We start from the raw sequence: 56716 nt of genomic DNA, 5'->3' as shown, positions 1-56716 counted from the left end.
CACATGAACATCGGCCTGTCGGAGGTCCCGGCCATCCCCGCCCGGGACGCCGTCCTGCACGTGATGCAGTTGCGGGCCCGATGTGTCCTTTCCCCCGGCCGCCTCAGCCCGGACGGAGCAGACACCATGCCATTCATCCTCGGCACGGCGCATATCCGTGCCCTGACCACCGCCATCTGCGACCGCGACCTGGCAGGCGGCGTCGAGCCCGACGAGGTCGGCCAGATCCTCATCGACGCCAACTACAACGCCGTCAACCTGAATGCCGGCACCGATGAGGATCCCCCGCCCTACTTCCACCACCGCTTGGCCACAGATCACTGGGCGCTGCTGAAGGCCGCGGACTGCTACCGGTTCCAGATCCAGGGCCTCGGCAGCGAGACTGGCGTGGCTGCCTACGGCGCCGTCGGCAGACTGCGCGCCGAGCTGATTGAGGCGCTGGGTGTGGACGACGACTACCGGATGCGGTTCGAGTGGGACGCCGCCGACGGCTGGCCCCTACTGCACGCCGTCCCCGCCGCCGTCAGCCGTGCCGAAGCCCTCATCGAGCACTACCAGGACCTCAACGACATCGAGGAGCTGTCTCCACCAGACTGGGGCCAACACATCGCCGATATGTTCGCCGACCTGCTGCGCTACGCCCACGACACAGACCTGGACCCCTTCGGGCTACTGGACACCGGGCTCAACCACTTCCACGCCGAAACCCGCCAGCCCGAGCTGAAGCCCAAGCCGAAGACGGCCGAGGCGCCGGTACAGCGGCTGCTGGTCGCAACCGCCCAGACCCAGGGCCGAGACACCTACGACTTCTGCCGCACCCTACCCGGGGAGATCGTGTATCCCGGACCCTGCCTGCACCCACAGCCGTTCGGCGCCTGCGGCTGCACCTACTCACTGGTGGGAGTGAACTCCCGGGAGCGCACCACCACCTTCGCAGTGGCCGACGTGCCGATCAGCCGCGAGGAGCTGCACCGGGCCTTGGCCAAGGCCGAGAACAGCGCGCCCGACGGCGCCGATGCCGACGGGGTCGCCCAGCTGGCCGAGGAGATGCTGGCCCTGGCCGCCCGCTTCCCGCTCGGGGCCGTGCTGGGCCGCACCCACCGCCGCTACCGCCGCCGACCTCTCGCTTCCACCCCGCCGACTGCGCCACCGCAGACTCCGGCGCCTGAGGACGACGAGCCGAAACTGTGGACCGTACAGATCAGCCGACGCCGCAACTACCAGTACACCGTCGAGGCCACCGACGAGGACGACGCGATGGACGCGGCGTGGGACGCCTTCGATGAGGACCGCAACATCGTCGACCACGACTCCGACGTCCACGTGAGCCTGGCCGCGTAGCCCCGCCCCACCCCCGGCCGCCCGCATATCGCACGGGCGGCTTTTTCATGCCCCCAACCGTTCCGGGAGTCATCTGTGAGTACCCGCTCCGTCGTCGCGTTCGACGACGGCGAGTCCATCACCGGCATCTACGTGCATTCCGACGGCTACCCCGAGGGGCGGCTGCCGGTGCTGCGCGACATCTACACCAACACCTTCTTCCGCGACCTGGACCAGCTGCGCACCACACTGCTCAAGCACCGCGCCGGCTGGTCCCTGCTTTCCACGGACACCGCATTCACCGCCGACTGGGCGACGCGCCTCAGCCACGGCCTGGACGTCCCCGGCGTGGGGGTCGCCTATGCCGAAGAAGACTTCGACATGACCGGCTCCGGGTCCGAAGTGTTCGCAGAGGAATACGCCTACGTCTTCGACCTGGCCGACCAGTCGCTGAAGGTGTTCAAAGGCGACCGGGAGACCGAGCACCTACCCGAGGCCGAGTGGGCACCGATCGGACCCGAACCGCAGGCGCGGCTACTGACCATCGTCGCGGCCGAGCTGCCCGGCACGGTGTGCCTGAGCGGCCGGATGCCCGTCTACACCGAGCACCACATCCGAGCCCTGATGCGGCGGCTCGGCCTGGAGCCCGGTGCGCAGCTGCGCACCGACGACGGCGGATACCTGGCCGACCTCTTCCACGCCGCCGTCGAAACCGACCTGCTGCCCGGTGCCGTCTACTTCGTCACCGACGGCCCCGCCCAGGACAGCGAAGGCGGCTGGATCAACCTGCCGGTCGACATCCCCGGCGTGGACGTTCAGACGACGGCCATCCTGGCCGGCGACTTCACCGGCAACCACTACAACCAGCACAAGCAGCCCGACACCGCCGCCGCGGTACGGGAGGTGCTGGAATGCATGGCCTCCCGAATCACTACCGCCATGGCGAACCTGAACACCTGGCGCGCGCCGGAGCCGGTGTACGTGCTGAACATCCGGCGCCCAGACGATCCGTCGGAGTCCGTCCATCACGGACCCGAGCCGCGTACGTACACCCTGGATCTGGGCGCCGCCTTCGACGGCAAGGCTTCGGATGCGACGACCGCGCTGGAGTGGACCGCCCGCCGAGTGGTGGATCTGCACACGTGGCCGGCGTCGTTGCGCTGGCGGGCGCTGGACGAGATCGAGTACGCAGTGGGTGCCTTCCCCGCCGCGATGGCTCTGGCTAGCACGCTTTTTCCGGAGCAGGTGGACCCGGCGCAGGTGGAGTACGCCCGGTTCACTCTGGCCTGGCTGGAGGTCAACAGCGGGGCAGGGCTGGACTCCTGGATCATCGAATCCTTCGCCTCTGAGCCTTCCGCGGAGCCAAGCTATGGACAGGCGTGTCTTGCCGCTGCCACCTCTCAGGGGCTTGACCCGATCACGGCCGCGCTGTCCGCAGCCGGCATCGAGCATGAGGTGGCGCAGACCGGCGGGTTCTGCATGGTCGTCTCCGTGAACGGTCCGCGCAAGCACTGGTTCGGCATCACCGCCTCGGAGAAGCCCGGCTCCGCTGGGCACTGGCTACTTGTGCGCTACAGCAGCGCCGGATACGACGAGGGGCACGTACTGGGCTGGGCCGTGCCCACCGACGCCGTGATCGACCTGCTGACCCGGCACCAGCGAGCGACCCGCACCGCCCCCGTACAGTCCACGAACCCGGGCATGCGCACTGCACCGGCGAGGGCCGTGGCCGCCGTGTCAGACGCGGTGAACGCAGCCGTGGACCAGCTCACGGAGGAACTGCCGCGCGTATTCGCCGACCACCGCAACGACCTCGGCGACTGGTGTCCATGGTCTCTCGTGGGAGTCACCGACACCTACGACGACGATCTGTGCCCGGCGGGCTGCCGCAGCAGCTGGATCGATGATGATCCTGAGTCGGCGTGAGCCTGTCAGCTCACCTCCGACGCCGCACCGGCGCCCGCTTCCGCCGGCGCATGCGCGTCGCGCTGCCGGTCCGGCCGTACCCGAAACCGACTTTCGACCCCGGCTCGCACCGTCTAGACGGAACCGGGACACGTTGAAAGGAACGCCCCCATCACGCACTCCAGGCACCACGACGCCCCGGATTCCTGGGTGGCCTGACAATGTCCGATGTGCCGCGCATGGTGCGCATCCTGGCCACGATCGGCGACAACCACGACCCACGCGATAGGGACCACCTGTTGAGCCCGGAGCAGCAGGACCTGCTGCACCGAGTCTGCCGTGCCCGGTCCGCTATGGACGCGCACGACCGCACCGCAGGCGTCGCCCCCGAGCTGCCCGCCCTGTCCGACGGCGCCCTGGAACACCTACTGGCATCGGCCGGGCTCGACCCGGTGGGCCGGATCACCGCTGGTCCCAAGCACATCGACCTAATCGTGGAGGTCGCAGTCGAGGACGGGCTGCTGCCTGCCGGATCCGACTGGTCCGGCCTGGACTCGCGGTCGGCCAGCGTGTTCCTGACCGCCGACGGCCGTGAAGTCGCCGTAGACATCAGTGAACTGATTCCTGGCCAGGGCCGAGAGACCAGCACGGTAGCGGCGGCACGGCATGTACTCACTGTGCTGCGCCGAGCGCTCGTAGGACTGAACCCACACGTCGTGCCGGACCCACGATGAGAAAGCGAGCCGATGCCCATCCTGGAATTGTGCGCCGGCTACGGCGGCCTGGCCCTCGCTGTGGAAGCGCTCACCGGCGACGTGACCACGGTGGTCGCGGAAGTGCATCCGGCCGCCTGCAAGATCATGGCCGAGCGGTTCCCCGACGCCCCGAATCTGGGCGACGCCCGAAAGATCGAGTGGGAGGCGCTGCGCGGCGAGGTGGACATCATCAGCTGCGGGTTCCCCTGCCAGGACATCTCCGATGCCGGAACAAGGAAGGGCATCACCGGTGAAAGATCAGGACTCTGGTTCACCATCGCCCAGGCTGTACGGATCATTCGACCCCGATACGTGTACCTGGAGAACGTCAGCGCAATCCGAAATCGGGGACAAGGCGCGGTGCTCACATCGCTTCACCAAGACGGGTATGACACGAAATGGACAACTCTTCGAGCTTCAGATATCGGTGCCGCCCATCAACGTGAGCGGTGGTTCGCCATCGCCACTCCTTCCCACGCCTAGAGCAGCCGACGGCAAGCGCGGACCCACCTTCAACTCCCCCAGCCACGCCGGCGGGGAGGACTTGGTGACGGTGGTGGTCCGGCTGTACCGGGAAACCAGCGAGATGCTCCCGGAGCCGGAGGCGCTGTTCAAGACGCCCACGGCGAACCTGGGGAGCAACGGCGCCGCCCAGCACCCGGACAAACGCAAAGCAGGCGGACACGGCCCGACCCTGGCTGACGAGGTGTGCTTCCTGCTGCACGTCCAGCCCGAGGACCAGGCACCCGCCGGACCACACTCGCCGCCCCAGTGGTGGGGCAAGTTCGCCGCGGCGGTCCGCCGGTGGGAAGTGCTGACCCGTAAAGCTGCTCCGGTGCCGGTGATGCGCGGCCCGCGCGGCGGGATCAAGCTGTCCCCGCGGTTCTGCGAATGGCTGATGGGCCTGCCCGAAGGCTGGGTCACCGAAGTCCCCGACGTGCCGGTGAACGAACAGCTCTCCCGTATCGGCAACGGCGTCGTCCCGGCACAGGCATACGCGGCGTTCAAGCTCCTGCTTCAAAGCGACGAGCAGTGGAACCGCAATTGCCGCCTCAGCACCCATCACCCCGACCGCGCCGACGATGCTCTGCCAGCCGCGGCCTGAACCGGCAACGATCCGCCAAGGAGCGCCCCTTGCCGACCATGAGCGATGAGTTCGACGGCTTCGACACCACCGAGCACCAGGCGGCCCAGTCCGGCTGCCACCACTTCGTGCACTGCGCCGTGGACGCCAACACCCGCCGTGCCATCAGCGCGGACCTGAACAACGCCCGTGCGACCACACCCGGGCTGGTCCCGGTCTACCTGGCGGCGCTGACCGGGCCCTGCACCCTGCCACCCACGACCAACGACACCGCACCGAACCCGGAGGACACCATCACCACCGAGCCCACCGACCGCGACGGCCTGCCGGACGACCCGAACATGCTGCTGGACATCATCACCCACGCCGGCACCCTCGGCGCCGAAGACGACCAGACCGCGGACGTGCGCGCCTTCCACAACCTCGACAACCGCTTCGACGCCTACGCCCCGGGTCACCGGCTGCACGAGGTGTTCACCGACACCGTGGCCGACGTGGACCCGTACGACATCTGCGACGACGTGTGGACGCTGCTGAACATCGGCGAGGACCCGACGTTCGGCCCGCCGGATCCGCGGGCCGTGGACTACCGGCGCCGCGGCCACCGCTCACTGTCGATCGGCGACGTCGTCGCCGTCGGCGTCGGCGTCGGCGTCGGCGTCGGCGAGCAGTTCTTCGCCGTCGCAGACGGTGGATTCACCCGGATCACCGAACGTCCAACGATCCTTTCCGGGAATGAGGCGTCGGACTTGGACTTCGAGCGGCGCACCGCCGACGGCGTGTACGTCATCGTCAGCACCCAGGCCGACACCTGGACCGATGAGCGATGGACACTGAAGGTGCCGCGCAAGATGTGGGACCGCGGAGACGAGGACGCGCTGTGGGAATGGGTCGAGGAGCACTTCGACCGGCACAGCGAGTTCCTGGACGAGGAGCACGGCGACGAGTCCAACCGCGAGTTCCGCCGCGAATCGGGCCTGACGGAGACCGAGCCCCCCACTGTCAAGACGGAGCCGACACCCCGCCAGCGTGCCAAACGTGATGCCGGACTGTGCGAGGCGATCTGGTCGGCGGTTCACAGCCTCGGCGAGCACCTGGACACCGAGGACTGGCAGCGCCTGGAGAAGGCGATCCGGCACTCGCTCGTGCCCGAGACCCTGGCGCAGGTGGTCACCTCCGCACTCACCATCTCCCCCCACGAAGAGGACCCGGCGCCGACAGAGGGAACCAGCAACAACGACACGCCGGCACCCACCGGTCCTGCGGCAGGGCAGCCCGTTCGAGCGAGCGAAACCTCCATCACGCACCTCACCACCGCCCAGCACCGGGTGATCCGTGACGTCCTGGTCCCGGGGCATCCCCAGACGGTCGTGCTGCACACCAGCACCGCCCGGTTTCTGATGCCCCCGGCCGAGGCGGTGGATCTGGTACGAGCCGAACTCGCCAAGCTGTCCGGCCGCGGCCACCCGCGCCAGTCGATGGCTGGCGTTCTGCGCAAAGCGCAGGCAGAACTGGCGGCAGCGCAAGAACGCGGCGCCGCCTGACCCCTGTCGAAGACAGGAGCCCCGACGTGCCGTACACCATGACCCGCTCCAGCGACGGGCAGATGCACATCAGCACCGTCACCGATGTCCAGGCGCTGAGGATCCTTCGGCGCGCGCTGCGTCTGCACGCCGACGTCGCCGCCGACAAGCACCACACCGTCACCATCACCCGAACCCGCCTGATCCTCGACGGCGAAGACACCGCCGAGCGGCGAACCGTACTCACTCTGCGGCCCGAACCTCGGGCGCCCAGGCTGACCCGCACCCAGTACGAGGACCTGGCCCGGATCCGCCAGGCCGGCACCGCCGCGCGTCTGCGACCAGACGGACGGATCGGCGGCATGTTCTGCCAGGTACCGTCAGCCGCAGCCCGCCGCCTGCTTGACCGCGGCCTGGCCGTTACCGCAGACGGTGACCGCGTCAGCATCGGGATAGCCGGGCTGCTGGCCGCAGCCGCCCACGAGCACCCGGTGCGCACCACTACGCCGCGCGGCTGGCACGACCCGGAGAACGGCCGACTGCCCACCACCCGGCAGCACCGGCGCCATCCCTACCAAGTGCCGGACTTCTCCTCCACAGCGGTGTGCTCGTGCGGATTCCGCGCGGCGGCCGACCGGCGACCCTTCGCCTCCACCTTCGCCCGCCAACACCTCGAACAGGTTCTGCGCGACGCGCTCCTAACCGCCTGACCACAAAGGAGATGCACATGGACCCCCGTGCCGTCGCCGCCTACGGCTACGACTTCGCCGCCGGCCCCAAACTCACCGCCCAGCCCGACGACCCGACCCCGCCGTGGCAGAGGTCCCACGAGGTCTTCTACATCGCCGCCGAGCGGCGTCTACTGGAACTGATCGGGGGCATCGACGGGCCCGACGACCCGCAGCTGGACCCCATGGCCGACCCGGCCGACGCAGTGGCTGAGCATCTTGGGGTGAAGGTGGTGGACCTGGGCTATGACCACCCCATGGAGGGCTTCCTGCTGGCCGCGACCAGCGCCGAGACCAACTGGGACAAGACCAAGGACATCGACCTGACGATCCCGGACGGCGCCGAGCAGAACCTGAACCGCGCGGCACGGCTGCTCGGACTCGACACCGGCGACCAGCAGCCCCGTTGGATGCTGGCCGCATACCAGAGCTGATCCACACCCCACGCCGAGTGCAGGGCCGTCCGGATCCGGGCGGCCCTTTCGCTTGCCCATCAAATCAATGCCAAAACATATATCTGATAGTGCGGGGGTCGGCTGTGCTGTACCTGTCCACGCCCTCCAGCCCGACCGTGCGCGCAGCCATGTCGGCCGGGCTGATCGGCTGCATGACCACCCCGAACCAGGGCAACCGGATTCCGGCCGGAACCGTCTGGGCTGCTGACAACGGCAAGTTCGGCAAGAACTACGTCGGAGACCAGGCGTGGCTGTCCTGGCTGTGCCGGATGGTGAAGCGCTACGGCTCCGAGAAGTGTTTGTTCGCCGTAGCTCCAGACGTGCCGTTCGACGCCGCGGCGACGCTGGAATGCTCCCGGCCATGGCTGGCGATGATCCGCGCCCTGGATCTGCCGGCCGCGTTCTGCGCCCAGGACGGCGCCGAGACCGACGGCATGGCGCCGTGGGACGAGTTCGACGTGCTATTCATCGCCGGCTCCGACAAGTTCAAGCTCGGTGAACACGCCAAAGCCCTGGCTACTGAGGCGATCGCGCGGGGCAAGACTGTGCACGTTGGCCGGGTCAACTCCCACAAGCGGCTGCTGATCGCCGACGCGCTCGGCGCAGCATCCTGCGACGGCACGTTCCTGCGCTACGGCCCGAACAAGAACCTGCCGAAGGTGCTGGATTGGCTCGGCCAAGACCAGGCCGCCGCTGCTGTTCGAGCAGGCCCCGACCTGTCCGGCAGGGAACGGCACTGGCACCCCAAGCCGTCCTCCTGGATCAGCGCCGACGGCCGGATCCACGCCCCCGAGGGCTACCGCACCCACGTGGTCCACGGAGCGCACTGTGATGAGCGGGACTGCGAGGCCTGCATCCACGACTGCCACTGCGCACGCTGCAACCCCTGGTGCTACTGCGACCGACCGCCGAACCCGATGCTTCCCGGAGGCGAGATGCGTTTCTCCGACGACGGCCGCCTCACTGCGGAAGGGCTTGTTGCCCTGGCCGATGAGCTGGCCGAGGCCCTGGGCCCTCCGTGGGTCCACGACCGCACGAACCAGATGTACTACCGCACCGAGTTGGCCAGCCCCGAAGACGACTGGCGGATCAGCATCGAAGTCGCCCCCGGCCGACACAAGGCCACCGCCACCGGCCTGACACCGACCCTGGATGGCCGATGGTGGAAAGACAGCGAGCAGGCGACGATCGGGTTCACCGCAAGCCGGGACCCGGAGGCGATCGTGGCCGACATGCGGCGCCGCCTGTTCCCCGCCTACGCCCGCGCACTGGACATCGAGCGCGCCAGCATCGCCGCCGAACTGATCCGCCGCAACTACTTCGCCAAGCAGGCCGGGCACCTTCAGACCCGTCTGCCCGCCGATGCCCGCCCCGATCTAAGTGTGCGGGACCACCGATTCGACGCGCACTGGAAGGGCCGAGGTGGGTCCTACAACCGCGTCGACCTCGACCACCTCGGCAACACCGTCCGCCTGGATCTGCGCGAGGTGCCGGTGTCGATCGCCTGCGCCGTCATCGACCTGCTCGGCGGACGCACACCGCCCCAGCCGATGGCACACAACCGGAGCAGTGCACCACGCCGGCACGCCCGACGCCGCGCAGCCTCCCGACACCGACGGCCCAAGGCGAGGCGGCCGTGACCGGCCTGGGCACAATGCCAGTCGCCGCAGCCATCGCCTACGAGCTCGACGGGTGGGAGGCACTGCCCTGCCGCTACGGCAACACCGAATGGGCCGAACTCCACGGCCCGGCCGGCGACGTCATCCAGCTGCGCATCGCCACGAACTGGATCGAGGCGCGGGGCATCCACGATCAGAACCTGGGCCGTACCGGTCACTGGGACGTCACCGGGTATCGGAGGCCCGAGATCGGGTTCAGCACGACCAAGACCCCGGCCCGGATGGCAGGAGAGATCCGGCGCCGGCTGCTGCCGATCGTCGCCGAGAACAACCGGCTCCTGGACGCGAAGGCAGCGTTGATTGCCGAAGGCCGCGCCGCCGACGACGCCCTGTTCGCGGCTGCCGAGAAGTTGTTCCCCCGGCTGCACTGGCGCGACAACGGCGACCGACGCCGCGACGAGGCAGTCGCATGGGGACACGGCGACGCCATCACCTTGGAGTTCCGCCTGGACCTGTGGCCCCACAACACCCACTGCACCCTGGCCTTCAGCAGCCTGTCCCGCGCCGAAGTCCTCGCGCTGATCCGGGCCGCCGCCGCACTCCGCAGCCCGCACACTGCGCGGCCGACTGGACGTCGGCGTACGGCACACCGCCACGCGAACCGGCAACGCCGCACCCGGAATCGAGCAAGGAACAGCCGATGAGCCGACCCCACCCTGAGACGGTAGTGGCCTCGCTGCCGCTGGAACTCGGCGGAGACCTGCGGATCCTGTCCGAGAACGTCGACCTGATCCGCGGCACCGTCCGCTGGCAGGTGCGCGGCCCGCACATCACCGGCGTGGTGTGGCTGACCCGCGAAGACTCCTGGAACGTGGCCGACGACCCCGACGACCCGGGCAGCTTCCGCTGCCGGATGTATTCCGGGGACTCCACCGGCGCCCGTGACCGCCACAAGGATGTGATCCGCACCGACCCGCTGTCCTGCTACGGCGTCCCGGCCAGCTGCTACCGGCTCGGCGAACGCATGGCGCACCTGAGCGAGTTGGCCGCCGACGTAATCCCGGACCGGGACGACTACGCCGGCGTCACCGCCTCGGCCCGCCGCGTCGTCGATGTCCGTCACGCCCTGGCCCGGTACGCCCTGCGTGCGCCGTGGCTAGGTGATCTGCTGTGGACCTGGCGGCTCCAGAGCGCCGTGAAGATCTCTGCCCGCGCCAGCGCCGACCGGGCCCGGCAACTCGACACCATCCGTGCTGCCTGCGCCGCTATCGGTCGTGCTGAAGCTGTGCTGGATTCCGTGGCCGTTGAATTCGCCGAGGCCGCCGAGCGCGGCACTGCCCCGCTGGCCCGCGAAGGCTTCGACCTGCTCAGCCCGGTCAAGGCCGCAGCCGAACAGCCAGCGACCGCCACCTCGGCCTGACCCGCAGCACCAGCACCCACCCGCATCGGAGAACCTGCTTGAAATACGAGATCACCATCGAGGACCTGGTACCACGCCGCCGAGAACTCACCGTCGAGATCCCCGAGGACATGGGCGACACCGACGACCTGAGCGAGTACCTGGACCGGCACCCCGAGCTGTGGCAGGACACCCACCTGCCGCCCGACCACCAGACCCTCGCCGGCGTCACACCCGCCGCCATCCTGGAGCCGCTACCCGACGACCAGGTCATCGCTGTGGAGTGGGTGATCCCCATCGTGGAGCAGCATCGTGCCCTGGCCACCATCGGGGAGGTGCGGCAGGTACTGGAAGCCGCCAGCGACCACGCACCCGTCCCGCTGCACAACTTGGTCGAGCTGCTGCGCACCGTCCACAGCGACGTCTACGGCGACAAGCTGGACTCCTGGCTGGCCAGCCTGCGCGGCCCCGGCCGCGGCCACACGATGTCGGCCACGGCCGAGGACCCCTATATCACCGCCGTCGATCCGGCCACCGATAACGAGCGCGACGAACACCGCGCCACCGTCCCGGCCACACCCGGACGCCAAGACAGCACGGCGAAGTACTCCTTCACCGAGGCCTCCCACGGCTACGGAAGCGTGGAACTGGCCGACCTCGCCGAGGCCGGCGCCTGGCAGCCCGGCACGCAAGTGACCGCCGCGGTGTTGGAGGAGTACTTCGGCTCCACCGGCAAGGGCCGCGGCCTGATCACAGACACTACGCACGACTACAGCCGAATCACCTACACCGGCACGAACGATCGGAGCCACCGATGACCCCGATCGACATCCCCGCCATCGCAGCCCGCCTGGCCACCAAGCACACACCGACCCCGGCCGGAGCAACTATCCGCACCGGCGGGCCCACACTGGCCCAGCAGATCGAGCGCCTCATCGACGACGCCGCCCTGGCCGGGGCATTCACCGACCTGGCCGACCGGACGAGCATCGAGGTCACCGAACTCACCGGCGCAGACCGCACCGTGTGGATCTGCTTCGAGTTCGACCACGACCGGCACCTGCTGCGGGCCGGTCCCGTCCCGGTCGGTGAACTCGCCGCCGACGGCTTGAGCCCCGCCGAGGACATCACCATGCTGCTCGGCCGGGTCCGGCGCCTGATGAGCACAGCCGTGCTCCTGAACAGCTCGACGGCGCGCTCCGGATTGTTGTCCGCACGGGCGCGCACATCGCGGTCTGGGCCCCAACGGCTGTCGATCCTCGGGCACGCACTCGACGAGGAGGTCCTGGAGGCGGTCCGCAACACCTGCCTGGACAGCTACGACAATCCCACCGGCGACAGCATGCGTCTCGGCGCGGCGCTGGCCGCGGTGCGCGACAACCCGCTGTCCAAAGCCCAAGCCTATGGCAGCGACCCGATCCCTGACCGGATCGAGGCCCTGATGCAGCAGGCCGAGGAAGCCGAAATGGACATCGCAGCCCAGCACCTGCCGGTCAGCCTGGACATGTCGGTGTACACGGCCGGCGACCTAGTCTGCGCGCTCATCGACGCCATCGCCAACCCGATGGCGGACCCGTCGGCCGACGTCGAAGGCCCGGTGATGGTGGCATGCCGCAAGCGCCGCGAGGCCTGCGCCGAACTCATCGCCTCCTCCAGCCACGCCCAGCATTTCGTCTTCGAACGGGCCAACGAGATGGCACACACCGACGTCGTCCTAACCACCGAGACCGCGCTGCTGCTGTCGAGCCTCGCCGAAGGCGCCGAGCGCCGCTCAGAGCCGTTTGCGGCACGCTCCGCCGACACCGAGGCCGCGCGCCACGAGCACAAGGCTGAACGCACGGTGGCAAACGCGTGGTTTGCCGCAACCGAGGCGCTTAGCTACACCGAGCCCGTCGGAAGCCGTGGAAAGGTCATCGCCGATTGGGAACGCGGCACTGGCGGGATCTTCGCTGGCGCCCGGGATCAAGAACCGTAGCGAGACGTGGGGCAAGAAGACAGGTACATCGTCATGGCACCATGGATCCGGAACCGATCGGCAGAACCCGACGGTCAGGACCAGGGAGGCCGCGGGTGGAGGATGGCAACAACACCATCGTGTTTGTAAGCGCGTCCGATCTAGCCGCGCTGACCAACCGGACCCCGCAGCGCATTTCCAGACTCGTCGCTGACCGGGAAAACGGCTTTCCGAACCCGGTGCTGCCCGCAACATCGGTATCGATCAACGGCAACCCTGCATGGAGCCTGGACACAGTTGTCCCCGCACTGACGAGGGCCGGGTACACCCTCTCCGCACCACTGATTGCAGACCTGAGGGAGAAGCGTTCAGCGCCAGCGTCCACGGTCCCAGTCGGAATCAACGAGGCCGCAGAAGCCTTGGGCATCTCCGCTGACACGATGCGCAAGCGAAGCAAGCGTGGCTCCGCGGCACCCATCCTTTTCCGGTTCGGACGCGAGAAGGTCTGGGACTTGGACACGCTGGTCGCAACCACTCTCGCGCATGGAATGACCGTCAACGACGATGCGGTAAGCAAGTGGCGCGAGAGGAACGGCGGCGCGACGAAGCTCGCGCGACGCGAAGTCGTCCACGTCCTAGTCGTCAGATCGACGGTGCCAACAGCACTCGATGATGCAGTTGCTGCACAAAAGATCGCCGGCCAAGTCCGCGCCGTTCTTGCCCTCGGCGAACCGCTAGATGAGGACGGGGTCCGCGTGCTGGGAGTAGAGGTCCAACCCTCGTCGTAGGCCAAGACCTCCGAGCGTCTTCTTCCTCGCCCTCGGTCGACACCCGTATTACTTGGGAGCTCCACCGGTGGGTTCTCACCGCTCCCACGCTGTAGGCCCAAGCCTCGTTCTGGCCACCAGCAAGAGCCGGTGGAGGCGCACAAAACAGCAGCACCCCATCAGCGTGTGCAGGCTGCCCACCGGTACGCAGGGTCAACCAATCCTCCGAGTATTGAGGAGGTCAATGTCATCCACCGGTAGCGGTTCTGAGCCCACCGCCCACACTTCCTGGATCAGGCGGATCAACTGGAACAACTTCTGGATCTACAGCGGGTTGGTCCTCGGCGCGCTCGCCTCGGTATCGGCGAACATCGCCTACACCTACATCCCGCCACCGGCGCAGCCTGCATGGTGGCCGCGGTCACGGGTGTGGGACCCAGCGGCCTATCTTCCCCCACCGGGGGACGTAGCTGTGGCCGTGTTCTGCCCCGTCGCTATCTTCATCCTGACCGAGGTGATCACCCGCCCGCGCTGGCGGGACGGGAAGCTGTCGTTCGGCATCCGCGTCGCGTCGACAGCTCTGGTCGGACTGCCCGTCGCAGTAGCGTCCTACCTGCACTTGTGTTCCCTATTGGAGTACTACAGCTCCATTCCGTTCATCGCCTACTCGCTGCCGCTGACCGTGGACGGGCTGATGCTGGCCTGTACCGCGGCGCTCCAGCTGACCGGGCCGGAGCCCCAGCAGTCGCAGACCGACGTGGACACCGCGTCGGGCCTGCCGCCTGACGTCGAAGCCATGATGCCCCGCCCTCGCCAGCCGGTCGACGACGCCGTATTGGTGGCCCCCGGCTCCCCGCCGGGTCTTCGCGGTCCGCTACAAGCACGGACGCCGGTATCAGCCCCCACGGCTACCGACGCCGACGAGTACGCACCGGTGGACTATGCCGTGGTCAGCGGTGGTGACACGGCAGGTCTATCTACGCAGCCCTTCATCTCGACGGCGCCACCGATGGACGCCGAAGTGGACGCCAGCTCACGAACAGACCGCCCCGATGGGTTCTTGTCCAATCGCCGCGTTCTGGCAGCCCCGCCGGTCAGCCTTGTCGGCCCACCGACGGGTACAGTTCTACTTCCGCTTCAGGTGCTGCTGCCACCGCGCTCGACGGCAATGCCGGGGATCGCACCGCCGGGGGGCATAGAGCCTCCCGGGAGGCTCGGGTCGTCGGACCTCACCGATGCCCAGATCATCGCGGTGGCAATGGCGGACAAGCCGGTGGGGACGATCTCCGCCACCGCGTTGGTGAAGTCCTTCGGTATCGGATCTGGCCGCGCTGCCCGTCTCCGTGACGAGATCGCCGAAATTCGCGAGGAAGCCGCCGGTAGACGACGCCTTGCCGTACGGCTCGCCGCCGGGTTCCGCGAGGTAATCGAGCGACGGCGCGGTGCTGACGGCGTTGGTCCCGCAGAACCTCCCGCCACTGCTGGCGAGTAGCCAAGTTTTCCCGATTCTGCCGATATGAGTGGCACGATCAAGGCCCCACCAGAACTTTCTCGGCAAGGGCCTTGATTCTCCGAACGCATTTGCGTAGGGTCCTTTTTGCAGGGCGGAGCTGTGCCCAAAAACCAGCCACCACCCTTCGTCTTCAACTCTCATCGAGCCCCCGAGGCGTCCGCCAGGACCCCGGGGGCTCGATGTGTTTCCGCCTCCCCGCCACCCCATGCCCGCCGCCGTCCTCGCCGGCGGCGGGCATGGGCGTGCGCAGGCCGCGGTCCCACAGGAAGTGATCATGTGACAGCTGAACTCGTCCTCGCCGAACGGCGGCCGCTGAGCCTGCCGGAGAAGCTCGAATACGCCGTAAAACTGTCCGACGCGAACATGCTGCCCGGCCAGTACCGCCGTCAGCCCGCGAACATCTTGTGGGCCATCGAGTACGCCGAAACGCTGCGCATCACGGCGATGGCCGCGATCCTGGGCATCCACGTCATCGACGGCAAGCCCGGCGCGTCGGCCGCACTCATCTCCGGCCTGGTGCGCGCCGCCGGCCACAAGCTACGGATCACCGGCAACGCCGAGAAGGCAGTAGCCCAGATCGTCCGCTCCGACGACCCCGACTTCACCTTCGAGGTCGTGTTCACCATAGAAGACGCCCGCCGCGCCGGGCTGCTGCACAAAGACGGGTGGAAGAAGTACCCGGCCAGCATGCTCAAAGCCCGCGCCATCACGCAGGTCGCGCGCGACGCCGCCGAGGACGTGCTGTTCGGCCTGCACTACACCCCCGAGGAACTCGGCGCCGACGTCGACGCCGACGGCAACGTGGTCTCCCTGCCCACCCAGCGCCCGCCGATCGGGCCCGTCGACGACCCGTGGGCCAGCCCCGCCGACGGCGCCGGGTCTGCCGACGTCGGCGAGCCGATGGTCAGCCGGGAGCAGATGGCGGACATGAAGACGCTGTTCGAGCGGCGCGAGATCTTCGAGAGGGCCGCGCGTCTAAAGGTGGTCTGCGACATCGTGGACGCCCAGGTCGCCAGTGCCGAGGACATGACCGCCGCACAGGCCGCCGCCGTCATCACCTACCTGAGCGCACCCGGTCCCACAGGCACGGTGACTACGGCCGGCACAGTCGGGGATGGCGAGCCCATCGAGTACGCCGAGGAGGTTGAACCCGTCACCGAGCCGCAGCCAGTGCTCGATGTGATCCCGGCGCTGGCCGAGACCGAGATGGAGCCGCCGAGCAGCCGCGGGGAGACCGAGGACTTCATCGCCTCGCTCGCCAAGGCAAAGCATCTCGACGCGGTCGACCGAGTCGAGGACCGGTTCACCGACCGCTTCCGCGGCCGGGCCATCAACGCCACGTTGTTCGTCGAGTTGGCCATCTCCGCCGCCGCCCGACGCAGCGAACTGGGTGGCATGCAGCCCCCGGCCAGCCCGGCCGCCTCGGCGCTGGCCACGATACTGACCCGCGCCGCAGAGTCCACGCGCAGCCACAAGGACATCGAGCGGATCCACGCCCTCATCCGTCACCACGCCGACGCCGGCACCCTGGAGCCCGCGGAGGCCACGGCGCTGATGGACGAGTGCAAGAACGTATACGAGGCGGTCTTCACCCGCGCCCAGGACACTGCGCGCTCCGCGGCCTGACCGACTCGTGGTTTTTCAACACCTCCGGCCCGCCTCCGCGTGCGGGCCGTTCCCCATTCGCGAAAGCGAGAGTGTCATGAGCCTGATACCAGCACATTCCCACGTTCCCAAGCACGCCGACCGCCGCGTCCGAACGCAGACCGGCGCCGGAGCCGACTACGTGGGCGTGCGCCGCAAGCCGGAACCGGACTGGTTCCTGGCGTTCCTGGACGGCGTGATGCAAGCCAACCGGTTCCGGGTCGCCTCCGGATACCTCACCGATCTCGAACGCCGGTGACACAGCGCTCACTGGCTTGGAGGACCCCGTGGCGGAAGACCTGATCCCCGCGCACCCGCCGGCTCTGTCCGATCCGCGCGCCGCCGTCCAGGCGCTGCTGTCCAAGTTGCTCGCCGCCTCCACCGACCCCGACATCAATGCCAGAGACGCTCTGGCGTTCGCTGTGCACGAGCACGCGTTGCAGCTGCGCGCCGCAGATCCGGCGGCGGTCACGCCCCGGATGATCCAGGCCGCGGAGATGCTGACCGACGGCGCCAAGGCCCTGACCGAAGCCGCCACAGCGGCCAAGGAGGTGCTGGACGAGGAACTGACCGCCCTCGGCGGCGACAACATCTCCGGGAAACGGAAGGTGATCGACCCGGTTACCGGCGAACCGGTGAAGGATCCGGCCACCGGGCAAGACAAGGAGGTGTCGGTGTATGTCACTGGCGCCGACGGCACCCGGTACCGGCTGATGCGCGGGCACACCGTGAAACCGGTCTTCGACGACGCGTTGATGATCGAGCTGATCGCCACCGCGGCGCGCGCCAACTACCGGGCGCCTGCCGGGACGCCGACGTTTCTTGCCGGCCAACTCGGCGCCGCCTTCGAGGCCGGGGCAGCCAAGGGGGCAGCGATGGCGCGAGCGGCGATCGGCTCCGGCGGTCACTGGCTGCCCTCCGTGCTGGACCGGCTGGCCAAACAACTCGGCCAGGCCGGCGACACCCGCGGGGCCGGGTTACTGAAGGCCGCCATCCGCAAACCGAAGATCGTCGAGAAGGCAGCGGCGCAGTTCCAGCCGGTCAAGTCACGCGAGTAGCCTGAACAGCCCACTCCCGCCACGACAGGCCGCATGCGGGCTACCCGCCGTGATCTTTGGTCAAGGATGCGTCAAGGACGTTACTGCGGCCGCCCTTGACTGCCGGTGCCCGTGGCAGTATGGGAACGATCCATTGTTCACTCATACCCGCCGTAGGCGGGACCTTGGTCTGCACATAGTTTCGCAGGCCATACTGTCCGCGTTTTGGAAGCCCAAGTGGCGCGATGGACCGGACGGGCACCCGGTCCCGCGCCGAAACCCTAGTGAATCGCCAACGGGAGACGGCCCATGACTGAGCACGCCGCTGGTGGTAAGACGCAAGACCAGGAACAGGTCAGCGTCACCCAGAGGATCCACCGCAACGCCGCCCTGGAAGGGGCGGATCTAGACGACCCGATGACCTTGGCCGGCTTCCTCGGCTCGATCGCAGCCCTGCTGGCTCTGACCCAGGGCGAGGCGCGACTGCCCGAGGATCAGGCTCGCGCCCACGCACAGGCCATGTTGGATCTGGTCGACGCACTCGCCGTAGACGCCCCGGGCTTCAATGCGGGCTGGAACGCGTCGCTGGCCATCCACTCCTCGATAATGAAGAACGCGGTGAAGTCCGGGGAGTTCACCGCCGAGTCCAAGGATGTCCTGTTCGACGTCGCCGCTCGCCTGCTGCACACCGGCTGATCCTTCCTGCGCTTCAGGCCCGGTCCGGTGTTTCCCCGGCCGGGCCTGCTGTCGTCACGGCAGCCGGCTGAACGCCTCGTTGAGCCGGGCGGCAATCGCGCCGCGCTCGGCCCGGCTCAGGTGAGCGAGCCGCACATGCACAGTGTCGGCATCGACATGCAGTTCCTCGGCCAGTTCGTCGGGATTGTGGGTCCACAGCAGAGCTGAGATCAACGCCTCAAGGGTGATCAGCCGGGTGGCGGCTTGCTTGTCGACGTCGTGTTCATACTTGTCGGTCAGCCAGGACGAGGGGATGCAGTCGTCGCGGGCCTCGGCGTGAATCAGCTCGTGCGTCAGCGCGCACCGCCTACCGGCCTGGTTCAGTCCGGAGTCCACGACGATGGTGTGGAAGGCGGGGAAGTACCGCCCCTTCTCCCCTGGTGGGAGTTCGGTGCGCATGTAGGTCAGGTCCGGTTGGAGGAGCAGGGCCTTCTTCGGATCCCAAATCAATTGAGCACCTCGCGCACGTCAGACCAGCTCGCAAGTCATCGACCCCTTTGATAGCGCAATGACCTGCTCGAACGCAAGTTCGAACAGGTCATTGCGCCGATCATTGCCCGCCCGTCTCGCCGGGCATCGACTACGCGGCGTCAGGATTGTCGGCCACAGCCTGCTTCACCAGGGCTTCGATCCGCCGGTTCAGCTCGGCCTGCAACTCCTCCAACGGGACCTCGGACAAGTCGAGCGGCGTGCGGGTGCGGGAGGAGACATAGCTGGCGGGCTTGGCCGGGATCAACTCTGGATCGCCTCCGGCCAGGACCCGGGCCCCGCTGCCCGACACCCATTCCAGCGCCTTCTCCAGCGCCGCAATCACCAGGTCGCTGGCCCCTTTGCCCTGCTCGATGTTGCGGACCGTGCCGACGGAGATCCCCGCCCGCTTAGCGAGGTCGCGCTGATACCAGTCTTTCTCGTGCCGCCGCGCGCGTACGGCGGCGCCGAGACGCAACGGGTCGTGCATCAACGCCATGAGCAACCTCCTTCGCTCGCCGTCAGGGGCGCCGGCTTCCGCCGTCGCCGGAGCGCGACTGTACCAAGCAGCACCAACAAGCACCAAAGATGTTGCCAGCGGACACCAAACTTGGTTATCTTCGACGTCCAACGATCTAGGAGGGGCGCTAAATTTGCTGCCCAGCGTGTTCGGATTCGTACGGGGTTCTGGCGGCGCCCGGTGCGGCGCAGGATCATGAGGCAACCCTTGTTGATCATCCCCCGCGCGGAGGCTGCTGCCGTGAAAAAGGCCGCTACGGTTCCCCGCGCCCCCATGAACCGGCTCCGCCGATCCCCCCTCCCGGAGAAGGCAGGACAGGTCTACTGTGTACCCCGTCGCTCTAGAAAGAAGCTGACATGCATCTCATGTCTGCCGGACTGGTGGCGCATAGCAGCGCCCACAACGTCCTGGTTCTCAGCGTCGCGCTGTGCGCGATGTCGACGGCGCGCGCCGCAGTGTTCGCGCCGCCCGGCTAAGCCGCTGAGTGTGTCCGGTGCTTGAGAAAACCGATCCCGCATGCGCCGGACCTGCGACTACGATGCCCGGATGCCCGGTGATCATCGCCGTGCTAGCAACCTGAGCAGCGTGCGACACGTCAGAGGTTTGCTTTCGTCTTCTCGGCTCGCTTGAGCCGAGGTTCCAGATGCTCACAGTACAAACCCGGGGGGCTTTAGCCTTGCCGGAATCGGGGAGGGGCCATGGCGGACCAGAGGCACCGCTACATCAGACAGGCCGCGCAAATAGCCGACCAACTCGACCAGCACGCCGCGGCCAAGAACGGTAAGCGATACGACGGCGGCAACGGGCGGGGCGGTCCGGCCGGCGACAAGGCGCCCGTCCGCATCGACGTGACGTCCGCGGTTCACGACCACGACCGCGACCAGATTCAGGAGCTGGCGATCCGCCAGGCGATCCTGGAAACCCTGGACGGTCCCGGCCTGGAGATTCCGCTGGATGACCGCTCGGCACGCGGCGCCCTGCTGGAGCGGCTGCTCGATGAGGAGACTGCTCCCGAGCCGGTCACCCAGCACACCACATCGGCGATGCGGAGACACTTCGCGGTCCTGACGTGCGTACTGGCTGACGTCGAGGGATACGTGCGGATGCGCTGCCCGCGCAACCACGTTCCGGACGCGGGCCTTCCGACCCGCACCATCGTCCCCGCGGCCTTGCTGAACATTCCCACCGGCCTGGTGGTCTGCGTCCACCCCGAGTGCGACGACACCCTTGGAGTTCCCCGCATGCTGAATCTGGTCCAGGAGATGCTGACCAACGACCCGGACACGGAGCTCGGCATCGAGGAGGTCGCCCTCCTGCTCGACGTCTCCATCGACGCGGCGAAGGCCAGGATCCGGCGTGCCCGCGTGAAGGGCCACGTGGTGCCGGTGGTTGGCTACCGCACCAGCGCCAAAGGGCAGAAGCAGGCCCTACACCGCCTCGCCGACCTGATCAAGGCGAACATCGGCGGTGACTGGGGCCTCCCCGACTGGCCCAAGCAGCCCCGCCGCCGGCCCAACCCCGGCACCTGAGCCTCGATCGCACCGCCCCGGTCTCCCCGGGGAGTTAGGAGACGCCCATGGCGGGCGAGACCGTCATCACCGTGATCGGCAACCTGACCGACGACCCCGAACTGCGCTTCACCCCCAGCGGTGCGGCGGTCGCGAACTTCACCGTCGCATCCACCCCGCGCACCTTCGACCAGCAGGCCAACGAGTGGAAGGACGGCGACGCGCTGTTCCTGCGCTGCTCGATCTGGCGCCAGGCGGCGGAGAACGTCGCCGAATCGCTGACCCGCGGCATGCGGGTGATCGTCTCCGGACGGCTGCGCCAGCGGTCGTACGAGACCAAGGAAGGCGAGAAGCGCACGGTCGTGGAGCTCGACGTCGAGGAGATCGGCCCGTCACTGAAGTATGCGACGGCCAAGGTCACCAAGGCCAACCGGGCAAACGGTGCGGGCGGCAGTGGTGGCGGCTGGGGCGGCGGGCAGCAGGGCGGTGGCTGGAGTGGCGCTAGCAACTCCGGCGGCGGACAGCCGAGCGGCCGTGGAAACAGCGGCGGCCGGAATGCCGGCGGCAACGACCAGTGGGCTTCCGGCGGCAACGGCGGCGGCTGGGGCGGGGGCCAGCACGACGAGGATCCGCCCTTCTAGCAGGCAGAACTCCACAACTTCACACGCTGACGCCTCGAAGGCCTCGGACGAGAAACCTCGTCCGAGGCCTTCGTCATTTCCGCCCCGGGGCGGATCCGAACTCAAGGACGTGCCGGCATGCCCGCATCGATACCGAAGAATCCCCCGTCTCCAGCAGTTCACCTGGCCCGCGCCGCCTACTGGATCGACAAGTCCGAGGCGCTCACCCAGCACCCGAACACCGCCGGCAAGGGCGAGGCCTGCGCCGCCATAGCCACCGCCCACGCCGCCATAGCCCAGGCCGCGCTGCTGGCCGCCATCAACACCCGACTGGCCGCCATCAGCCGCAACCCCGCCACGAACAACAAGGAGCCCGCGTGAGCGACCACACCCCGGCCGGCACCTATCCGATCGTCATCAACGTCACCGATCTGGACCTGAACACGGTCATCGACCACGAGTTCGCCGGCTACAACGAGGACGGCGATCCGGTGGACGGCCCGCCACGCACCCTGGCCGACGCCGTCGCCGACCGCATCGCCGAGCGCCTGGTGGCCCAGCACTTCAACCGCTTCGACATGACCCGGATCCGCGACGAGCTGATCCGCTCCAAGCTGGAGCCGGTCGTGCAGACCGCCCTGCACACCCCGCGCGGGGTGGGCATCGGCGCCGAACGCAGCTTTGCCGACCAGGTCGCCGACATCGTCGCCCGGCAGATCGAACTGTTCGACAAGCGCGACACCACCAGCTACCGGCCCACCTGGGCCAGCCCGCTGCGACGAGAGGTCGAGGACATCGTGACCACGCAGATGCAGAAGCACGCCAGCGGAGTCCGGGGGCTGGTGGACGCCGCGATCCGCAACGACATCGCCGCACAGTTCGCCACACGACTCACCGCAGCCGTCGACGACGCCGCCTCCACGTTCCGTCACGCCGTCCTGGACGCCACCAAAACCCCCGCTCAGCGCTGACCTGCCCGCTTGTTGACGAAAGGTATCTGCACATGGCCGCCGACCCCGGCTTGGACCGAATAGCCGCCTCCTTTGAGGACTCCCTACAACTCGCGAACCCCGCCTCCCGCGCCTACTTCATAGGCGCCACCGGCCGGTTCATCGACGACCACCTGAGCGTGTTCGACGGTGACCCAGCCGAACTCGGCGCGGTCTTCCTCAACATGCACCGCAGCATCGCCAGCCTGTACGAGCCCGGCGCCGCACGACGCTGGCCCCGCCGAGGGCTCACCGCCGATCAGGTGCTCACCGGGTTGCAGTTCTACCTCGCCCACGGCGGCGTCCAGCTGTACCTGCGCCGCCACCCCGCCGCCCAGCGCAGATAGCGAGCCAGCCCCTTGACCTCTACAACCATCCCGGCGGCCTCGGCCGACCGATACACGCTGTCGGCCGGGAACTCCGGCATCTGGATCGTGTGCATGGACTGCTTGGACACAGCCGGAGACGACGCGGTCCTAGGCGTGCTGTCCGACTCCCGCGTACGCCACAGCGACGTTCTGGCCCAGATGAGCAAGCACGACGCCGAGCAGCACGCCGAACCGCCCGCCGAGGGCACGGCCGAGCCGCCGTGCATCATCTGCACGGAGGAGCCGGCATGGAGCGGGCCGGCCGTCACAGCACCGATCGGCGCGCCGCCCCCTATCGCAGGGCTGTGCATCGGCTGTGCATTCTGGGCGGCGGCCGTGAAGACCCGGTTCACCACGGGCCGGCTACTGGACTACTCCGACACCGGCGCCCCCGTCGCCCGGATCGACGGCCGGTTCTACATCATGCGGCCCGATCCCGAACCCGGCACGGTCACGATGCGCGGCCACGGCGGTCGGACCTACCGGATCCAATACTTCACTGGCAAGAGCATCACCGGCAGCAACCTGTGGGACCAGGGGGAAATCCCCGCCCGGTGGCGCCCGCTGCTGCCCGACAACGCCGTCCTCATCCCCGATCCGGCGCCACGGTGACCGACATCGGGAGCCCGGCACCACCAACCGACAGCTCCGACATACCCCAGCGGCCATGCCCGATACCTGCGGGCATGGCCGCTTCCGTGTTCACCGCGCCGTGCCGCTCGATCAGCCCGGTGTGCTTCACCATCGAACTCCCGCCGGCCCTGGTGCTGCTCACCGCCAACGAGCGACCCCACTGGTCCCGCCGGGCAGCCGTCACCGGCGGCATCCGCGTCGCCGCCGCCACCTTGGCCCGCGCCGCACAGATCCCCGCGGCAAAGCAGGCATGGATCACGGTCGTGCTGCACCCGCACAACCGGCGCCGCCTGGACCCACACAACTGGGGGCCCAGCGCCAAGGCGGCGATCGACGGCCTGGTGGACGCTGGGATCCTTCCCGATGACGACTGGCGGCACCTGCTCGCCGTCACGTTCCTGCTCGGGCCAACCAGGCCGGCCCGGCAACTGGCTTTGCACATCACCCCGGTCGCCGCACACCACACCGCACCGGAACCATCCCGCACACGAAAGGCACCCTCGGCATGTCCGGCATAGGCAACACCACCACCAACATCCAGGCCCTGCGGCGCGCCATCGACGGCGCCGAGCGCCAGGCCCTGGAACCGCACGGCTTGACCGTCGCGGGCTTCGAGCTGCTCGACCTGCTCGCCCGCGACCCCGGCATCTCCGCCGCGTGGGCCGCTGCCCGCATCGGCGTGTCCGCCCAGAGCACCGGCACCGTTCTGCTCCGCCTGGCCGACGCCGGACTGATCACCCGAGAGATCAACACCAGCCGGCACGGCCGACCGACGGCGATCCGCCTGACCACCGCCGGCCACAAGACCCTGCTGGCCGCGCGTGCCGCCGTCGACAAGGTCGACGACCAGTTGGCTGCGGCGATGCATTTGCGGGAGGTCGAGGAGCTGAATCAGCTGCTCAACGTCGGCCTGGACGCCTTCCCCAACGAGCGCCTGGAGCGCATGCGCGCCGCCGCCATCACGGCAGGGAGCTGACTGAACATGGAGTTCACCGTCAACGTCGACAGCATCGATCTAGCCGACGTCATCGGCTACAACCACGACGACACCGAGCGCACCCTGGGCGACAAGATCGCCGAGGACATCGTGGTCCGGATCGCGAACGGTCCGCACTGGGAGACGATCACGACCTGGGTGGAGAAGGTGCGGGACGAGATGATCCGCACCACTCTGGCTCCGATCCTCGCTGAGGCGATGGAGAACCCGACGGTCCGCACAAATTTCCTGGGGATGCCGACCGGCGACAAGCGCACGATGCGCGAGCTGATCCTGGAGCACACCCGCGATCTCCTGAATGCCCCGATTGACGGGCGTCAGCAAAACGGCACGGTCCTGGAGCAGTTCATCCGCCGCGAGATCGTTTCCACTGTCCAAGCCGAGATCATCGCCGCCGTGGCCGAGGTTCGCGACCGGGTACTGGCCGAGATCGGCGAGAACATCCCGGACCTGGTCGGCGCCGCGGTCCACGTCGCACTGAAGGCACGGTGAGCGGTATGGCAACCAGCGACATAGCCCTGTTCAACTTCCAGGGCCAGCAGGTCCGCACCGTCGTCCGCGACGGCGAGCCGTACTGGGTCCTGATGGACGTCTGCGGCATTCTCGGGTACGCCGACGCCGGCCAGGTCACCCGCTGGCTCGACTCCGACGACTACCACACCGCCAAGTTCGAGGACGTTTTCCCAGGTCGCGCCGCAACTGCACTTGATGCAGGTAGGCGGATCACCCTCGTGTCCGAGTCCGGGCTGTACGAGCTGATCTTCCGGTCGGCCCGTCCCGAGGCGCGGGCATTCAAGCGGTGGGTCACCACGGTGGTGCTGCCCACGATCCGCAAGACCGGCGGGGTGTTCATCGACCCCGGCTCGCAGTTCGCGGCCACCCTGGCCACTGATCCCGCCGCAGCGCTGGCGATGGCAACCAACGTGATCGACATCGCCCGGCAGCTCCAGGAGAAGAACCAGGAGCTGACGGCCAAGAACACCGAGTTGACCGCCGAGCACGTGGTGATCGCCCCGAAGGCCGCCGCCTATGATGCGTTCTTCGACAGCGACGACACGTGCAGCGTGCGCGACGCCGCCCGGATGCTGCGGCGGCTGTTCGTCATCGGTGAGCACGAGCTGCGGGAGCGGATGCGCCGCCGCTGGCGGTGGGTGGAGGTGCACTCCACCGCTGCCACCGCCTACGCCGTCGGCCGCAACTACATGGTCAACACCGTGCACGTCAACGAGTTCGGGCCCTGCCCGGCCTCTGGACGCCTCACCTCCAAGGGCTTCCAACGCCTGAAGGAGAAGCTCGCCAAAGAGCTACCGCCCGAGCGGCACCAGATCCCGGCGACCCCGGGCATCTGACCGCACTCCTGTAACTAGTAGTCCTGCGCCTCGTTTGCCTCTGCGATAACGGTGCCGCCGTTGCCGGCGCCGTTGATGGGGAGGGGCTTCGGAGCTGAAGGATCCTCCGGCAGTGCGTCGGAGATGGCGTCGGAAGTGTGGTTCTGTCCGCCGGGCACCTCCTTCTTGGCCTTAGCGATGGCGTCCGTCTCGCTCATACCGCCTGCCATGAGGTTAACGACTTTAGCGACGACCGCCGTAAGCGTGCTGCTGGTCATGTCGGCATCCCTTCGGGAGTGGCTACTTTCAGTGCGAGTTGATCACACTCTGTGTGAATCTGCACATCGGCGGCAAGCTCGGGTCGGGTCCCGGCCACGCACGCTCACCGGAGGCTGGCCCAGAGCTTGTAGTGGAATGCAGACCTGGCTCTAGGTTAGGGAACTGGCACTTTGTGGTGGTCCATTCATGTGACAGACCACCTCGGCAGCAGATGCTACTAGCACCACCTCCACCGGCCTGTCCCGCCGGTGGCGAGGCAGGCCCTTCACTTCTCCGAAGGAACACTGCCTTGAGCACCACTACGACCAGTGTCAACGTCGACGCGCGCATATCGGCCACCCGCACCCCGCTGGCCACGATCAAGCGGCAGGTCAAGGCCGACTGGGTCGAGATCACCCCGACCATGGCCACCGCGCTGCTGGACGCCAACTCCCACAACCGGCGCCTTCGCGAGGCCGTTGCCGACGGTTACGCCCGCGACATGACCGCCGACCGCTGGGACGTCAACGGCGAAACCATCAAGATCTGCGTCGACGGCCGCCTCATCGACGGGCAGCACCGGCTGGAGGCCATCGAGATCACCGGCATCGCCGCCGTCTGCCTGCTCGTCACCGGCCTGCCCATCGAAGCCCAGAAGACCACCGACATCGGCGCCCGCCGCTCCTACGCCGACACCCTGCGCTGGCAGGACGTCAAGAACGGCGACGCGGTGTCGGCGATCGTGCGCCGCGTGACGCTGTGGAACGCCGGCTACCGCACCAAGACAGGCAGCTACAAAGTCACCGACCCGGAGATGGACGCGACGTTCGCCGCGGTGCCCGGGATCGTCGAAGCCGCCGACTTCGGCGTGACCCACGCCAAGGGCGCCGGAATTCCCCCGGCCCAGCTCGGCTTCGCCTACTGGCTGCTCGCCGGCATCGACGCCGAGCCCGCCAACTGGTTCATGCAGCGCATCGCCGACGGCGTTGGGCTCCAACTCGGCCACCCGGTTCTGGTGTTCCGGGAGCGGGTGCGCCGCGAACGCGACGCTCTGCGCGGCCGCGGCACGGTCAGCGCTGACCTCATCCTCGCCCTGCTGATCAAGGCCTGGAACGCCTACCGCGCCGGAGGCAGCATCAGCAAGCTGCAACTGCCCACCGGCGGCCTGTCCACTGAGACGTTCCCTCTGCCGCGGTGAGCCCCGCACTCGCTTTCTGATCGAACCGATCCAAGTCCAGCCCGGCCTCCCGCCGGGCTGGCCGGGGCCGGGCCCTCACCGAAAGGGCCCCCACCGTGGGCAACGCATACGGCCTCATATCCCTTGACGAGCTGCTGGACATCCTCGGCGAGCCCGGCAAGCCGCTTCCGCGCTCGACCTTCTTCCGATGGAAGGCCCGGGGCAAAGCCCCCAAGGCGATCAAGTACCCCAACGGCACTCTGCGCTTCCGCACCACCGACCTCGACCGGTGGCTGAAGTCCCACGAAGAGAAGTAGCCGCCGACCGCATCCCACTCCCCCGCCGAGACCGATCGACGGAAGACAGGCATTGAACGACGAAGAGTTCACATACAAGGTCCGGATCTGGCCGAAGATCCGGGAGCACATCAGCCAGGCCAAGGAGGAACTGGTCAAGCCGATCGAGAAGCGCAAGTGCACGTACTCGATCCGCTGGGTCGTCGAAGGCCGCGAGAAGGAATGCACTGCCAGCTTCCCCACGTACCCCCAGGCCGAGAATCGACAGAGGGAGCTCCAGCTTGCGGTCAGCCGCGGCGAGGCGTTCCACATCCGTTCCGGACTGCCGATGGCGGAGTATCGGCGCAAGCAGGAGTACGAGGAGGCCGACAGGGCAAGGCAGGAGGCGGAAAGCAATGCCGCCACCTGCTACGAGCGCTTCGTGGAGTTCACCGACGCCAAGTGGCCGTTACTTGAACCCACCTCCCGGGCCGCGATGGCAGCAGCGCTCAGCATCGTCACGGCCGCGCTCGTCACCAATCGGGACGGCGCGCCGGATCGCCGGGACCTCAACTACGTCCTGGTGAAGTACGTCTACAACAAGAACAACCGCGAGACCGTCCCCCCGGCGCCGCGATATGTCGCCGCTCTGAAGTGGATCCGCGAACACTCACGACCCGCCGGCGACCTCGCCGACGAGGCAACGTTCCGGACCGCCATGGAAGCAATCCTGCTCCAGCCCACCACCGGCCTGAAAGCAGCGCGTTCGACGGTGAGCCGCTACCGCGCCAGCTTCAATCAGGCGTTGGAGTTCTTGGTCGAGTGCAAGGTGCTGGACGCCAACCCGCTGGACGATCCGAAGTGGGACCGCTTCGGCAAACAATCCAAGCGCTCCAACGTCGTCGACAAGCGTGTGGTCGCCAACCCCGCCCAAGTCGAAGCGCTGATCACCAACGCCGCGGAGTACGGCCCCACTGGCGAACGACTCCAGGCGTTCTTCGCTCTCCTGTACTACGCCTTGATGCGGCCAAGCGAGGCGATGGACCTGACTGAGGACTGCTTCACTCTCCCGCCCGAGCCCCCGAAGGGTCAGCCGGAGACGGAATGGGGCCGCGTCAGGTTCAGCGTCGCCGACCCGCAGCCAGCCAAGCAGTGGACCGACGAAGCCAAAGGCCGTGAGAGCAAGGCGCTGAAGCAGCGCGAGAAGGGCGAGGATCGCGACGTCCCCATTCACCCCAACGGCGTGGCATGGGTCCGTCGGCACCTCAAGCAGTACAACGTTCCCCCCGGTGGCCACCTGTTCACCGGCATCAGGGGCGGTGGACGGACGATCAGCAAGACCGCCTACGCGAAGGTCTGGCGCTTCACCCGGCACAAGACCCTGTCCGTCCGACAGTTCAAGTCGAAGCTGGGCAAGCGGCCCTACGACCTGCGCCACGGCGGCGTCTCACTGCTACTGAACGCCGGAGTCCCGCCGACGCTCATCGCCGAGTGGGCCGGGCACGGCCTGGACGTACTGCTCCGGATCTACGCCAAGTGCATCGAGGGGCAGGAGGAACTCGCTCGGAAGCTGATCGAACAGTCCATCGACTTCTTCGTCAGCCAGGCGCTCACCGCCTCTGAAGCGGACGCGCCGGACGACGGCGGCTCCGGCTCGGAGGACGCCGACGAGGACGCCTTCGAAGAGGACGAGGATGAGCCTGACGAGGAGGATGATCTTGACGTGAGCGACTTCGGGGACGGGGACGAACCCGGTCGACGCTGACGCGGATCAGGCCACTGACCAGCGACGACAGATCGGAAAAGGCCCGAAGCCCTTTTCCGCGTATTTTCCGTGACGGGTCAGATCCAGCAAGATCCGATGAGAGTCAGTCAGACCGCTCGGGCGGGGTCCCAAGCCGCTCGCCCGAGCCCTACATCATCCACAAAAGCCCAGGTCACTGGGCTGACAGTGGAGCCACGGGGAATCGAACCCCGAACCCCAGCCTTGCAAAGGCTGTGCTCTGCCAATTGAGCTATGGCCCCTGGTCAAACGAAAGTACTGGCTTGCAAAGCAGGTGCGCTACCAATTGCGCCATGGCCCCGTAGAGCGGTCCGCCTCCCGAACCCGGGAGACGGACCGTGCCCCGGCTCTAGCTGCCGAGGAAGCCGGATGAGCGGTTCTCAGGCCGAAGGGACCGGGTCGGTCGCCTCGGTCCAGAGGTCCTGCTCCGACTTGTCGGACTGGACCTGCCGGTAGACCAGCAGACCGCCGATGGCAGCCACTGCGAGCAGAAGCAGCTTCTTCACGTGGCCACCTCCCTTCTGGTAGACGTCTGTGCCCCCGAGCTTAACAGCCGCGGGGCCTATAGGAGCTGTGAGCAGCACTACGCAAAAGTGCGGAGCCGCTCCACTCGTCCCGGGTACGGATCTCTACGCGCCCTGTCCAGACGCTGGCGGCACCGGTCGCGCGGATGGCGCGTGGCGGTGGCGTCCGGCCCGGGTTACGGGGAGAAAACCCCAGGCCAGACGCCACGCCCACACAGCAGAGTCCAGGACCCGCCCGGCGGACCCCGGCAGCGGTCGCGCGGGGAGGGGGTACGCGACCACGGCCGGGGTCCGCCGGGCATCGTCCCGGACCCACACCGTCCGGGAGCGCGCCGAGAACACGCCGACAACCTGAAACGAGCCATGGGGGTTATGCGAGCTATGCGAGCCGAACCCCTACGGCCGCTACGACCTACGGCCGAGCGTAAGAAACCAGCGGCATACTGCTCACCGCAACGATCTCCACCGAAGAACCCGGGTGCGGAGCGTGGATGACCATCCCGTTCCCGATGTACAACCCGACGTGATCCACATAACTCGAGTCGCCGTAGAAGAACACCAGGTCACCCGGCTGCGCCGAAGACGCCGGAATCGCCGACAGCCCCTGCATCTGCGCCGTGGCGGTCCGCGGGATCGCCACCCCGGCCGCCTTCCACGCCGCCTGCGTCAGCCCGGAGCAGTCGTACCCGCCCGGACCGGTGGCGCCGAAGATGTACGGCTTCCCGATCTGCGCCTGGGCGAAGGCCACCGCCGCGGCGGCACGGCCGGACACCGCGGGGATCGGCACCTTCGAGCCGCCCGACCCCGTCGAGCCCGACGAGCCCGAGGACCCGGACGAACCGGAGGAGCCCGAGGAAGACCCGGACGACCCCGACGTCGAGTGCTGCGAAGCCGCCTGAGCCGCCGCCAGCGCCGCGGCCTGCTGCTTCTGCTGCGCGGCCAGCAGAGCGGCCCGCTGCTGCGCCTGCAGCGAGTTCAGCAGCGCCTGGGTCTTGGCGACGTCGCCGTCGAACTCCTTCTTGGTGGACTCGGCGGCCTTGACCTGCTGGTCCAGCAGCGCCATCTTGGCCGCCGCCTCCCTGGCCTTGGTCGCCAGGTCCGCCTTCTGCTGGTCCAGCAGCGCCAGCGTGTCGGCGTTGTTCGCGGTGACCCGCCCCACGGTGGCCGACATGGTCAGCATGGTGGAGGGGTTGGCCTGCAACATCAGCTGCAGGGTGGGGTCGATGCCGCCGTTGCGGTACTGCTCGGCGGCCAGGCCGCCCAGGCGGGTCTTGGTCTGGTTCATGTTCGCCTGCTCGGCGCTGATCTGGCCGTTGATCCCGTCGACCTGCTGCTGCAGCTTGGCCTGGGCGTCCTGCGCCGCGTTGTAGGCCTCGTCGGCGTGCGCCTCCTGCTGGTACAGCTTGTTCAGCTGGGCGCTGACCTGGTCGATCGTGGGCTGCGGCTCGGCGTTGGCGACGCTGGGCACCAGGACCATGGTCCCGGCCGCGGCGGCGCCCAGGGCGAGCTTCGTGGACTTTCGGGCACGCGGACGACGATGTCGGGCATTGACAGTCATGCGAGCTTCTGAGCTCCGTCTCCTCCTAGTCCGCCTACCGGGTTAGCTGACGGATTCGGGCCGAGAAGTAGCCCTACGGTCGCACGCACACACATGACGGCGTGTGCACGCCGACCGATTCACCCCTATGGCGCCACCCCCGCTCTTCGCGTGGGCCACGCCGACGAACCTGGTTCCCCGGCTCCGCGTGGTGTGCGGACTCGGCGGTGCCCCGACGCCCGGAACCTGGCGGTCCGTTGGGAGCGGCGAAGCCCTGAGGACGTTAGTCACCCACCGTCTGCCTAACAAGTGACAAGTCCATGATTCGTTCAGCGAACGCTTAGATTCAGGCCACGCTTCGGGCAGGGGTGTGGACGCGCTGTGAACGTCACGGTTGGCCCAGGCCCGCCGCTTTCGGGCGCGACCTGGGCTAGAGCGACTGATGTCCGGTTAGCGGAAAAAGCGAATCCTGCGACGTTTGTTGCCCGTGGTTGTGACGTCGGTCTCAAACGCCCGCTCGCCCTTGTCGTCACGGAACACCCGCACCGGGAGCATGGCGGCGTTCACAGGGTGTGCCTTGTCGTCATCGGCCGGACTCTTCACGGACACCGGAGGCAGCACTATCTCGACCGGTTCGCCGTTCATGTCCGGCAGGACAGCGCCGACGACGCGGACCTCCTGCGGCTCCTTCGGACCGGACTTGGCACCCGGGCCGTACAACAGGTTGCTTATCTCCAGCCACGTCTCCTCGACGTGGGAGATGAAGTCCAGCCCGCGCCGGCCCAACGGGGCGTCGCCGACCGCCTTGGCGTTGAACCGGCCGTAGCCCAGGATCCGGCCCAACAGATCCCGCTCCACCCGCATGTCGTTGACCTTGCCCAGCGGCAGGGCGTCGTAGGACCGGGTGATCACGCCGTGGGTGTGCAGGATCCGCTTGTTCGTGACGATCAGCAGGTCCCCGTTCCACACCGCGAGATTCCAGGCCATATAGAGGAAGGCGATCCCGGCCACCGCCCAGGCGCCGAGCCGGAACTTGCCGGCGCCGGGGGTGGAGAAGATGTCGATGCCCATGGCGGCCAGCGCCAGCACCACCGCGATCAGCACCGGAATGATGATCGCGGCCAGATGATGGCGCACCGCTATGACCAGTCGCTCACCCGGGACCAGGAACCGCTTGGCGCGGCCCTCGAGTTCCGGTTTGAGCAGCATCCGCCCATACAGCGGCGGCGATGAGTCGGACACGTCGGGTTACCGTCTCGCCGATCAGCTCGAAACCAGGTTGTGGAACGTATCACCGAGGGTGTGGCCGACACCGGCCACCCAGTTCAACGCTCCCTGGGCGATGTTGCCCGCCCCTGACGGGTTCTGGACCACGAAGTAGATCAGGAAGAGCACGATGCCCCACTGCACGGCCGGCTTGAGTTTCACGTCAGATCCCCTTACATCTGGACGGTCGAGGTGCCGCGCGACCGGAAGTCAGCATCATGCGAGGCGTTCCCGGTTCACTCTTACCTAACAGCTTCCCCACTGTGTCAAAGCCTAGCCCGGACCGACGGTTTTGGCCGTGTCCGGGACCAAGGCTGACCATAACGACTCAGTGGACTTCTGTGTCAGGGGGCACACATACGCTGCATTCCCCGGCTAGGTTGATCGCATGCAGATCGGTGTCTTGACCGAAACCGCCCCTTTTGAGCGCCGGGTGGCGCTCACCCCCGAGTCCGCGGGACGCCTGATCGCGGCCGGTCACAGCGTGTACGTCCAGTCCGGTGCGGGTCTGGCCTCCGACGAGGACGACGACGCCTACCGCGCCGCGGGCGCCGTGATCGCGAAAAGCCCGGAAGAAATTTTGGGAAACATCGATCTCTTAGCCGCCGTCGGTCAACTCGATCAGCAGACTGCCGCCAAACTCAGGCCCGGCACGGCGGTGGTCGGCCTGTCCTCTCCCAAGGACGGCCGCGGCCCGGCCGGCGTCCTGGTGGACCGGCACGCCTCCTTCTTCGCCCTGGAACTGCTCCCCCGCATCACCCGCGCGCAGTCCATGGACGCCCTGTCCTCCCAGGCCATGGTGGCCGGCTACCGGGCCGGCCTGATCGCCGCCGAACGGCTGCCCCGTTTCTTCCCCCTGCTGATGACGGCGGCCGGGACCGTGCCGCCGGCGAAGGTCCTGGTCCTGGGCGCCGGGGTGGCCGGTCTGCAAGCCATCGCCACGGCCAAGCGGCTGGGCGCGGTGGTGGAGGCGTACGACGTGCGCGCCGCCGCGGCCGAGGAGATCCGCTCGCTGGGCGCCAAGGCGATCAGCTTGGACATCGAAAGTCAGACCTCTGCCAGCGGCGGTTACGCCAGCGAGCAGGCCACCGACGCCGCCGACCGGCAACGCAAGGCCCTGGCACCGTACGTGGCCGCCGCCGACGCGGTGATCACCACCGCCGCGGTCCCCGGCCGGCCGGCCCCGCTGCTGGTGACCGCGCAGATGGTGGAGAAGATGCGGACCGGATCGGTGATCGTCGACCTGGCCGCGGACAACCCCAACGGCGGCAACTGCGAGGTGTCGCGGCCCGGTGAGGACATCCGGCACCACGGCGTGCTGGTCCACGGCGGCCGCAACATGCCCAGCCAGCTCGCCGCGCACGCCTCCCGGCTGTACGGCACGAACATGTCGGCCTTCGTCCTGGCCATCTGCCAGGACGGAGTGCTTGTATCAACTCCCGAGGGCATCGCCGCCGACGAGATCGCCGCCGCGTGCTGCGTGCTGCTGAAGGGTGAGTTCAGATGAGTTCCACAGCGTGGTTGACGGTCTTCGTGCTGGCCGTCTTCCTCGGCTTCGAGGTCATCTCCAAGGTCTCCTCGATCCTGCACACCCCGTTGATGTCCGGCGCCAACGCGGTGCACGGCGTGATCCTGGTCGGCGCGATCATCGCCACCGGCTCCACGACCTCCAACGTGCAGTTGGTGATCGGGCTGCTGGCGATCGTGCTGGCCACGGTCAACATGGTCGGCGGGTTCGCGGTGACCGACCGGATGCTGGGGATGTTCGCGAAACCTAGGCGGGCTCCCGGCGATCCGGGGTCCGGTGGCGGTTCCAGGGCTGGGTCCGGCGGCGGTTCTGGGTCCGGTGCCGGGGCGGCGGCTGCCGCGGCGCCCTCGGCCTCCTCGGCGTCGTCGGGTCCCGGCGCTTCCTCCGGGAAGGGCGCCAAGTGAGCAGCGCGTGGCGGGACACCGCGTACCTGATCGCAGGGATCTGCTTCATCCTCACCCTCAAGGGTCTGTCGGCACCGCGCACCGCGCGTATGGGAACCGTGATCGGGGCCTGCGGTGCCACGCTGGCGGTGATCGTCGCCCTGACCACGCCGCATCTGAAGCACCTGGGGCTGATCATCGGGGCGATCGTGGTCGGCGCCGCGATCGGCCTGCCGACCGCCCGGCAGGTGCGGATGACCGCGATGCCGCAGTTGGTCGCGCTGTTCAACGGCGTCGGCGGCGGAGCCGCGGCGCTGGTGGCCGCCGTGGAATTCCTGCGGCCCGGCAAGGACATCTCGCACGCGGCCACCGCGAACCTGGCGGCGACCGCGTTCACCATCCTGGTCGGCGCGGTGTCCTTCTCCGGATCGCTGATCACCTTCGCCAAGCTGCAAGAGCTGATGACGACCCGTCCCGTGGTGCTGCCGGCGGGACGCTGGCTGACGATAGGGGTCGCGGCGGCCAGCGTACTGCTCGGGGTGTTCCTCGTGCCGTGGCCGAGCACCGTGCTGATGGTGCTGTTGGCACTCGTGGCGCTGGCCTTCGGCGTGCTGTTCGTACTGCCGGTCGGCGGCGCGGACGTGCCGATCGTGATCTCGCTGCTGAACGCGTTCACCGGCCTCACCGTCGCCGCCAGCGGCTACGTGCTCGACAACACCCTTCTGGTGATCGCCGGCACGCTGGTCGGCGCGTCCGGGACCCTGCTGACCCGGATGATGGCCGCCGCCATGGGACGTCCGCTGACCGGGACACTGTTCGGAGCCTTCACGGCCACGGCCGGCGGTCCTGCGGCGAGCGGCGACGGCGCCCCGCGGCCGGTGCGGACTTCCTCGCCGGAGGACGTCGCCATCCTGCTCGGGTACGCACGCAAGGTGGTCATCGTCCCCGGCTACGGGCTCGCGGTCGCGCAGGCCCAGCACACGGTGCGTGAGGTCGCGGACCTGCTGACGTCGCGCGGGGTGCAGGTGTCGTACGGGATCCACCCGGTCGCGGGTCGAATGCCGGGGCATATGAACGTGTTGCTGGCTGAGGCGAACGTGCCTTACGAGTCGTTGCTGGAGCTGGACGCCGCGAACTCCGAGTTGGCTTCGGCGGACGTGGCTGTGGTGATCGGGGCGAACGACGTGGTGAACCCGGCGGCGCGGCAGCCTACGGGTTCTCCGATCTCCGGTATGCCGATCCTGGATGTGGATCAGGCGCAGCAGGTGGTGTTCTGCAAGCGGTCGTTGCGGCCCGGGTTCGCCGGGGTTGAGAACGAGTTGCTGTACGCGCAGAACACGTCGCTGTTGTTCGGGGATGCGAAGGAGAGCATGGCGAAGGTGTTGGCGGCGCTTAAGACGCAGTAGGGGCGTGTGTGGGGATAGGAAGTAGCGGAGACGCCTGTGGGGCCGGTTCTACCGGCCCCACAGGCGTTTTTCGGCTTGCTGGTACCCCAAACCTCAGTTGGTATCTCTAGACCTTCTCAGAGCTTCTCTAGACCCTCTCTAGAGCTTCTCTAGGCCTTCTCTCGACCCTCTCTCGACCCTCTCTAGGCCGAGACGGTGCCGTAGAGACGGTCTCCAGCGTCGCCGAGGCCCGGGACGATGTAGCCGTTCTCGTTGAGGCGTTCGTCGATGGCCGCCGTGACGATCGCCACGGGAATGTCGAGGCCGGACAACGCTTCCTGCACGGCGGCGACGCCTTCGGGCGCGGCGAGCAGACAGACGGCCGTCACCGAGGCCGCCCCGCGCTCGGCGAGCAGGCGGATCGCGGCGATCAACGTGCCGCCGGTGGCCAGCATCGGGTCCAGGAGGTAACACTGGCGGCCGGCGAGGTGCTCCGGCAGGCGCGTGGCGTAGGTGGAGGCCTGCAACGTGTCCTCGTTGCGGACCATGCCCAGGAAGCCGACCTCGGCGGTCGGGAGCAGGCGGACCATGCCGTCGAGCATGCCGAGGCCCGCCCGCAGCACGGGGACCACGAGGTGCCGCGGGCCGCTGAAGGTGACCCCGCGCGCCTCGGCGACCGGCGTGACCACCGTGGTCGGCTCCACCTGCGCGTTGCGGGTGGCCTCGTAGGCCAGGAGCGTCACCAACTCGTCGGCGAGCGAGCGGAAGGTGGGGGTGGCGGTGCGCGCGTCCCGCAGCAGCGTCAGCTTGTGAGCTACGAGCGGGTGGTCGACGACATGAATGGACACGGTGGGCATGGGCAAACGGTATCCGACGAGCCGGGGCACTGCACCGGTAAGCACTGGACAAGCACATACGGTGACAAGGTAACCTCTCAAAAAGGTCAAACCGCCGGCTTCCGGAAGGAGACCGGCGCAACGGGAAGGCGGTGACATGCAGATGCCCGCAGACCAGCCGCAACCACGACCGCAGCCCGCACCAGCGCCGCGCGAGGCCCGCGACCGCAAGCGCCGTCGCGAAGACTTCCTCGCCGACCTGGCCGAGGCCCAGCGCCTGCGCGAGCGCGTCGCCCCGCGCCGGGCGCGGATGGCGCGGCTCAGGCAGCAGCAACTGCTGCGGACGTTCTTCTACTAGAGGTTCGGGCTTCGGCGGTTCGAAGCGCAGCCCTCGGGCCCGCGGTCTCGGGGCTCGACCGGGAGCGGCTCAGCTCCTTCCACCTCCCCACCAACCGGCGCTTTTTGTGAGGCTCATCGCGTGTGGCATCAGTCACACCCCACACACCGGCCGATGACGTCCAAGCCCCGCCGACCGACCACACTGGACCCATGACCACGCCCACCCAGCGCCGCTACGAACCCTGGATGCGCCTGGCCCTGGCCGAAGCAGCCGCCGCCGAGGCCACCGGCGACGTCCCCATCGGAGCCGTCATCCTCGACCCCACCGGCACCGTCATCGCCACCGGCCGCAACACCCGCGAAGCCGAAGGCGACCCCACCGGCCACGCCGAGATAGTGGCGATCCGAGCAGCAGCCCAAGCCCTCCAGCACCAAAGAGCACAAGGGGCACCACAAACCGACCCCGAACCACACACCAAAGACTGGCGCCTCACCGACTGCACCCTGGTCGTCACCCTCGAACCCTGCACCATGTGCGCCGGCGCCATCGTCCTATCCCGCCTCACCCGCGTCATCTTCGGCGCCTGGGACCCCAAAGCAGGAGCCGCAGGCTCCCTCCACGACGTCCTCCGAGACCCCCGCCTCAACCACAGCCCCGAAGTCGTCCCCGGCGTCCTCGAACCCGAGTGCAAAGCCGCCCTCGACCACTTCTTCGACCACCGCCGCCAAAAGTGACCGAGCCACGCCCCCAGATCCGGTAAGGTATCCCACGGTGACGTGTCCGAGCGGCCTAAGGAGCACGCCTCGAAAGCGTGTGAGGTGCAAGCCTCCGTGGGTTCAAATCCCACCGTCACCGCTTTAAAAACAGCCCCTGAGCTGCGGAAACGCAGGGCAGGGGCTGCTTCTCGTCTTGGCACGTCAGTGCGACTGATCCGTCTCAGTTGCGCTTCCAGTTGCAGATAGCTCTCCTGAGACAGTTTGAGACGGTTTGATCGCCAACTGAGACGGACTCGGGGCCAACTCGCCGACACCCCACAAGAGCGTTCCTACACGCGAAGCAGCGTCTCGCTGGATCACACCGGTCACGTGCTGATAGCGCTGAGCGTTCCGCGTGTCTCCCCACCCCATGAGGGACTGGGTCGTGCGCTCGACGATCCCGGCGCGCAGCAGAAGGGTCGCTGCGGTATGGCGGGCATCATGCAGACGGCCGTCTCGGAGCCCTGTCTCCCGAAGCAGTTCCTTCCATTCAGCCCAGTCGTTCCGCGGGTTCACCGCGTCGCCGTTCTCGGTCGCGATAACCCAACCCTCGTCCAGCCACCGGTCACCCGCCGCTACACGCTCTTCCTCCTGCGCCACGCGATGCATGCGGACGACGACAGCGATCGGCCCGGGGAGCGCCCACGAGCGGCGGCCGGCTTTCGACTTCACCGGACCCGTCTTGGGCCTCTTGGAGATACGGGCAGGACAGTGACCGGCGTACGGCCTTTGGCAGGGCTCAGAGCATCCATGGGCGTATCGCGGACGAAGCCGATTGCGACGAACGCGAAACCCTTCCTCGCCAACGATGTCCAGATCGAAGTCCTCCCACTTCAACCCAAGCGCCTCGCCCTGCCTCAGTCCGAAGACGAGCGCGAGAACCCACCGCAGTCCGTTCCGACGCTCCATAGCCGCTCCTAGGAGAAGCTGCACCTCCTCAAGGCTGTAGGGCTCGATCTCCTCTTCCTCGATCCGCGGAGGCTTCGCAAGCGCAACAGGGTTCTTCGATGTGTGGCCACGTGCACAAGCCACTCCCCAAGCCGTCCGTGCTGTTCGGTGAACGTGATGTGCCGTCGCCGGCTTGGCTCCGTTCTGCATCATCGTCAGGTAGAGGCCTTCGAACCACTCCGGCGGCACCGCGTCGAGCCAGTGTTTCGACAGCCCCGGAACGAGGTGCTTATACACATCGGTCCGGTAGCCCTCGGTCGTCGAGTCTCGTACCTGAAGCGGGACAACGTTCTCCACCCAGTGGATCAGCCAGTCGCCAGCCCTCCAGCGCCGCCCGGCCTCTCGGATCGCGCCCTCATCTCGGGCCTTCGTCAGCTCTTTAACCTTCTTGCGGAGCGCCTTCTCGCTCTTGGACATCCGATGCCGCCGATCCGGGCTGCCGTCCTTCAGGACACCGACGGTCACCCACCCATGCCAGCTCTGATCGGTCTCACTGAAGTAGATCGAGTTCTCACCGTTGGGCACCCGAGTACCCTCCGGACGACGGCGCGGTGTGCCCCGCCTGCCCTTGGCCTTGGACGTCGCCGAAACTGACCGCTTCGCCCCGGTTGCTGGAACACTCTCCCGTTTCGGCCCGTCGAGTCCTCCACTGCCAGCCATGAAGTCCGCAATCGCTTGTTCGGAGATGCGACGCGAACGCCCCTCGCCTTGGGTCGCGATCTCTCCAGCTTTGATTCGGCGGTACAGCTGCGCTCGCGACATCCCAAGTTCTCTCGCCGCCTCTTCGACCCGAAACGTCACCGGATCGTCGTCATGCTGGCCGGCCAGCCCACAGAGCATGCTTCCCCGTCTCCTTCTCGTGCGTGTGATCCGTCGTTCTTGCCGTCCTCGACGAAGAGTGCTGGTGGCGCCGCCGAGCCGACGCCACCAGCGATCAGGCCCGCTTAGGCAACGGTTTCGGCCTCAACCGTCACGCGCGCCTCGTACGCTTCGAGCGCATGCCGCGAGATGCGAATCGCTCCCTGCCCTGGCCCCACCCGGAAGATCGTGATGCGCTTTCCCTTGATCTCCCGATAGATCGTCGAGTTGTCGACGCGGTACCTGGCTGCAACCTCAGCGACTGTGAAGGACTGCGGCGTGCTCGGCATCGTCGACTCTGCGGACTCGCCGTTCCGACTGTCCACTTGCTGGCTCCTTCTCCTACTCGTGCGCTGGACAGTTCGGTCTCAGGACCCGCAGAAACAAGTTGGCAACTCATCACGATATGTTGACAACTCATTGCCATGAGTCAACACCCAGGGCCGTTCGCGATCAACTACCGACACCGGCAGATTCGTGTCGTGTCGCAGGCTCCGCGCTCTCCGCAGAGCTCGCCAACTTGAGGACCACAACGTCGGTACGTCCGGCTGCTGCGCATCGCACTCGACAGAAGCTGCCTCGTGCAGCGTCGTCATCAGACTCGACGACGCGGAAGTCCAGTCCCACGCCCAGCTCGGACAAGAGGTCCGCCAGAGACCAGCAAACCCGATCTCGTTCCCGGGCCGTGATGACGACGTGCCCGTCAGCCCGCAGCAGGCCCCGCGCGGCATGTAGCGCCTCAGAGAACCGATCCAGAACTCCTGAGGCATCCGGACGCCCATGCGTCCCGAGCACACCGGCCCGAGCGAGATCGATGAGGACGAGCGAGACCTTCCCCAACGAGTCGGGCCCGACGAGTTCGGGAACGTCGGCCAACTCACCGACGACCACCGCAGCGAATCCCGGGCCGCCATGCGCTGTGGCGCTGACCACTGCCTCACGGGCCTCCCGCGCCAGCCGCGAGTTGCGCTCAACGCCGATCGCGAGCCGATCAGCACGGATCGCCTCGACCAACGTAGAGCCAGCCCCACAACCGAGATCGACGACCAGCCCCTGCGGCTCGGTGTAGCGCGCGATAGCCAACCCCGCGACTGTTTGCCGGGAGTCTTCGGAACCCACAGCACGCCTGAAATCTGACATGGACGCCTCGCTTCATGCTGACGATCCAGGCGCACTGTGACGCCAAGATCTTGGGATGTAGTCAGCACCGAAAGCCCGCGAGCGGGCGTCGAGGGGTCAGCGCCATATGGGTGATGGACGCCGCGGCTTCCGGGCCCAATTGCAACGGCCGGCATTCGCTGCCTGCGAGACATATCCCAGAGCTCTTATTCACTGCCCAGCGCGGCAGCGATCAGCCCCCAGGGGCCGGCTCTAGGTACCGAGCAGCGCCAACCGGGTGATCGCGAGCCAGAACACCGAGAGTTCAGACCGACGGCTCATCAGCGGCGACTCAAAAACCCGATCAGGCCGTACCGATGGTCACGCAGATCTGAGCCGTCCTTGAGGGGATCACTGCAACCACCGTCTGGCCCTCAACGCTCACAAGACATCACCAAACTCGCAGGTCACGAACGCTCACTGACGAGACCTGGACCAGGTCCCAAGCGAACCGATCCTTTGACGATCGCTTGAGGGCCAGCGAGCCCCATGAGCGGCGGAATCCATCCGCTGACCTCATGGAGGTGCCCTCGTGGGCCGCTACACCGTCTCTCCTTCCGCGCTGGACCTGGCTGCCGAATCGTTCAACACCCTGTGCGCGAGCTCGGTTGCTCTCTCACTCGACACCACCGGGCTCTCTCCCGACCTGCCCGCCGCAGCCGTCCCCGTCAACGAGCTTCAGCGGCTCCTGTTGGCTGGTGCGTCCCAGGCCGCGCGCGACGCTGTGTGGGCCGAGGTGATCCGCCGCGCCCGCCACGACAAGACGTGGCTCCTGGCCGCCGCCGGCATGGCGTTGCCCGCGCTTCGGAACGTCGCAGCCGGGCTCGCACACGGCTTCGACGGAGAGGTTGAGGAGTTGGACGCCGAGATCCTTGCCGGGTTCCTCGCCCACGTGGTCGTCGTGGACGTCGAGTCGCCCGGCATCATGACGAAGCTCCGGTGGGCGGCCTACCGCGCGGGCCACGCGTTCGTCGTCGCGCACCGTCGGACAGCCGAGCACGAAGAGGAGATCTCCGAGAAGACCTGCGTGCTGAGTCCTGCGGGCCACCCTGATCTGGTTCTCATGCGAGCGGTGGCGGCCGGGGCCATCTCGGAATCCGACGCCGAGCTGATCTCCGCAACGCGGCTCGGTCGCGTCGATATGGAGGACTACGCGGCCCAGCTCGGCGTCTCGTACAACGCCGTGAAGATCCGCCGCCAGCGCGCGGAAGCACGGCTGGTCGCGTTCGTCACCGGCACCCAGCGTCCACGGGCCCACGAAGCCCGGGTCCGCGCAATCCAGGCTGCTCAGCGGCCTATTCAGCGGCCTGCTCTGAGCCGATCGGCTGAACTCTCGCCCGCCGCCTGACCCCTGGACGCGGTCCCGCTCGGCTTTCGGTCGCGAAGGCAAACCACCGACGCGCAGGAGATCAGAGCCATGACCCGCTTCCTTCGAAACGCCGCAGTCCTATCAGCCGGCGTACTCACCGCAGCCAGCATCGGAATGGTGCCGGCTGCGGCCGACGTCTCGCAGCCTCCGACCCCGGCGACGATCACCGTCCCAGCCGATGCGACCGAGGCACCGCCGGAGCTCATGCCCTTCTTCACCCCGACCGGCATGGCCGCCGTGCCGCCAGACGACCCGGCGGCCCCGGTCGCGGTCCTCGCAGACCAGCTGCGAGCCGCAGCGACCCTGCCCCAGGTGATGAACAACGTCCGGGACTGGATCATCGGGCTTCTGTCGGGCCTGGCGACTGTCTTGGTCACCATCGGCGGCCTGCGCTATCTGCTGGCCGGCGGCAACGAGAGCGAGGTGATGAAGGCCAAGGGAGCACTGAAGTCCGCGGCCTATGGCTACGCACTCGCCGTACTCGCGCCGGTCCTGGTCGATGCCCTCAAGTCGATGGTCGGCGCCTCGTGAACGAGCGGCCGAGGCCGCGGTGGATCTCGATCCTTTCGTTGGCGGCTTCGGTGGTCGTGCTGGTGGTGTGCACGATGATCGGGTCTGCTCGTGCGGATGCTGCCGCGAGCGGATCGGCTGCTGCCATCGCTCCTCACCGCGCGGCGACCGCAGCGACGGCCCCGGCACCTGTCCCGCCGCCCGCTCCGACCCCTGCGCCCGGCATCTACGGCCCGCTGGTCGGCGGCGGGTCGATGGCACCACCGTCGCCGGCCCCGGGTTCCTTCGGCTCCGAGCACTCGGACCCGTCCTGGTGGGACATCCCGGGCCAGATCGAGAAGGCGATCGACACCTGGCTCGGCGACCTGGTGAAGTCGGCCTTAGACCCGGTGCTTCACCTCGTTACCTCCTCGCTGCTGTCGAGCCCCGACCTGAGCAGCGGCAGAGTCGCAAGCATCTGGACTTCAGTAGCGGTCCTGGCGAACACGCTTTACGTCCTCTTCATCCTGGCCGGTGGCGTGATCGTCATGGCCCACGGAGGACTTGAGGCCCGCGGCTCCCTCAAAGAGATCGCGCCCCGGCTCGTCATCGGCATCGTCGCTTCGAACGCTTCCCTGTGGCTGATCTGCCAGGCGGTGTCACTCGGGAACGCGCTCGTTGGCGCCCTCATGAACGGGAAGGTGTCGACCGAAGGCATCGGCTCTCGGTTGACCACGCTCATCGTCTACGAGGTCTTCCTCCCCGGCGGAATCGGCGAGCTCTTCCTGGTCGTGATCGGCGGCGTCATCGCCGCGCTAGGCGTTGCGCTGGTCGTCACAGGGCTTGTCCGAGCCGCAGCGCTCATGGTGCTGGCAGCCGGCGCACCCCTCGCCTTTGCCTGTCACGCGCTTCCGCAGACCGAAGGACTGGCCAAGCTGTGGTGGCGAGCCATCGCGGGATGCCTGGCAACGCAGGTCGTTCAAGCTCTGGTCCTGGTCGTCTGCATACAGGTCTTCTTCGACCCGAACGCGGACAACGAACTGGGCCTGCCAACCAGCGGCGGACTGACGGACCTGCTGATGTGCCTGGTCTTGTTCTTCCTCCTGATCAAGATCCCGGTGTGGACCGGCCGCATCGTCCTCAACCGCAGCGCGTTCGGGCCCACACGGGTCACGAGCTTGGCGCGCAGCTACTTGCAGTACCAGGCCTTCGGCGCGATCACCAGCCGCTTGAATGTCGGGCGCCGCCAATCCCGACCGGGCAGCGGCGGCCCCCGGTTGCCCCCGCCTCCGCCGACTTCGCCCGGCGGTGGTCCCGGACCTGGCCCCCGACCGTGCACCGGACCGGGTCACGGCAAGTTCGGTCCGCTGCCGCCGCTGCCTGGCGAACCGCGAAGTGCAGCGCCATCGCAACCGGCCGCCAACGCATCAGACCCCGCAGCTGCGGATCGGCCGGCCAACGACACGCCTCGAAGCCTGCGGGTCCAGCCGACACCGCCCCGGCCTCCGACAACCGCCGCGAAGCCTCCGCCCCCGCGCCCTATGCGATCGCCCACGGTGCCGCAGAAGTCGGCACAGCCCCTTCGCGAGAGCCCAGCCTCGCCGGGCCTTCGGCCTCCGGTGGGCCCCATCAAGAAGCCGTCAAAGTCACCGGCCAGCCCTCGCGTAGTGCAGCCCACAAACACCGTCAAACCCCAGGTCAGACCTTTAGGCGAAAGGTGACACCTCGTGTCGGATGATTCAGCCGGATACAGCGCGGTCCGTATCCCCACCGATGTCAGCCGCCCCGATCGGGTGCTCGGGCCAGCGACGGCCCGGCAAGTCGCGATCGTGGGCGGCACAGCGGCAGTGCTCTGGTGCGTATGGCTCGGCGTGCGCGTGTGGGTCTCGCCGTTGGTCTTCCTGGTCCCGGCCGTGTTCGTCCTGGTGGTCGTTGGCGTTGCCATTTCCACTGAACGCGACGGCCTGAGCATCGACCGCCTCCTAGCCGCAGCGCTCAGGCAGATGCGCTCACCTCGGCGCCAGGTAATGGCGCCGGAAGGCCTGATGCCGCCGCCGCCGCTTCTCTCCGACGCTCTGAGCGAGTCGCCGTCGCCGCGCTCACCCGCGCCGCTCTCGCTGCCGATCACCGGCCTCGACGACACCGGCCTGATCGACCTCGGCACCGACGGGACCACCTTGATGGCCGGCGCGAGCACCATCAACTTCGGGCTGCGCACCGCCGACGAGCAAGACCTTCTCCTTGGCGGCTTCGCTCGCTGGCTCAACTCCCTCAGCGGACCGACACAGATCACGTCAACCAACGCCCCGGCCGACGTGAGCGGCTTCGTCAACACCCTGCGCGACCAGGCAAATAGCCTTCCGCATCCCGCCCTCGGCCACGCAGCCCAGGAGCACGCCGACTTCCTTGGCGGTCTCGCCTTGACCCGGGTTCTGCTGGCCCGGAGCATCCATCTCGCGCTACGCGAGCAGGGCAAGGCCGCCGCTCAGCGGGTCGCCCGTCGCGCCGAGGACGCCGTCAGTCACCTCGCCGCCTGCGAAATCCGCGTCACGCCACTCGGCCACGAGGCCGCCTCCGCCGATCTCCGTGCACTGCTCGACCCCTCTGGAGTCTGATCGTGTCCTCACTCACCGCAGCACTCAGCGTGCTGCCCATCTGGGCGAAGCGGCCCGCGACTCAAACGCGGAACGTCCTGGGCCTGGGTCCGTCCAGCCTCGAAGTGGGCACCCACACCCTCAAAGTCGGTGACACCTTGGCCGCGACCTTCGCGGTCGCCGACTACCCGGCCGAGGTCTCCGCCGGCTGGCTGGAACCGCTGCTGAGCTTCCCCGCGCGGATCAGCGTCGCCGTCCACATCGAACCGGTCCCGGGCCCGATCGCCGCGGACCGCTTGCGCAAGCAACGCGCCCGACTCGAATCCGGCCGCCGACACGCGGCCACCCACGGGCACCTCGACGACCCCGCGACCGAGGCGGCCGCCGCTGACGCGCGCGAACTCGCTTACCGGGTCGCCTGCGGGGAGGGAAAGCTGTTCGGCGTCGGGATCTATCTGACGCTCCAGGCCGACAACGCTGATGAGCTGGCCGAACTCACAGCTCAGGTCCGGTCCCTCGCGGAGGGGATACTGCTGCGACTAGTCCCGGCGACGTTCCGGACGGTTCAGGGCTGGTGTTCGGCGCTGCCCCTGGGCCTGGACCTGCTGAAGATCCGGCGGACGTTCGACACCGAGGCGCTGGCGACGCTGTTCCCGTTCACGTCCGGCAACCTGCCGCTACCGCAGAACTCGACGTCGGCGGTACTCCTCGGCGTCAACGCGACCGACTCCGGGTTGGTGATGTGGGACCGCTGGGCGGCACCGAACCACAACTCGGTGGTCCTGGCCCAGTCCGGCGCTGGCAAGTCCTACCTGGCCAAGCTCGACGTCCTCCGGAACCTCTACCAGGGCGTTGAGGTCATGGTCATCGACCCTGAGCAGGAGTACGCCCGGCTCGCACACGCGGTCAGCGGAACGGTCGTCAGCCTGGGAGCGCCCGGCGTCCGCATCAACCCCTTCGACCTCCCTGGCGCTGGTGACAGTTCCGACGCGATCCGTCGCCGGGCCTTGTTCGGGCACACGGTGGTGTCCGTGCTCCTGGGCCGGGATCTGACCGCGGGCCAGCATGCCGCGTTGGACGGCGCCATCCTCGGCGCCTATGAACGGGCGGGGATCACCAACGACGCCCGGACCCACCGCCGTCCTGCCCCGACCCTGCGGGACGTCGCCGAACTTCTCGCCGCTTCCAATGCGCCGGACGCCGCAGCACTCACAGCCGAACTGGCACCGCACACCTCTGGCTCCTTCTCCGGTCTTTTCGACGGCCCGACCGCACACTCAGCCGGTGGCCATCTCGCGGTGTTCGCGCTGCGCGAGCTGCCCGATGAGCTGAAGCCGATCGGGACGCTTCTCACCCTCGACCTGATGTGGCGCCGAGTATCCGACCCTTCCAACCGGCGCCGCCGTCTGGTCGTCGTCGACGAAGCGTGGTGGTTGATGAAGGAGCCGGCGGGGGCGCGGTTCCTGTTCCGCATGGCCAAGGCCTCGCGGAAGTGTTGGGCCGGGCTTTCGGTCGTCACCCAGGACGCCGCTGACCTGCTCTCGACCGAACTGGGTATGGCTGTCGTCTCGAACGCTGCGAGCGCTGTGCTGCTGCGACAGGCCCCGCAGTCCGTAGACCAGATCACCCATGCCTTCCGGCTCTCGGCCGGTGAGCGCGCGTTCCTGTTGTCGGCCGGCCGAGGCCAAGGCCTGGTCATGCAGGGCAATGCGCGGGCGGCGTTCTCCGCGGTCGCCTCGACCCGTGAGGACGAGTTGTGCACGACCGATCCGGCCCAGCTGGCTCGTCTCGATGAGGAGTGGAGTGCATGAACGGGCCGACCTCGTCCTTCCTCGGGCAGTGGCTGTTGCACCCGGCCGATCTCTTCTCCCGCGCGCTGGCATCGGTCGAACAGTTCGCCTGCGACTGGTGGTCTATCGGCGTCCCCGGGCTGGGCGCCGTGTCCTGTTCAGCCCTCACCTACTGGCACGTCACGCAAGTGCGGCGGCATCAGTCGGTGACGGACGCCGCGGCGCGGTACGTCGTCCTCAAGCTCCCGCCTGAGGTGGAGTCGGGATGCGCCGAAGCGTTCTGGACTCATATCCATGCGCTGCTTCGCCCGAGGTGGCGGCGAGCCCCGAACCGGCAGCCCCATCTCGCTTTCGAATTCCTCTGGACCAGCGGAGGTCTCAGCCTCGGCATCTGGGTCCCCGCCTCGATCTCCGCTGGCATCGTGGCCACGGCCGCCGAGGCCGCATGGCCAGGTGTCCACGTGCAACTCGTCTCGCCAGCTCCAGTCCCGATCACCACCCCGTCCTCGACCGGCGGCCGGCTTCGGCTGGCCAAGCCTGCCTACCTGCCGCTTAAGGTCAAGTACACCTCTGATCCGCTCCGCCCACTGCTGCAAGTCGGCCGCAGACTGCGGCCCTCCGAGAGCGCGTGCGTTCAGGTGCTCGCGCGGCCCGCCGCCCGCCGTCGGGTGCGGCGGCTGCAATTCCAGCTCAACCGGTTCCGCACCCGCACGGTTCGTGAACTGGGCCCGGCGACCCCTCTCGGCACGTTCCTCGACGAGTGGGCACCGAGCCCGAACCCGCGTGCGGGACGGGCCGATCCCGCGCATGCCGCAGCGCTTCGGGCGGCGGTCACGAAGACGATCGGGCCGCTGTGGGCGGTCGAGATCCGGTACGCCGCAGGCACCGAATCAACCGGGCCCGACACAAACAAGCGGCTGCACAGCATCGTCAAAAGCCTGACCTCCTCGTTCGGCATCTTCGCTGAACGGAACAGCTGGGCTCAGCACCGCATGGCCATCCCGGCATCCGCGCTCACGCCGCGTGGGATGGGCCGGGGCGATCTGCTGACGGTCGCCGAACTGGCAGGCATCGCGCATCTCCCGTTGGACGCCGACGCGGTCGGGGTGCCCCGTGCCGGTGCACGCTCAATCGCCCCACCCCCGGAAATCCCCGCAGCGTCCCACAGGCACAAGGTCCTCGGCGATGCGGACACCTCACCAATTCGACCGGTCAGCATCGCAGTCCCGGACACCCGCCAGCACTTCCACATCATGGGTGCGACCAACTCCGGCAAGTCGACGCTGATGGCGCGCATGATCCTCGACGATGTGGCGGCCCGTCGGGGCGTCCTCGTCCTGGACCCGAAGGGCGACTTGGTCGGCGACCTGCTTGATCGAATGCCGACGTCGGCAGCCGACCGGCTGGTCCTGATCGATCCGACAGATTCCGGGCCGCGTCCCTGTCTCAACATCCTGGCGCAGGGCGACCCTGAGCTGACGGTGGACAACCTCGTCGGAATCTTCCGTCGGCTGTTCGCATCCTCCTGGGGTCCGCGGACGGACGACGTCCTGCGGGCAACATGTCTGACTCTCCTGGCCACAGCCCGGGACCGGCCGCCGACGCTCGCGGACGTCTCACAAATGCTGAGCGACAAGGTCTTCCGCGCCGCACGAACCGCAAGCCTCGCCGAGACCGGGCACAGGATGCTTGATCACTTCTGGACAGGCTTCGCCGACCTGTCGGACCAGTCACAAGCCGCCATCACGGCGCCGCTCCAGAACAAACTCCGCGCGTTCCTACTCCGCCGGTTTGTGGCCGACGTCATCGCCCAGCCGCGCTCAACGATCGACCTCGGCCAGGTCTTGGACGGCGGGATCTGCCTGGTCAGGCTCCCGAAAGGCGTGCTCGGCGACGACACGATGCGCCTACTCGGCTCCTTCATCCTCGCCGCCGCATGGCAGGCGACGACCGCCCGTGCCGGCCGGCCCGAGCAAGCACGACCGGACGCAGCGATCTACCTCGACGAAGCCCACAACTTCCTGAACCTGCCCTACAGCTTGGAGGACATGCTGGCTGAAGCCCGCGCTTACCGGGTCTCGTTCACACTCGCCCACCAAAACCTCGCCCAGCTCCCGACCGACCTGGCCGAGGGCATCTCGGCCAACGCCCGGAACAAGGTCTTCTTCACCTGCTCGCCCCAGGACGCCCGGGCACTCGCCGCACATACCGGCCCGCTGCTCGGTGAGCACGACCTGGCCCATCTCGGCGCCTACCAAGCCGCAGCTCGGCTCACGGCGAAGAGCGCGCACGTTCGGGCCTTCACCATGCGGACCCGGCCGGCGCTGCCGGCGATCCCTGGACGCGCTGATGCGATCCGGGCCGTCATCCACGCTGCCGCGCGGGGCCGCTCGTGAGCGTCCGGACGCCAACCCGCCCGATCTCGGTCGCCACCCGGGCCGGCGACCGGCTGACCGAGCGGGACGCGGAGATGTTGCGGCTGCTGGCCGAACACCAGGTCCTCACCGTCGGGCAGCTCGCGGTGGCTCTGTTCCCTGACGTGCGCAAATGTCGGGGCCGCGTAGCTGTGTTGCGGACGCTCGGGCTGGTCGAGACCTTCCGGCCGCCACTCCAGCGCGGATCTTCGCAAGCGCACTGCGTCGCTTCGGCTCGTACCCTCGACCTGCTTTCGGGCGACGGCCAGGGTTCTCGACTACGGCGTCGAGCGGCGCACGACGCCACCGCGATCGCGCTGCGCCCCGATCTCGGGCACCTGCGGGGCGTGAATGAGGTGTTCTGCCAGCTCCTCGGCTACGCCCGGCAAACCGCCGACGCCACGCTCGAAACCTGGCGTTCCGAACGCGCAACGGCTCGCGCGCTCGGTACTCGCCTGCGGCCGGACGGCTTCGGCCGGTGGCGGGAAGGCGGCGCCTGGTGCGAGTTCTTCCTGGAGTACGACACCGGGACCGAGCCGCACGCCAGGCTCCTGGCCAAACTCACCGGATACGCCGATCTCGCCGAATCGGCCGGTGTCTCGTGTCCGGTGCTGTTCTGGCTGCCGAACGCGCAGCGGGAGGACCACCTCCACCGACGGCTCGCGGACCAGCTGCCGCGCGTGCCGGTCGCGACCGCGTACGGCGATCCGTGCCGGACCCATCCGGCCGGTCCGACCTGGCGTCCGGCCTGGCCTGCCACGTCACGACTATCCCTCGCCGCGCTTGGCGCCTCCGCCGCCCGGTATCTCGACGTCCCGCAGAGCTCTCACATCCTGCTTTAGATCGGAGAACGCCATCTCGACGCTCACGAAGACAGCAGTCGGCTGCTCGACCCTCTTCCTGATGTTCGTCGTCCTCGTCAACGCCGCCGCGGCCTCCGTCGCCTCGGCCGCTCTCGATCCCCTCGCAACGGTCTGGAACAGCGCCGCTTCCACGCCGCCCACCGACCGCCGATTCAACCCGGACCAGCAAATCAGCATCCTCGCCGCCGCTGAGGCAGCCGCTCCGAACCCGGCCGCCGCCGCTGCGATCGCCTTCGCCACCCGGCAGCTCGGGCTGCCGTACGTCTGGGGCGGCAACGGGCCGGCCAAGGGCGATGCCGGTTTTGACTGCTCTGGATTGACCATGGCGGCCTACGCGAGCGCGGGAATTGATATTCCACGCACCGCGACCGAGCAGTACCGCCATGGACCGGGCGTACCTCTTTCGCCGTTGAGGCCGGGAGATCTTATCTTCTACGGGAATAGCAGTTTCGCGCACCATGTGGGAATCTTCGTCGGCGCTGGCGTTATTCTCGACGCCCCGAAAACGGGCACGGTGGTACGGCTCGATCCGCTGGCGGCAGACGACCTATTCGCCGCGACCCGACCGACGGCGGACCGCTAGACCGTTGCGAGGTGCGGTCCGGGGACCGGCCCGTGGAGCGTTGCCCGACCCTCTCAAGGTGCCGTCATAGAGCCATCAAACAGCAGGTCGAAGGCGATTTGATGGCCAGTCTCAAAACCCGACGATCGTGTATCTGACGATCGTTACCGTCATCGACGGAGCGTGCAGCAGCCGCGCGCGTCAGCGGCCGGCCCGGCGCCTGACGAGGGTGCAGAGAAGAGGCAGCTAAGAAGTAAAATGTAATTCCAGTCCCCATTAACCATCGACGGTTCGAGGGCACAAATCTCGTGCTCTAAACGGGTGAATATAGAACCGGCAGAACTTGTCTTGAGTGCGAGTCAGGGCCAGAATATAAACAAGCAGAGATTACCGCGCGAAACTTGATCGGTGATCTCGCAATGAATTCGAGGACCCCCTCGGATAGGCACCTGGCCTCAAAACCCTGGTGGACGCGGTTGCACCCGCGCCCACCAGGAACAGGACCGCAAGTTCACCCGTCCGACCGTCTAAATCATGACTGGAGTACCCATGGACCCTGCTCCGATTCTCCCGGATCTCCGGACCGCGCATCGCACGCCACGCGCGACAGGGCCGTTCAACGCCGCATAGGCGCGGCCCTTGCGCAGCTCGCCCTGCGCGTCCCCTCCCCCTCCGCAGGCACCTGACCTGGTCATACCCGCCTGCGCGCGATCCCGAATGGAGCCACCCATGTCCGTTGCCTTCTGCGCCGCATGGATCAACGAAGTCACCCTCGCACTCCCCATCGACTGGACCCGCGACGTCCCCGCCGAGAACTCCGACGGGGACACCGTCTACCTCTCCACCTGCTGGTCCAGCCCCCACTCAGCCGTCACCCTCACCGCCACGGTTTCCAGCACTGGCCAAAGCTCGGCCGACATCTGCTGTAGTAGCTGGAGCGTCGAAGCAGAAAACCTGTCACCGGTAGCCCTCGCCGCAGCGATCGACGCCACCACCACCTACGGCACCCAGCCAGACGCCCCAGACCTGAGCGCTTCCTTCGTCGGCGTCTCGCTCACCTATCACGACTGGCGAAGCGCCAGCTACAGCAACGAACCAGTCGCCATGCGCCGCTGGATCAGCCCCGACGGCAACCGGGTGTTCGACTTCATTCGGCGCAACAAGTCCGGCACCTCCGTCTTCGTAGTCCACCGCGTCAACCCCGGCCACCCGGCCGTCGAAGCCGCGATCACCGCAGACGGCGCTACCCCCGCCGCCGTCCTGCTCAGCCTCGCCATGTCGGCCTGAACATGCCGACCTGCCCGACTCCCACCCCACCGCACGAAACGGCACAACCCGTGACTCAGCCCCACCACCCCGCCGCGCCGGCCGACAATCGGAACGCTGGCGCCCTCATCTCGCTGACCCTGCTGACCTCAGCCGTCGCCTCCATCGTCATCATCGGCTTCCTGGGCTCCTACGGCCCACTCCGTGACGCGTTCCTCGCGATCCACCAAAGCCCCGCCGCCGCCTCGCGTGACCCATGGGCCGTCGACGGACTCATCGCCGTCGCCACCGCAGCAGCGATCTGGCTCAAGAACAAGAAGGTGGCCCACAACTACGCCGTCACCGTCGGCGCCATCACCACCGCCGCCTCGCTCCTGCTGAACTTCCTCCACGGCTGCGGCGTCATCCGCCCCGGCGGCCAAACCGACGGGCCACTACACCCCGCCCTCGTGCTCATCATCACCTCGCTCCCCGTCGGCGCCATCGGCTTCGGATCCCATCTCCTGATCGCCTGCGTCCGGAACTTCCGGTCCCGAGTCCCGCGTACCAGGGATGAGTCCGGGACCGTGGCCATCGGGCATCCGGACCGCGAGACCGCACGGAAAGCCCTGAATGCCAGTCCTGCTGACCACACGCCGGACCGTTCTGTACCGCCCGCGCAAGTCTCCGCGGCCTCCGCCGTCCTGGACGGACCGCGCGCGTACGGGTCCCAGGACCGGTACCGGACTGGCGGCCCGGCCGAGCTTGATCCGGTCCTGCTTGATCTGGGCCGCAAGGCCCTGGCTGGCCTGACACGGGACGGCGTACTGCCGACCCGGGATGCTCTTCGCTCCAGGATGGGCGTGGGGAACAGCAAAGCTTCTGCGGTTTGGACCTACCTCCGCGCAGCAGACGAGCGTCCCAAGGACGGGACTGCGCTGTTCGAGCTCACGGACAGGTCAGCCCCCTAATCAAGTACGCCGGTACGGGACCGTGCCTGAGGTACGGTCCCGTACCACTGATCGCACCGCGCTAGTCCGGCACGCCCTTCTCCGGGACCACAGCACGCCGGCCCTATTCAGACGCCGACCAGCCAAGTTGCCCCACAGCTTGATCGAAGTCCGTGATGGTCTGCTCCACATCGAACCCCGCAACGGCCTGCACAATCAGGTCAATCGACAGCCACCGCGGATCGTTCGGCACCGCGATCACGTACTCGATGCGCTGCCGCGTCGGCACCACGGGCCCGGCGTTGGCGCCGTCATCCTCGTCCTCCTCCGCATCGGCGGCGCTGTGGTCGATCCGCACTGCCACAGATCCCGCGATCACACCCGTGCGAGTACTGGCCGCCCCTCGCGCCACCCGCGCGGCAACCTCGACCGGATCCGGCGCGACCGGCGTCGGAATCACCACCTCGGCAACCAGCACAGCCACACCCGGAAGCGCCGCACCACCCGGTTTCGGCGAAGGCACCAACAACTCAATCCCGCGCCTCGAACGAGCCGCAGCGATCTGCACCGCGAACTGCACGCCAATCAGTGCTCTGATGCCCTCGGCGGCATCGGCGGGGATAGCATCGAACATCACGTCCAGGAAGGCCTTGACGTCCGCCTCGGCGTGTTCATCCAGGCGAATCCGGTACCAGTCCTCCCCGAGGGCGAGACGGTACGTAATCGGTTCGCGCTCAGGGGTTACGGATTCCATGAGCGACTTTGTACACTCATCCATCGTCACGCGTCGAGATCAAGGGGGGACGCCACCACAACGGCGGCGCGCTCACACGCGACGAATCGGGGAGGGTCATCCAGTGGTGCGTCCAACTGGTTGGGACGTGTTGGGCCTGGACAAGGATCCGACACCCGGCGTGGTCGAGACGGTACAGGCTCTGGCCAAGGAGTTCGGGGATTTCTCCCACGACGTCCAGAGCGCCTTGTCTGCGCTGAACTCGTTCGGCGGCGACGCCACGGCACTGTCCTGGGTCGGCCAAACCGCCGAAGCCTTCAAAGCCTCATTCGGCCCCCTGCCGGGCCGCCTGCAAAAGCTCTACATCTCCTACGGAGAAGCCTCCGATGCCCTGACCGCGTACTGGCCGAAGATGCAAGCCGCCCAGAACAAGGCCGATGCCGCGCTCCGCCAAGGCCAAGATGCCGAAGTGGATGTCAGCCGCGCCACCGGCACCGCCAACAATGCCGCCGGCGACCTGAAGACAGCCCAAGCCGGCACCGACCCCAAGGCCACGGCGGACGCTCAAACAGCGCACGACAACGCCCAGAAGGCGCTGTCCGACGCCAAAGGCCGTCTAACGGCCCTCGCCGCTCAAGCTCATCAGGCACACGACGACCTCCAAGGCGCCGCCAAGGAATGCGCCAAGGCCCTGCACCACGCCCAATCCGACGGCATCCACAACAAGCATTGGTGGCAACACGTCGGCGAGATCTTGTCGGAAGTCGGCGGCCAGATCGCCGACTGGGCCGGCGAGATCGGGCAGATTGCCGCCATTCTCGCCCCTGTCCTCAACGGTATCGCCCTGCTCACCGTCGAGATCCCCGGGCTGGATGTCGTCACGGCCAGCCTCGCCGCCGCCGACGACCTCATCGTTGAGACAGCGCCGGAGGTCATGGCCGCGGGCACCGAGATCAAGGCAACCGGCGACGCTCTCCAAGGCCACTGGGGAGGTCTGGCTATGGACGCCGCCGCCATGTTCGCGAGGTCTCGCATGGGCGGCAAAGGCGCAGGCGACGAAGAGCCCGAAGGCCCGCTGGGCGGATCGGGAAGCTCCGTTTCCAGACTCACCAACGAAGAGGACGGGGGCTCCGGGCTCGAAGACCCGGACGACGAGTATGGGGGCGATGAGGAATGGGACGATGAGGATGACAATCGGCCATTTTGGGACAACGGCGGGGATGACGGGGAAGACGACGATTACTCGGACTATGATCAATGGGGCGATGAGCCCAACTTCGAGAAGGGCCTGCGCGGCGACAACACCGCTCACAACAAGAAGGGCCGATGGGCCATGGGTCAGGGTGGTGCCATGACACCGGAGCAGAGGCGCCGGGTCCACGACACCATGAAGGATGGCATGGAGGGCAACGACAACCTCGGCCTGGATGACATCATCGACATCGCCCAATCGGAGTTGGGGGACTAACTGGTGGAGACGACATCGAACGCGCCATCGTCGGGGCGGGTCGCCAAGCTGCGCCAGCAGGTTTCCGCCTGCGTGGGAATGCGTGTACACGCCTCCCAGATGCGAGGTGACAACATCCTGGGCGTCGAGCTTGTTAAGGAGATTGAGAGCTCTTCGGGGAGCAAACCCGATCGTTTGAAGCTCTGGGTCTACACGCCTGCTTGGCGTCTGGACGCTGCTGACCGAGCGCTTGCCGCTTCCGGTGACAACGCCGAGGTCATTGCCGCGGCCCTTACCTCGCTGCCAGGTCAACATGTGACAGCCGTCAGCATCGCGCACCCCAGCCTCGACACGACGTTCACACTCACCGCATGCCGACTACGTATCTTCCCGGTCTACTACGGAAGCGACGAACGGTCGTTCACCTGGACATTGAACTCTGTCCCCGGACGGCGGCTTTTGGCGGTCGGTCCAGGCAGCAACTGGTCCATCAGAACCAGACGAGACCCACAAGGCGGGGGACCGATCGATGAAGAGCCTTGATCAAGGAGAACTCGCCGCGCTGACCGCGCCGCTGGTGGCTCTTCCGGCGTGGGGTTCCGAACTCGGTAGCGTCGGAAGCATGATGACCGTGGAGTTCGGGAACCGGACTGTCGACGGTGACGGGTTCGTTCACGGCTCGTGGCACCTGTGGATCGTGATGGCCGCCTGGCGGTGGGAAACGGATGATCGGGTTCTTGCCGGGTCTGAAAATGACAGGGCAGAGCTGAAAACAGCGTTGCCAGCCTTGAACGGCGATACCTTTCAAAGTGTGCATGTCGACGCGGTCTCCCTTGAGGCCGTCTTCGAGTTCACGCGTTCACGGCTGGCCACGCTTCCGATCTATTCACGCAACCAGACCGAGCTCAGCCTGGAATCCTGGATGCTCTGGACGCCAGACGGATCTGTCATCGTGGCCGACCCGGATCAGGGGATTGTCCTCCAGGAGCAAGCACGATAGACGGGGCGCAAGGGTCAAGGATCGGCAGATTTTGATGAGGGCGTCAGCGTGCATGCACCTACGCCAGACACCGACGTCTCCCGCGCCACCAGCTCCGCCGACAACGTCGCCGCAGACCTGAAGGCGGACCCGGCCGCGAAGCCCACTTGTGTAGAACCGCGATAAGGAGCTTAGGACCCGTCGCCGCTAACAGTCCTCATTTGGGCACCTTCACGAGGCTATAGCCGGCTTTCCCTGCGCGGCCCCTCGAAGCCAGGGCCCCGGAGTGTTTAGGTCTCGACCGGGTTTGAGGTGGTTGTGACTGGCGGGTCTGGAGTGACGAACGAGCACGGCGCTGGGAGATCATGGAGTTCTCTAGGCTCATGATCATCGGAGTGCCG

Annotated in this window: 62 protein-coding genes, 2 tRNA genes and 1 riboswitch (1 of these 65 cut by a window edge); of the genes, 51 read left to right on the top strand and 13 right to left on the bottom strand. The window is 67.6% G+C overall.

Going from position 1 to position 56716, the window contains the following annotated elements; translation table 11 throughout:
* From IZR01_RS05855 to IZR01_RS05765, 19 genes are all read left to right on the top strand, one after another.
* Positions 1 to 1341 carry the 3' portion of a DUF7715 family protein gene (locus tag IZR01_RS05855; protein ID WP_194923170.1) on the top strand. Its footprint begins 426 nt before the window's first position, so only the last 1341 of its 1767 coding nucleotides appear in the window; its start codon lies beyond the left edge, outside the window; its stop codon occupies positions 1339 to 1341.
* Positions 1342 to 1416: 75 nt separating this feature from the next.
* Positions 1417 to 3246: a hypothetical protein gene (locus IZR01_RS05850; protein ID WP_194923169.1), complete on the top strand. Its 1830-nt coding sequence runs from the start codon at positions 1417 to 1419 to the stop codon at positions 3244 to 3246.
* A gap of 200 nt (positions 3247 to 3446) precedes the next feature.
* The gene (locus IZR01_RS05845; RefSeq protein WP_194923168.1) at positions 3447 to 3959 is read left to right on the top strand and encodes a hypothetical protein; all 513 of its coding nucleotides are present in this window, start codon (positions 3447 to 3449) and stop codon (positions 3957 to 3959) included.
* A 12-nt stretch (positions 3960 to 3971) separates the two neighbouring features.
* Complete coding sequence (locus IZR01_RS05840) at positions 3972 to 4463, top strand: DNA cytosine methyltransferase (protein WP_194923167.1); 492 nt, start codon at positions 3972 to 3974, stop codon at positions 4461 to 4463.
* A gap of 64 nt (positions 4464 to 4527) precedes the next feature.
* On the top strand, positions 4528 to 5085 hold the full coding sequence (locus tag IZR01_RS05835) for a DNA (cytosine-5-)-methyltransferase (protein WP_194923166.1): 558 nt from the start codon (positions 4528 to 4530) through the stop codon (positions 5083 to 5085).
* 29 nt (positions 5086 to 5114) lie between these two features.
* Positions 5115 to 6608 (top strand): hypothetical protein, encoded by a 1494-nt coding sequence (locus IZR01_RS05830; RefSeq protein WP_194923165.1) that lies wholly within the window; start codon positions 5115 to 5117, stop codon positions 6606 to 6608.
* Between the two features lie 26 nt (positions 6609 to 6634).
* Positions 6635 to 7297, top strand: a complete 663-nt coding sequence (locus IZR01_RS05825; protein ID WP_194923164.1) for a hypothetical protein — start codon at positions 6635 to 6637, stop codon at positions 7295 to 7297.
* Between the two features lie 17 nt (positions 7298 to 7314).
* A complete protein-coding gene (locus IZR01_RS05820) occupies positions 7315 to 7749 on the top strand; it encodes a hypothetical protein (protein WP_194923163.1) in 435 nt (144 codons plus the stop codon).
* Positions 7750 to 7853: 104 nt separating this feature from the next.
* Positions 7854 to 9410, top strand: coding sequence for a hypothetical protein (locus IZR01_RS50040; RefSeq protein WP_228558954.1), 1557 nt, complete (start codon positions 7854 to 7856; stop codon positions 9408 to 9410).
* A gap of 14 nt (positions 9411 to 9424) precedes the next feature.
* Positions 9425 to 10093, top strand: a complete 669-nt coding sequence (locus IZR01_RS05810) for a hypothetical protein (protein WP_194923162.1) — start codon at positions 9425 to 9427, stop codon at positions 10091 to 10093.
* Complete coding sequence (locus IZR01_RS05805; protein WP_194923161.1) at positions 10090 to 10809, top strand: hypothetical protein; 720 nt, start codon at positions 10090 to 10092, stop codon at positions 10807 to 10809. Before IZR01_RS05810 ends, IZR01_RS05805 begins: the two co-directional genes overlap by 4 nt.
* 38 nt (positions 10810 to 10847) lie before the next feature.
* Entirely contained in the window at positions 10848 to 11606 is a 759-nt protein-coding gene (locus tag IZR01_RS05800) for a hypothetical protein (RefSeq protein ID WP_194923160.1), read from the top strand.
* Positions 11603 to 12763, top strand: coding sequence for a hypothetical protein (locus tag IZR01_RS05795; RefSeq protein WP_194923159.1), 1161 nt, complete (start codon positions 11603 to 11605; stop codon positions 12761 to 12763). The genes IZR01_RS05800 and IZR01_RS05795 overlap by 4 nt, the downstream gene beginning before the upstream one ends.
* A gap of 95 nt (positions 12764 to 12858) precedes the next feature.
* The gene (locus tag IZR01_RS05790) at positions 12859 to 13530 is read left to right on the top strand and encodes a hypothetical protein (RefSeq protein ID WP_194923158.1); all 672 of its coding nucleotides are present in this window, start codon (positions 12859 to 12861) and stop codon (positions 13528 to 13530) included.
* Between the two features lie 451 nt (positions 13531 to 13981).
* Positions 13982 to 15001, top strand: coding sequence for a hypothetical protein (locus IZR01_RS05785; protein ID WP_194923157.1), 1020 nt, complete (start codon positions 13982 to 13984; stop codon positions 14999 to 15001).
* A 297-nt stretch (positions 15002 to 15298) separates the two neighbouring features.
* Entirely contained in the window at positions 15299 to 16648 is a 1350-nt protein-coding gene (locus tag IZR01_RS05780) for a hypothetical protein (protein ID WP_194923156.1), read from the top strand.
* Between the two features lie 76 nt (positions 16649 to 16724).
* Entirely contained in the window at positions 16725 to 16925 is a 201-nt protein-coding gene (locus IZR01_RS05775; RefSeq protein ID WP_194923155.1) for a hypothetical protein, read from the top strand.
* Between the two features lie 28 nt (positions 16926 to 16953).
* Positions 16954 to 17724: a hypothetical protein gene (locus IZR01_RS05770; protein WP_194923154.1), complete on the top strand. Its 771-nt coding sequence runs from the start codon at positions 16954 to 16956 to the stop codon at positions 17722 to 17724.
* Between the two features lie 288 nt (positions 17725 to 18012).
* Positions 18013 to 18399, top strand: a complete 387-nt coding sequence (locus IZR01_RS05765; protein ID WP_194923153.1) for a hypothetical protein — start codon at positions 18013 to 18015, stop codon at positions 18397 to 18399.
* A 54-nt stretch (positions 18400 to 18453) separates the two neighbouring features.
* Here IZR01_RS05765 and IZR01_RS05760 read toward each other — a convergent pair whose 3' ends face one another.
* Positions 18454 to 18888 (bottom strand): hypothetical protein, encoded by a 435-nt coding sequence (locus IZR01_RS05760; RefSeq protein WP_194923152.1) that lies wholly within the window; start codon positions 18886 to 18888, stop codon positions 18454 to 18456.
* A gap of 130 nt (positions 18889 to 19018) precedes the next feature.
* The gene (locus IZR01_RS05755) at positions 19019 to 19405 is read right to left on the bottom strand and encodes a helix-turn-helix domain-containing protein (protein WP_194923151.1); all 387 of its coding nucleotides are present in this window, start codon (positions 19403 to 19405) and stop codon (positions 19019 to 19021) included.
* Between the two features lie 719 nt (positions 19406 to 20124).
* Here IZR01_RS05755 and IZR01_RS05750 point away from each other — a divergent pair.
* From IZR01_RS05750 to IZR01_RS05705, 10 genes are all read left to right on the top strand, one after another.
* Positions 20125 to 20955, top strand: a complete 831-nt coding sequence (locus tag IZR01_RS05750; RefSeq protein ID WP_194923150.1) for a hypothetical protein — start codon at positions 20125 to 20127, stop codon at positions 20953 to 20955.
* 47 nt (positions 20956 to 21002) lie between these two features.
* Positions 21003 to 21575, top strand: coding sequence for a single-stranded DNA-binding protein (locus IZR01_RS05745; RefSeq protein WP_194923149.1), 573 nt, complete (start codon positions 21003 to 21005; stop codon positions 21573 to 21575).
* A 117-nt stretch (positions 21576 to 21692) separates the two neighbouring features.
* Complete coding sequence (locus IZR01_RS05740) at positions 21693 to 21935, top strand: hypothetical protein (RefSeq protein ID WP_194923148.1); 243 nt, start codon at positions 21693 to 21695, stop codon at positions 21933 to 21935.
* Entirely contained in the window at positions 21932 to 22525 is a 594-nt protein-coding gene (locus tag IZR01_RS05735) for a hypothetical protein (protein ID WP_194923147.1), read from the top strand. The genes IZR01_RS05740 and IZR01_RS05735 overlap by 4 nt, the downstream gene beginning before the upstream one ends.
* Before the next feature lie 32 nt (positions 22526 to 22557).
* Positions 22558 to 22890: a hypothetical protein gene (locus tag IZR01_RS05730; protein ID WP_194923146.1), complete on the top strand. Its 333-nt coding sequence runs from the start codon at positions 22558 to 22560 to the stop codon at positions 22888 to 22890.
* 12 nt (positions 22891 to 22902) lie between these two features.
* A complete protein-coding gene (locus tag IZR01_RS05725; RefSeq protein WP_194923145.1) occupies positions 22903 to 23523 on the top strand; it encodes a hypothetical protein in 621 nt (206 codons plus the stop codon).
* A gap of 74 nt (positions 23524 to 23597) precedes the next feature.
* On the top strand, positions 23598 to 24062 hold the full coding sequence (locus IZR01_RS05720; RefSeq protein WP_194923144.1) for a hypothetical protein: 465 nt from the start codon (positions 23598 to 23600) through the stop codon (positions 24060 to 24062).
* Positions 24050 to 24520: a MarR family winged helix-turn-helix transcriptional regulator gene (locus IZR01_RS05715; protein ID WP_194923143.1), complete on the top strand. Its 471-nt coding sequence runs from the start codon at positions 24050 to 24052 to the stop codon at positions 24518 to 24520. The genes IZR01_RS05720 and IZR01_RS05715 overlap by 13 nt, the downstream gene beginning before the upstream one ends.
* Positions 24521 to 24526: 6 nt before the next feature.
* Positions 24527 to 25033 carry a hypothetical protein gene (locus IZR01_RS05710; RefSeq protein ID WP_194923142.1) on the top strand — a complete coding sequence of 169 codons (507 nt, stop codon included), beginning with the start codon at positions 24527 to 24529 and terminating at the stop codon, positions 25031 to 25033.
* A gap of 5 nt (positions 25034 to 25038) precedes the next feature.
* Entirely contained in the window at positions 25039 to 25890 is an 852-nt protein-coding gene (locus tag IZR01_RS05705) for a BRO family protein (protein WP_194923141.1), read from the top strand.
* A 14-nt stretch (positions 25891 to 25904) separates the two neighbouring features.
* On the opposite strand, the gene IZR01_RS05700 is transcribed toward IZR01_RS05705, so the two are convergent.
* The gene (locus IZR01_RS05700; RefSeq protein WP_194923140.1) at positions 25905 to 26147 is read right to left on the bottom strand and encodes a hypothetical protein; all 243 of its coding nucleotides are present in this window, start codon (positions 26145 to 26147) and stop codon (positions 25905 to 25907) included.
* A gap of 290 nt (positions 26148 to 26437) precedes the next feature.
* Between IZR01_RS05700 and IZR01_RS05695 the strand changes: the two genes are divergently transcribed.
* The 3 genes from IZR01_RS05695 (at position 26438) to IZR01_RS05685 (ending at position 29344) form a co-directional block, all read left to right on the top strand.
* Positions 26438 to 27325, top strand: a complete 888-nt coding sequence (locus IZR01_RS05695) for a hypothetical protein (protein WP_194923139.1) — start codon at positions 26438 to 26440, stop codon at positions 27323 to 27325.
* A gap of 95 nt (positions 27326 to 27420) precedes the next feature.
* The gene (locus IZR01_RS05690) at positions 27421 to 27621 is read left to right on the top strand and encodes a helix-turn-helix transcriptional regulator (RefSeq protein WP_228558953.1); all 201 of its coding nucleotides are present in this window, start codon (positions 27421 to 27423) and stop codon (positions 27619 to 27621) included.
* A 52-nt stretch (positions 27622 to 27673) separates the two neighbouring features.
* On the top strand, positions 27674 to 29344 hold the full coding sequence (locus tag IZR01_RS05685) for a tyrosine-type recombinase/integrase (RefSeq protein WP_194923138.1): 1671 nt from the start codon (positions 27674 to 27676) through the stop codon (positions 29342 to 29344).
* Between the two features lie 187 nt (positions 29345 to 29531).
* Here IZR01_RS05685 and IZR01_RS05680 read toward each other — a convergent pair.
* The 5 genes from IZR01_RS05680 to IZR01_RS05665 all read right to left on the bottom strand — a co-directional run bounded on the left by IZR01_RS05680 (position 29532) and on the right by IZR01_RS05665 (position 32851).
* A tRNA-Ala gene (locus IZR01_RS05680) sits at positions 29532 to 29604 on the bottom strand.
* Between the two features lie 138 nt (positions 29605 to 29742).
* A complete protein-coding gene (locus IZR01_RS50035) occupies positions 29743 to 29868 on the bottom strand; it encodes a DLW-39 family protein (RefSeq protein WP_212016801.1) in 126 nt (41 codons plus the stop codon).
* 430 nt (positions 29869 to 30298) lie between these two features.
* On the bottom strand, positions 30299 to 31444 hold the full coding sequence (locus IZR01_RS05675) for a C40 family peptidase (RefSeq protein WP_194923137.1): 1146 nt from the start codon (positions 31442 to 31444) through the stop codon (positions 30299 to 30301).
* A 17-nt stretch (positions 31445 to 31461) separates the two neighbouring features.
* A riboswitch (cyclic di-AMP (ydaO/yuaA leader) is annotated at positions 31462 to 31660 on the bottom strand.
* Positions 31661 to 31873: 213 nt separating this feature from the next.
* On the bottom strand, positions 31874 to 32665 hold the full coding sequence (locus tag IZR01_RS05670) for a PH domain-containing protein (protein WP_194891349.1): 792 nt from the start codon (positions 32663 to 32665) through the stop codon (positions 31874 to 31876).
* Positions 32666 to 32686: 21 nt separating this feature from the next.
* Entirely contained in the window at positions 32687 to 32851 is a 165-nt protein-coding gene (locus IZR01_RS05665; protein WP_194891350.1) for a hypothetical protein, read from the bottom strand.
* A 226-nt stretch (positions 32852 to 33077) separates the two neighbouring features.
* Between IZR01_RS05665 and IZR01_RS05660 the strand changes: the two genes are divergently transcribed.
* Genes IZR01_RS05660 through IZR01_RS05650 form a run of 3 tightly spaced genes read left to right on the top strand, consistent with a single transcriptional unit; the run spans position 33078 to position 36006 of the window.
* Positions 33078 to 34196, top strand: a complete 1119-nt coding sequence (locus IZR01_RS05660) for an NAD(P) transhydrogenase subunit alpha (RefSeq protein WP_194923136.1) — start codon at positions 33078 to 33080, stop codon at positions 34194 to 34196.
* Positions 34193 to 34621: an NAD(P) transhydrogenase subunit alpha part 2 gene (locus tag IZR01_RS05655; RefSeq protein ID WP_194923135.1), complete on the top strand. Its 429-nt coding sequence runs from the start codon at positions 34193 to 34195 to the stop codon at positions 34619 to 34621. Before IZR01_RS05660 ends, IZR01_RS05655 begins: the two co-directional genes overlap by 4 nt.
* Positions 34618 to 36006: an NAD(P)(+) transhydrogenase (Re/Si-specific) subunit beta gene (locus IZR01_RS05650; protein ID WP_194923134.1), complete on the top strand. Its 1389-nt coding sequence runs from the start codon at positions 34618 to 34620 to the stop codon at positions 36004 to 36006. Before IZR01_RS05655 ends, IZR01_RS05650 begins: the two co-directional genes overlap by 4 nt.
* Before the next feature lie 182 nt (positions 36007 to 36188).
* On the opposite strand, the gene upp is transcribed toward IZR01_RS05650, so the two are convergent.
* A complete protein-coding gene (gene upp, locus IZR01_RS05645; RefSeq protein WP_194891391.1) occupies positions 36189 to 36833 on the bottom strand; it encodes a uracil phosphoribosyltransferase in 645 nt (214 codons plus the stop codon).
* A gap of 145 nt (positions 36834 to 36978) precedes the next feature.
* Between upp and IZR01_RS05640 the strand changes: the two genes are divergently transcribed.
* The 3 genes from IZR01_RS05640 (at position 36979) to IZR01_RS05630 (ending at position 38016) form a co-directional block, all read left to right on the top strand.
* Positions 36979 to 37179, top strand: a complete 201-nt coding sequence (locus IZR01_RS05640) for a hypothetical protein (RefSeq protein WP_194891354.1) — start codon at positions 36979 to 36981, stop codon at positions 37177 to 37179.
* A gap of 191 nt (positions 37180 to 37370) precedes the next feature.
* Entirely contained in the window at positions 37371 to 37895 is a 525-nt protein-coding gene (locus IZR01_RS05635) for a nucleoside deaminase (RefSeq protein ID WP_228558952.1), read from the top strand.
* A 36-nt stretch (positions 37896 to 37931) separates the two neighbouring features.
* A tRNA-Ser gene (locus tag IZR01_RS05630) sits at positions 37932 to 38016 on the top strand.
* A 62-nt stretch (positions 38017 to 38078) separates the two neighbouring features.
* On the opposite strand, the gene IZR01_RS05625 is transcribed toward IZR01_RS05630, so the two are convergent.
* The 3 genes from IZR01_RS05625 to IZR01_RS05615 form a co-directional block, all read right to left on the bottom strand.
* Positions 38079 to 39704, bottom strand: a complete 1626-nt coding sequence (locus IZR01_RS05625; protein WP_194923133.1) for a site-specific integrase — start codon at positions 39702 to 39704, stop codon at positions 38079 to 38081.
* Between the two features lie 104 nt (positions 39705 to 39808).
* Complete coding sequence (locus tag IZR01_RS05620) at positions 39809 to 40048, bottom strand: helix-turn-helix domain-containing protein (protein WP_194923132.1); 240 nt, start codon at positions 40046 to 40048, stop codon at positions 39809 to 39811.
* A gap of 127 nt (positions 40049 to 40175) precedes the next feature.
* Positions 40176 to 40805 (bottom strand): TRM11 family methyltransferase, encoded by a 630-nt coding sequence (locus tag IZR01_RS05615; RefSeq protein WP_194923131.1) that lies wholly within the window; start codon positions 40803 to 40805, stop codon positions 40176 to 40178.
* A 607-nt stretch (positions 40806 to 41412) separates the two neighbouring features.
* Here IZR01_RS05615 and IZR01_RS05610 point away from each other — a divergent pair.
* From IZR01_RS05610 to IZR01_RS05565, 10 genes are all read left to right on the top strand, one after another.
* Entirely contained in the window at positions 41413 to 42228 is an 816-nt protein-coding gene (locus IZR01_RS05610) for a sigma-70 RNA polymerase sigma factor region 4 domain-containing protein (RefSeq protein WP_194923130.1), read from the top strand.
* 69 nt (positions 42229 to 42297) lie between these two features.
* Positions 42298 to 42780 carry a pilin gene (locus IZR01_RS50030; RefSeq protein WP_228558951.1) on the top strand — a complete coding sequence of 161 codons (483 nt, stop codon included), beginning with the start codon at positions 42298 to 42300 and terminating at the stop codon, positions 42778 to 42780.
* A complete protein-coding gene (locus IZR01_RS05600) occupies positions 42777 to 44459 on the top strand; it encodes a TrbL/VirB6 family protein (protein ID WP_194923129.1) in 1683 nt (560 codons plus the stop codon). Before IZR01_RS50030 ends, IZR01_RS05600 begins: the two co-directional genes overlap by 4 nt.
* A gap of 6 nt (positions 44460 to 44465) precedes the next feature.
* On the top strand, positions 44466 to 45353 hold the full coding sequence (locus IZR01_RS05595) for a PrgI family protein (RefSeq protein WP_323746924.1): 888 nt from the start codon (positions 44466 to 44468) through the stop codon (positions 45351 to 45353).
* A gap of 2 nt (positions 45354 to 45355) precedes the next feature.
* Positions 45356 to 47143 (top strand): VirB4 family type IV secretion system protein, encoded by a 1788-nt coding sequence (locus IZR01_RS05590; protein WP_194923127.1) that lies wholly within the window; start codon positions 45356 to 45358, stop codon positions 47141 to 47143.
* A complete protein-coding gene (locus IZR01_RS05585) occupies positions 47140 to 49518 on the top strand; it encodes a type IV secretory system conjugative DNA transfer family protein (protein ID WP_194923126.1) in 2379 nt (792 codons plus the stop codon). The genes IZR01_RS05590 and IZR01_RS05585 overlap by 4 nt, the downstream gene beginning before the upstream one ends.
* Positions 49515 to 50378: a replication-relaxation family protein gene (locus IZR01_RS05580; protein WP_194923125.1), complete on the top strand. Its 864-nt coding sequence runs from the start codon at positions 49515 to 49517 to the stop codon at positions 50376 to 50378. The genes IZR01_RS05585 and IZR01_RS05580 overlap by 4 nt, the downstream gene beginning before the upstream one ends.
* 61 nt (positions 50379 to 50439) lie before the next feature.
* Positions 50440 to 50982: a C40 family peptidase gene (locus IZR01_RS05575; protein ID WP_194923124.1), complete on the top strand. Its 543-nt coding sequence runs from the start codon at positions 50440 to 50442 to the stop codon at positions 50980 to 50982.
* A gap of 708 nt (positions 50983 to 51690) precedes the next feature.
* On the top strand, positions 51691 to 52248 hold the full coding sequence (locus tag IZR01_RS05570) for a hypothetical protein (protein ID WP_194923123.1): 558 nt from the start codon (positions 51691 to 51693) through the stop codon (positions 52246 to 52248).
* 50 nt (positions 52249 to 52298) lie between these two features.
* Positions 52299 to 53177, top strand: a complete 879-nt coding sequence (locus IZR01_RS05565; protein ID WP_194923122.1) for a DUF2637 domain-containing protein — start codon at positions 52299 to 52301, stop codon at positions 53175 to 53177.
* Between the two features lie 103 nt (positions 53178 to 53280).
* On the opposite strand, the gene IZR01_RS05560 is transcribed toward IZR01_RS05565, so the two are convergent.
* Positions 53281 to 53910 (bottom strand): hypothetical protein, encoded by a 630-nt coding sequence (locus IZR01_RS05560; RefSeq protein WP_194923121.1) that lies wholly within the window; start codon positions 53908 to 53910, stop codon positions 53281 to 53283.
* 160 nt (positions 53911 to 54070) lie between these two features.
* On the opposite strand from IZR01_RS05560, the gene IZR01_RS05555 reads away from it, so the two are divergent.
* Genes IZR01_RS05555 through IZR01_RS05545 form a run of 3 tightly spaced genes read left to right on the top strand, consistent with a single transcriptional unit; the run spans position 54071 to position 56336 of the window.
* A complete protein-coding gene (locus IZR01_RS05555) occupies positions 54071 to 55357 on the top strand; it encodes a WXG100 family type VII secretion target (protein WP_194923120.1) in 1287 nt (428 codons plus the stop codon).
* 3 nt (positions 55358 to 55360) lie between these two features.
* Positions 55361 to 55879 (top strand): hypothetical protein, encoded by a 519-nt coding sequence (locus tag IZR01_RS05550; protein ID WP_194923119.1) that lies wholly within the window; start codon positions 55361 to 55363, stop codon positions 55877 to 55879.
* Positions 55866 to 56336: a hypothetical protein gene (locus IZR01_RS05545; protein WP_194923118.1), complete on the top strand. Its 471-nt coding sequence runs from the start codon at positions 55866 to 55868 to the stop codon at positions 56334 to 56336. Before IZR01_RS05550 ends, IZR01_RS05545 begins: the two co-directional genes overlap by 14 nt.
* Positions 56337 to 56716 lie beyond the last annotated feature (380 nt).

The sequence above is a fragment of the Catenulispora pinisilvae genome, assembly GCF_015356865.1.
In the GTDB taxonomy this organism is placed as follows: Bacteria; Actinomycetota; Actinomycetes; order Streptomycetales; family Catenulisporaceae; genus Catenulispora; species Catenulispora pinisilvae.
The sequence above is the reverse complement of the archived record's forward strand: the minus strand, read 5'-3'. Positions and strand labels throughout refer to the sequence as shown.

What these genes read in the sequence shown, in the direction of transcription:
- IZR01_RS05545 (WP_194923118.1), top strand. Translation starts at nt 55,866, where the DNA reads ATGAAGAGCCTTGATCAAGGAGAACTCGCCGCGCTGACCGCGCCGCTG.
- IZR01_RS05585 (WP_194923126.1), top strand. Translation starts at nt 47,140, where the DNA reads ATGAACGGGCCGACCTCGTCCTTCCTCGGGCAGTGGCTGTTGCACCCG.
- IZR01_RS05635 (WP_228558952.1), top strand. Translation starts at nt 37,371, where the DNA reads ATGACCACGCCCACCCAGCGCCGCTACGAACCCTGGATGCGCCTGGCC.
- IZR01_RS05655 (WP_194923135.1), top strand. Translation starts at nt 34,193, where the DNA reads ATGAGTTCCACAGCGTGGTTGACGGTCTTCGTGCTGGCCGTCTTCCTC.
- IZR01_RS05765 (WP_194923153.1), top strand. Translation starts at nt 18,013, where the DNA reads ATGACTGAGCACGCCGCTGGTGGTAAGACGCAAGACCAGGAACAGGTC.
- IZR01_RS05775 (WP_194923155.1), top strand. Translation starts at nt 16,725, where the DNA reads ATGAGCCTGATACCAGCACATTCCCACGTTCCCAAGCACGCCGACCGC.
- IZR01_RS05845 (WP_194923168.1), top strand. Translation starts at nt 3,447, where the DNA reads ATGTCCGATGTGCCGCGCATGGTGCGCATCCTGGCCACGATCGGCGAC.
- IZR01_RS05675 (WP_194923137.1), bottom strand. Translation starts at nt 31,444, where the DNA reads ATGACTGTCAATGCCCGACATCGTCGTCCGCGTGCCCGAAAGTCCACG.
- IZR01_RS05795 (WP_194923159.1), top strand. Translation starts at nt 11,603, where the DNA reads ATGACCCCGATCGACATCCCCGCCATCGCAGCCCGCCTGGCCACCAAG.
- IZR01_RS05840 (WP_194923167.1), top strand. Translation starts at nt 3,972, where the DNA reads ATGCCCATCCTGGAATTGTGCGCCGGCTACGGCGGCCTGGCCCTCGCT.
- IZR01_RS05755 (WP_194923151.1), bottom strand. Translation starts at nt 19,405, where the DNA reads ATGGCGTTGATGCACGACCCGTTGCGTCTCGGCGCCGCCGTACGCGCG.
- IZR01_RS05625 (WP_194923133.1), bottom strand. Translation starts at nt 39,704, where the DNA reads ATGCTCTGTGGGCTGGCCGGCCAGCATGACGACGATCCGGTGACGTTT.
- IZR01_RS50030 (WP_228558951.1), top strand. Translation starts at nt 42,298, where the DNA reads ATGACCCGCTTCCTTCGAAACGCCGCAGTCCTATCAGCCGGCGTACTC.
- IZR01_RS05570 (WP_194923123.1), top strand. Translation starts at nt 51,691, where the DNA reads ATGTCCGTTGCCTTCTGCGCCGCATGGATCAACGAAGTCACCCTCGCA.
- IZR01_RS05740 (WP_194923148.1), top strand. Translation starts at nt 21,693, where the DNA reads ATGCCCGCATCGATACCGAAGAATCCCCCGTCTCCAGCAGTTCACCTG.
- IZR01_RS05705 (WP_194923141.1), top strand. Translation starts at nt 25,039, where the DNA reads ATGGCAACCAGCGACATAGCCCTGTTCAACTTCCAGGGCCAGCAGGTC.
- IZR01_RS05810 (WP_194923162.1), top strand. Translation starts at nt 9,425, where the DNA reads ATGCCAGTCGCCGCAGCCATCGCCTACGAGCTCGACGGGTGGGAGGCA.
- IZR01_RS05750 (WP_194923150.1), top strand. Translation starts at nt 20,125, where the DNA reads ATGGCGGACCAGAGGCACCGCTACATCAGACAGGCCGCGCAAATAGCC.
- IZR01_RS05720 (WP_194923144.1), top strand. Translation starts at nt 23,598, where the DNA reads ATGGCCGCTTCCGTGTTCACCGCGCCGTGCCGCTCGATCAGCCCGGTG.
- IZR01_RS05660 (WP_194923136.1), top strand. Translation starts at nt 33,078, where the DNA reads ATGCAGATCGGTGTCTTGACCGAAACCGCCCCTTTTGAGCGCCGGGTG.
- IZR01_RS05710 (WP_194923142.1), top strand. Translation starts at nt 24,527, where the DNA reads ATGGAGTTCACCGTCAACGTCGACAGCATCGATCTAGCCGACGTCATC.
- IZR01_RS05820 (WP_194923163.1), top strand. Translation starts at nt 7,315, where the DNA reads ATGGACCCCCGTGCCGTCGCCGCCTACGGCTACGACTTCGCCGCCGGC.
- IZR01_RS05745 (WP_194923149.1), top strand. Translation starts at nt 21,003, where the DNA reads ATGGCGGGCGAGACCGTCATCACCGTGATCGGCAACCTGACCGACGAC.
- IZR01_RS05805 (WP_194923161.1), top strand. Translation starts at nt 10,090, where the DNA reads ATGAGCCGACCCCACCCTGAGACGGTAGTGGCCTCGCTGCCGCTGGAA.
- IZR01_RS05575 (WP_194923124.1), top strand. Translation starts at nt 50,440, where the DNA reads ATGTTCGTCGTCCTCGTCAACGCCGCCGCGGCCTCCGTCGCCTCGGCC.
- IZR01_RS05715 (WP_194923143.1), top strand. Translation starts at nt 24,050, where the DNA reads ATGTCCGGCATAGGCAACACCACCACCAACATCCAGGCCCTGCGGCGC.
- IZR01_RS05640 (WP_194891354.1), top strand. Translation starts at nt 36,979, where the DNA reads ATGCAGATGCCCGCAGACCAGCCGCAACCACGACCGCAGCCCGCACCA.
- IZR01_RS05700 (WP_194923140.1), bottom strand. Translation starts at nt 26,147, where the DNA reads ATGACCAGCAGCACGCTTACGGCGGTCGTCGCTAAAGTCGTTAACCTC.
- IZR01_RS05730 (WP_194923146.1), top strand. Translation starts at nt 22,558, where the DNA reads ATGGCCGCCGACCCCGGCTTGGACCGAATAGCCGCCTCCTTTGAGGAC.
- IZR01_RS05560 (WP_194923121.1), bottom strand. Translation starts at nt 53,910, where the DNA reads ATGGAATCCGTAACCCCTGAGCGCGAACCGATTACGTACCGTCTCGCC.